This is a genomic window from Pseudoalteromonas luteoviolacea NCIMB 1944 (assembly GCF_001625565.1).
GTDB lineage: Bacteria > Pseudomonadota > Gammaproteobacteria > Enterobacterales > Alteromonadaceae > Pseudoalteromonas > Pseudoalteromonas luteoviolacea_F.
On sequence record NZ_AUXS01000011.1, the window covers coordinates 1 to 57,671 of the forward strand.

Genomic DNA, 57,671 nt, shown 5'->3' on the forward strand with positions numbered 1-57,671 from the left:
TATGGACACTGCATTGGCGGGCAAAGCAAACCAATCTTCGGTCGACTCAGCGCTTGCTTTAAAAGCAAACAAGACAGATCTTGATACTGCGGTTACAAATGTAGTGAGATTTGATCCCGCGAAATTGGTTTGGGATGTGGCAAACTCCTACAAAGCCGGAGAAGTTGCAAGAGTAAACTTCACTGGCAATATGTATATTGCATTGAAAGATGTGCCAAATAGCTTAGATATTAAACCAACTACCCATCCGGAATACTGGGCCCTTTTTGTTGAAGGGAATGCGCCGAAGAGTGTAAAAGTCGTCTTTGCGACCAGTCAAGTTTTTGATGGTAATTTAGGAGATCGTTCTGGTGCGGATGCTAAATGCCAGGCAGCAGCGGACGCTAGTAGTGTAGCTCCTGCTGGGACGTATAAAGCACTATTAAATGTAAGTGCATCTCTAGCATCATCTTATATTAGCCCTAGCCATACGTATTACCGAGTTGATGGACAAATTGTGGCACAAGGGTCGTCCTTCTTTGATCCTTCGGCCACCTTGAGTCTTCCAATCGATCTTGATGAAAATGGCAATCAAGTAGGTGGAAATGCATGGACAAATATGACGCCTGCTGGAGGTGACGATAAGTGGAATGCTTGTGAGTATTTCTCATCAACAAGTACGCCTATTTGGGATAAATACTCAGTCAATGTCGGTGCAAGAGTTGGCCATATAGGGGCGACGGATGTTGCATGGAGATCGAGTAGTACTTACCTAACTTGTAATTCAACTGCGAGACTCTACTGTGCCCAGCAATAATTAGATAGAGTGGAAAAGCCTATTCAATGAATAGGCTTTTTATTGCTTTGGCTTATCTGCTAAAAAATAAAAACGCTCAAAAATACTCAAAAACCTTCAATCATCCTGTCTTTATTGAAAGCGTGTATATTTGCGTTTTCGAAAAATAGAATCCTCTCAATGTCTTTCATGTTTACCCGTGGTTGACCAATAAAACCAAGTTAACAAGCGTGACTATTTGCTATCAAAAGAATGCCAAGCAACCTGCAATGGTCTGTTTTGAGTAGCGGTGCGATTAAAATAGCAAGCTGATCAACCTAATGTTGCTTCTAGAGCTATTTTATACAATGGGACAGGAACTAAACCTCACCGCAACTCATTGCATCGGTCATAGCTTTAATTTGAACGAGAGTTTTTCATGGGATTTCAGTTGCATAATTGTATTTGGTGAGGTGCCATGTGACATGCAGGTATTGAAATCATCATGTAGTGTGTTAGAGCCCGATGAAAATACTTGTGGGAATACATTACACTCGGGCTTAGGAACTTTATTTACGACTAATTTATGCGAACTTCAAACTTTTTAGAATAACGTTGTTGTATCGCACGTGCTCGACTGCTGTCAGCGAATCGGCTGTCTAACGTACCGTGGTTAAAGCGTTCCATGAATACTTCACCCTCGCACGACTTTTTATTATTGAGTACAGAGTCATTGAGACCTTCAAGTGATGCTAAGTCTATGCTCAAACTACCGTCATCGTTGGTATCGATATAATTTTCAACAACACTGGCCTCATTGCCATCATCCTTTTTGCATCTTATCGTAAGTTTTGCATCAAGTTGGGTGTTATTTTGTTTACTATCCGTCCAGCTAACTTCGAGTGTATCTGTTTTGTGAAAAGACTGATTTTCTTGAGGGGTAATAATCGTAAATGGCTTTGGCATAATTAGCGTGGTCGTCAGCGCGTCACCCACTGCATCCCTAGTTAGAGTCACAGTATATTTGGTGCCTTCTTCGGAAATATTGAACACAGCACGGTAATCAATATCAAAAAAGTCGTCATCTCTTTCTAGAGCTTTAGTAACACCTGCCGCGCTGGCCTCAAGTCGGTCTTTGTCTGATAGCTTTATATTGTTGCCATTTCTGCCACTGACATTGAGCTCTGCGATAACACGGCTATCTTTACCTTGCGATGTAACATAAATATCGGCCCAGATGGCTTCTGTTTTGACATCCTTGGACTCTGTGGTTTCAGTGGAGCATCCTGCTAAAAGAAGAAGGGGTAAAGCTGCGAACGATTTTAGTTTCATATTGGTACCCGTGATTAAAAAGTGTACCTAATATTAGTATTCTTTTAATCAAACTAAAATACAACATAACAATTTTATACAATTTAAATTTGCTGCGTATTTAATCGCATGTTGGGTGTGATGCAGAGAAGTTAAGTTGAACTTCCATGTTCAGGTAAAAATCTAGTTCACTTTATTGGAACAATATGAATATAAAATGGATTTTTAAATTAAGCAATAATAAAAACATAAAATATGATAATTTACATTAGGTTATAAATTCACATTGGCACTTTAATTTTATCTGTGAGTTAATTTTGACGCGGGCTCCAAGCAAAGCGCAAGCCTGTTGGATTTTTGTCCGAGAAAGCACCAATTCACACGTTGCGACAATCTATGAGGGAAATTGACCAAAATATGAATAAATAAAAAGATCTACCTGACAAATATAATACTATCAGTGCACGTCACTATTTTCGGCCGCCTTTACTTTGTATATCTGGTTGATTTTAATTCCTTGTTTTGGTCAATAATACCGTGTTTGAACCTAACTCAGCATCCTCATTGGCGCTGTTTTTTCTCGAAATGTATTCTCGTGGTATTCCCATATCTACACCATTGTAATCACATACCCCTTGAGGAAAAATTCTTTTTAAATCATCCATATATTTGGACATATCAATGGCACCGTATACACCGCTTTCAATGGCTTTTTTCACTGGCATAAGCGGGCATTTGAACATAGCTCCATCCCAATGACCCCCAGCTTCAATTCTACTTGTACTAAACATAGGGAAACGGGCTTGGCATGCACCCTCTACACTATTGTTCCATTTGCCATTGAAAACGCCCTGACCAGACGCCAATACAGAGCCATCTCGGTCAAAGCAGCTGTCTTGTAAATCGTCCGGTTTTGCGCCAAGTACATCGTGAGTATTCGAAGACTGCAACTCAGTTAACCAAACGTCCATCATATCGAATGCTTGTTTAGTGGGGTTATAATCTTTGTGCGCAACCCAGATAATGTGATTTTTGCTGTGGCCACGCGCTTGTTCAATGCGTAAACGACTATAGAAAGAGGCAGACATATGGTGCATATCTAATTCGTTTTCCAGATAGTGTCTCGCATCAATTACAGGTATGTCGATTTCGCCAATAAACACTTGTCCGGAATGATAGGCCTGTTGCATGGCTTCAATTGAGCCGCTGTGTCTCGGCGCGATGTCGTCAATAGGGGTGGTAATATTGTGGTTACCCCATAAAGTGAGCCAGATTGGCAATTTGTGACCGAGCGGTAAGACTATTTCCTCTTGTCTCATTTGGTGTTGGGGTTTCCAAGCACCAATATTAGCATTGAGGTGTAAAAATTCATCAATCGTAATTTTTTTGTCCTTGAGTGCATTTAATCCATATTGAACACCAATATTGTCCCAAGTACTGAGGCCAAGCCCATGTTCATCTACCCCAAATACATGCGACATGTCTTGCCAATAACTCCAGTTAGTCTGATCTACAACGTATTGTGTAAAGTGCTCTCTAATAAAACCTTGCCTTGGGTTGTTGATAAAGGCCGATAGGCCAAAGTAACCATTGATACATTCACTACTGCCTTTGGGGAAGCTTGGGACAAATCCAGACATGAGCTGATTAATCGGCTGCAAAAACCCGCCTTTTTGTGGGAATCCGTTAATGGCATTCATTCCTTCAATAAGTCGGCGCCTCTCCCAGTTGCGCCAAGCCTTTTTGTCTTGTGCTCTGAAGGTAAAGTAATTATTGAGTAGATCGCAGTCCAGCGCGTAAACGGTTTGGGTGATCATGTCTGGATAGCTGTACAGTGGGATCAAACCATCCAGAATGCCAGTGCTATTTTGTGCGATTAAGTATTGTGCTAACCCTCCGCCAGAACCGCCCACACCAACAGTGTAAAGGGGGTTGCCATATAGGCTTGTAAATTGCTTTTTCACTCTTCGCGCAGTGTCTTCTGCCAATAGCATGTTATAGGTATAACTGGTTTTGTTTCCACTTGAGCTAATAACGGCATAACCATCCAGCAACTGTTGCGCTTGTCGTGTCATGACCCGCGCTGCTTTTTGTCTGCCTTGCCTGAATCCAATCCCCGAGCCGCCATTGAATTGATAAACAAGGCGTTTGTTCCATTTACTTTTGGCAAGCCGATCACCGACTTCAGCGGCTTCAATGGGCATGACGATCGTATAGATAAAGCGGTTAATGGTTCCTTGTTCGACTCTAAATAAAGGCGTTTTAGTTTGTTTTGCAGTATTTAAATCGTTTATTTTTACAGCTTTAAAACCCTTATTGTTATTGAGCAATGTATAGTAATTAATTCTTGTTTTGACGCCACAATCTTTACTGTATCCGATGACTTTATCGTCTTTATATACAGGTATACCGAGCGCCTGATGATTGTCTATTTCAGGCTGACCAAGCAAGGAATCTCTAGACATACAGTAAAATGGGTATTGATTGGGACCGGAGTACAAGCTGGTATTTGGTCCGATACCGTCTATAGCAATAGGAAATTGATAATACTCTTGGGGTCTTTTTATTTGAGATATGTGGCTTTTAAAGTCCAGTAAGTGGTTAGCTTGCGCTTGCGCGCTATTTTGCACCGCAAATTTACGGTCCTCATTGGTTAAGTCTTGATACAGCCAAAAAGCAAAACTAGCAAAGACGAGAATAGTGACGGCCAACACAAACTTTTTAATCATACGCACCTCTATGATCATACCACTACTTATAAGTTTAGAATTGCTCCGTCATATGTGTTGTTATATGTTTGTTATTTAAGGTAAACCGGAAAACATTAATATATAAAACAGCGCATTATTCAACATGGATGAATATAAAAGTGGTAATAAAATGGAGGCTAATAATTGGATGCACAATAAAAATTAACAACAGAGCAGCGGATCAGAGGGTTGTCCAATTGCCACTTTACAGCTGTAATGTGGCAATTGTTGACGAGATGACTATTTACTAAAGTCGATAGAATCAAAACGTTTTTGTAGCGCTTTTCTGTGCTCCTGTTCTTCCTCAATATAGGTGCCAGAGAGCATCTCTTCACGTTGCATTTCAAGCATACTGCGTTTTTCATCAATCACTGCAATGAGCTTTTCTTTATCTGAAGCAAGTAGCTCAGTGGAGTTATTTATGTCTTGCTCCATCAGATCGAGCATTTCAATACGCACACCTAACTCTTTGTATTTTAGAAAGTCGATGCCCAAACTACCAAATAGAAGCGCTTCGTTAATCTCATGTTGTTCAATTTCAACTTCAATGGGCATATCCATGAGCCCGATTGTGGTTTCTTGATAAAGCTGAATTGCTTGCGAGCGCTCGTCTAAATCGGGGTTAACGTATTCCTTGGCGTTTTCTAGTGCACGTTCATAATAGGCTTTGGCTTGTTCCGATATTTCCTCATAATTGGTATTGAGTGATACGGGCATCACGAGGTCCGGGTCGGTGGTAGTTGGTTTGGGGTTGAGTGCATCTTGCATCAAAGAGGCGAACTGAGCATGTTTTTCAATGCTATGTTGCGCTGTATTTTGTTGAGCTTGAAAAATTCGATTTTGATTTAACGTTGAGATGCTATTCATACCCGAGCCTTAGAAAGCGAAATAGAAACTTTGCCTAAAGGTGGCAAAACTGGAATTAACACTCTGTTAGTTAAGCAATTTATAGACCAAGACAGCGGATGAGTATTTATGTATGAGTCACTAGGCGTATTTAAGTGTTGTGTTAGAAAGAGGAAGCAAAAACGGTGCTGTTTGGTAAGGCTTGTGGCTTGCGAATTTAACTTGTTGTCATTGGAAAAGTTAAAAGGCGGCAATTTACCGCCTTTTATTGTCGCTAATTAGAACTGATAGTTAACAGTCAATTTAGCGTTGCGCTCGTTACCAGGTAAACCACCTAAGAACAGCGCTTTGCTGTAGTAAGTTTCATCAGCTAAGTTTTCAATGTTAAGCTGTACGTGGACGCTGTCTAAATAATATGCAGCAGACATGTCCCAACGTGTGAAGCTGTCGATTTTTGCTGTCGGCAAACCAAAAGAAGGGTGGTTTACCGTGCGTTCTCCTACGTATTGCATGCCTAAGCTTAGTTCTAGCTCTCCGCCCATCACTTGAGGAAGTGTATGCGTTAACCATGTGCCAGCCATTTTTTCAGGGATCCCTTTTTTGGGGGCTTCCCTTTTATCCGGATCTATCTCTTGATGACGAATTGACACTGCATCTTGGTACGTTGCATTGACATTCAATTTCCATGCTTCAGCCAGCGCTAGGTTTAAGTCAAACTCAACACCTTTGGTTGTTTCATTGTTGTCATATTTGTAGCGAGGGATCCCGGCATTGAATTCAGGACCTTTTTGCTCGTCATATTCAGGATTTGCATAACGTAAGTTTGTACGTTTGGTATCAAATACGACAATTGAACCTAGTAAGTCTTCATCAAATGCGGTAAAGCGAATACCGATATCGAGTGTTTCTGACTCTGAATCAGGTGGATTTGGTACAGATACATTGTTACTGATAGATGAAAGCACACCAAATGCAGTACGGCCTTTACCGACATTAATAAACGCTGATAGCTCAGGGATTACTTGGTAGTTAACGCCAAATGTATAAGTCATACCTGAGTCATCTGTATCGTTTTCTGGCTCTACTCCTTGTGCGCGAGCTGTACCTAAATGCTGGTATTCTTGCTCAATTTTGGTGTATGCGACCCCGGCGCGCATAGTTAATGCGTCCGTTAAATATAGAACTTCCTGTGCACCAATACCGTAAGCAGTCAGTGACTTATCATAATTACTTCTTACGATAGGATCGTAATCCATAAATTCGCCAGTACCCCAGTTAGGGTTGCGGATATCTAGGATATAAGGGATCGCGTTGTCTGACTTAGTGCCATCTGCGTCATATGCAGACCACTGTTTGAATGACATATCGCGGTTTTCGTAGTTTACACTGAACAAGTGCTCACCACTTATGTCGCCATAGCTCCAACCAAGTTGTAAGTCCGCGAAGTACTGCCACGTCTTTTCATCCGAGATTGCACGGCGGTACTCTTGACGACGTGCAGCATATGGGTGCAACTGACCATCTTCTGTGACTAACGGCGCTCGTGGTGTTGCATTGATGTTACCTGAGCGTTCCCAGTAAACATAGTTGTATGAACCTGTTTGACGCACTAAGTCAGAATCATATTGACGCCATAAAACTTGTTGGGTCAGTGTAGACTCTTCACCTAAGTGCCAATCATGACGAAGCTTAAAGCGCAACTCTTTACCTTCATTAGGCGTTGAAAGTGGAGATACTAGGCTTGTGTCACCTAAATCAATCGGTCTTAGGCCGTCACTTGTAGAGATAGAAGCAGCAAGTTGTTCACGCTGTGCGTCGGTAAGTTGGATCCCTAAATATTCAACAATACCATTTTCGTCAGTAAACTTACTTTCATTTGGTAAGTCAGCACCTGTTAGCTTTCTTGGATCGCCACTGATGCTATCCCAGTTTACGATACGAACAGGGTCGCCAACAGAGTCTACCTGAACAGCATCATCGATATAGGCTGCTGAAAATAGTAGTGAGTGGTCTTTCGACGCTTCAAACTTAAGGCTTGCATAGACTTCATCGCGGTCCTGTTGTAGATCACGGTAGCCATCACTGCGCTCGTGGTTAAGCACCACACGGTATGCTAAGTCGTCAGTAATGGCATTGGTTGCATCAAGCATCAAGCCATATGTGTTCCAGCTGCCTACTTTTGTGCTGATTTCGTAAGCTTCTTCAAACTGTGGCTTTTTCTCAATCAAGTTGACAACACCACCTGCCGCACCAATACCGTAAAGACCTGTTGCAGGACCTTTAAGTACTTCCATGCTTTCAATGTTTGTCATAGAGCGAGTTGGGTTGTAATTGTTACCAAGGCTTGCACCGCCGTACATGCCGTCATAAGTGTAGTTTACGCCTAGACCACGGATCGCAAGGTTGTCACCGATACCATAGTTATTACCAGCTTGAGTAAAACCACTGACGTTTCTGATTGCATCTTGCAGCGTATTTGCTGTTTGAGAGTCAAGTAAATCCTTATCAACAATAACCACAGCAGCAGGTGTTTGCATTAATGCCATGTTTGATTTGGTCGCAGTACCTGATTCTAAGATCAGTGCGTTATGTTTGTTATAAACGCTGATGCGCTCAATATCGTCTTGGGCTTTGTCAGCAGCATGCGCTGATGCAACAACACCACCTAGTAAAGCAACTTTAACAGCTGTTGCCAGAACACTTTTTGAATTCAGTGAACGAGAGAATTGCATATTACACTCCAAACTTCGCAATATGATTGTTTATTCGCAGAGAGCGCGCATACTAACAGTGATGGCAAATGATAACAACTCTCATTTGCGTTTAATAAAAGTTGCTAAAGTTAATTTATGTTATCGATTTATTTATTTGTTTTTATTGTGTGCTTGGTGGGTTTTTTTATTGTTTTAAATTGTGTTTTTATGGTTTTGTTTTTGCTGCTTAATGTGAATTTTGTTGCATTGTTTAATGCAGCAGCTACAGGTCTTATAAGAAGAAAAACTGAGCAACTTAAGTTTTGCATTGCTCTGAACGGACGATTTCGATGTAATGGGCCATACTTTTAGTTTGCTCAAACTCAAATTGCACGTCGATTTGTTCAAGACTATCTATTCTGTCCAATCTGAATTCTCGATACGCTTGTCGCAATAAACAAAAAGCAATGATTGTCCATTTTCCGCCCCAGTAAACAAGGCCCAATGGTTCGATGGTTCTGTTACTCGGCTGGCCTTTCGCATCTTGGTAGCTCAAACAAAGCTGGTGCTTAGATTCTATGGCAGAGCGTATCATTTGGCTGTGATTTTGATCTTTTTCTGCATGGGTAAAACCGACTGCAAGAAACGGCAGATTGTCACTTAGTTGCTTTAAGTGAGGTGGCAACACCGCCTCAATTTTTGCGATAGCAGAGTGGGCCTGCTGCGCTAATTGCGGATCCGTCCATGCTTGCAGCATTCGGCTACCAATGAGCAGAGCTTGCAGCTCTTGAGGGGAGAACATCATCGGTGGCAGATCGCAATCTTTGATAAGATAGCCAATCCCGGCTTCGCCCTCGACTGGCACACCTGATGTTTGTAGATTTTGAATATCGCGGTAAATTGTGCGCTCAGACACTGCCAACCTGTCAGCCAGTTGCTTGGCTGTGACAGCCACTTTACGTCCTTTTAAATGGTTAACCAGCTGAAATAGTCGCTCTGATTTATGCACAATTTACCTCTTCGTTTAATTAAGCAGTACACTCGCTTTGCTGTAGTATCCCATGATGGCTAATGCCAACAGACTCTTTATCGACCAGCGCACAAAATGCTTTGCACACTTCAACTTCTTCAAAAGCACGTTGCATGTGCTGGTTGTCTTCCATACATTCCCAATAGCTAATATCGATGAATGTATCAGTATTTGCTTGCTGGGCCAACGAACGATAAATAAACCCTTTTTGCTTTTCGGCAAACTCCTCAAATGCCGCGCTCTTTTCTAATAGCTGCTCGATAGTGACGCCTGAGTTTAACTTAAATGTGACAATTTCAATGATATTTTGAGTCATGGTAGTTGCTCCTTGTTGTTGATGCAGTAATTAAAGCAAAGAGGAGTGTCAGGGAGTGTCAGTATTAACACCTGTAAATTCCTTTTTAAGTTGAAAGATGGGGAGACATTTTGACTATGTTGATTGTAAAAAAGCACAGTTCCTCAGCGATATCCCTATTCGCAATCTACCTTTATAGATTTGGTAGTCGATGACGAACTATAAAGGTATATTTAGTATTTGACGCGCGGAACTTGTCCCGGAGGATGTAATTCTTATTTAGTTATCTATTGATTAGATGATTCCCAAACTTATGCAAAAAGTATTGATAATAAGGCATAAACTATCATTACTTTGAGGCAGAAAAAAAGAACTCTGCAAGGTCGCTGGCAGAGTTCAAGTTGGTATTTATATCAATGGAAGCTGCATATTGACTATAAATGTAGGTTTTAAGCTCGCTTATTGGTTATAAAGGATTGATACTTCCAAAGCGTTTGATAGTTATGCCTGCTGAAGAGGAACTAGAATACCCGTCATTATCAGTCACCGTAATTGTTAGATAGAAAGTTTCACCAACAGCGCCATATACTTGGATGCTATCTGAGTGACTGCTAACTGAGGCCCCGTTAATGCGAACGTCTCTGGATTGAATGTGCCCATCTTTGTCATTGGCACTAATTTCAAAAACAGCTTCGCCTTCACTATACTGACGAGCAGATACATTCACATAAGGTGTATAGTCACATACTTCTTTTGTTATGGGCTGTACATGTGAGAAAGGTACTTTTGCAGTACAATTTAGAAATTCATTCCCAACCAGTCTGTTTATCGTAACCGAGCTATGCACCGTTGGGAAAATATAATCTTCCAACTTCACAAGCCTGCCATTACGCATTGATGCTAAACAACTTACTTGTCCTTCATAAACATTCTGATAACCAGTATTTTCCATACGGCAGTTAACGGCCTGCCCACCACCAGCAAGAACGATATTTGAACTGAGAACGAGAGAAAATCCTAAAGCAATTTTTTTTATATTCATTTTATTAATCCTTATATTGATATTTTAACTTCTATGGACCTTTATTGGGGTCAAAAACACAATAGCATGATGTTGATTAATATTTGAACACCTAAATTGGGTGAAAAACATCCAAATTTTTTTATGGTTTATGCGGTTTTTTAGATTGATTAAGTGTTATTAATATTGATTTTTAAGGTTATGCTGGGCTAACCAATAAATCGCATGCTGGATTTTTTCTTTATGCTTGTTTTTTAATCAGAATTAAGTGGGTTTAAATAGGGACGTTGTTTACTGGTTGATGGAATGACTGCTCGAGCATTTGCCATGCAATATCTATTTAAAATGATGCCTTTCAATCGAATAATCTTGATGAGTGATAAGTTGAATCTATTATCCTGAGCATAGAACGATGCAAACAAGCTACTTGTAGACGAGCACCTCAAATACTCTGCTGATCATTAGTTTCAACCATTTGGGGTTGTGGTTTATTTCGGCCAGCAGTGTTTATGTCACAGCAAATAAACGCTTTTTCTCATGGATTTCGAAGCTAGAACTACAAGTGTGATATGTAACAAGCCTTATGTTTTAGGCTACATATAAAGCCATTTAAAAGATTGTTTTTATTGACTGATATGGTGAATAAATATCGCAGCCAAATAGCAAGTAAGCTGCGCCTTTGTTTTTAGTGTGACAGGTAAATGAGCTGCTTTTTCATTAGTTGTCGTTAAGATCTAACGCTTCTAGTTCTTGACCAAGAAACTTGAGTCCGGCTTTGGTTAAGACGATTTGTGCAATTTGTACCGTACTTTGACGAGCAAGCTTTTCGTTGACAAAGAAGTGTACGACTTCTTTAAGTGCGTTTTCTTGTTGCTCAGTGGGTGCACTTGCGTCGGGGTGTACGGTGCTAAATGTTGGGGTTGCTCCGTTAGGAAAGCTATGGAGTAATAATTTACCTAGTGGTACTGCGTGACTTTTAAAGGTTTCTAAATTGTCAGACATGTGTTTTCCTCCGTGTTATGGAGGTTTTATCGTACACAGCTTTCAAAAAAATAAAGAGCTAAAAAATGTACCAAAATGTATATGGGCTTGGTCATTCACAATTAGTAATTTGGTTGCAAAAGTGGACCTAACTCAGCCTTGCATGCAACCCAATTCCGAGCTCTGATAAGCAGGGTAGTTAGATTTATCTGAAAAACAGCGGTGTTTGGCAATTTTTTATTAACACCTAGCCGCTAATTTAGGTAAACTCGCCGCCTGCATTTATTGGAGGTAAGTATGGAATTATCAGCATGGCTCAGTTTGGCTCTGATCTGCACATTAGGCGCTATGTCACCTGGACCAAGTTTGGCTGTTGTACTAAAACACAGCATAAATAGTGGTCCAAGCGCAGGTATATCTGCGAGTGTGGCACATGCGTTGGGTGTTGGTAGCTATGCGGCATTGTCAGTGCTGGGGCTGGCGAGTTTGATTGCGCAGTTTCCTGCGGTTTACACTGCGTTGTTATACGTGGGTGCTGCTTATTTGGCGTATCTGGGTTATAAGATTTTGACCAGCAAACCTTCCGCTAGCGACGACGCAAGTACCAACTCTGCGGCAAAAACAGATTGGTTTATTGCGGCAAAAGAAGGGTTTACGGTTGCATTTGTTAACCCAAAAACGGCTATCTTTTTTGTTGCTTTGTTTTCTCAGTTTATAGATCCAGAGGCGATGACTTTTGCGGTGGCATTTTTAATGTGCTTTACCGTATTTATCATAGACGCTATCTGGTTTATTTTTGTTTCGATTGCTGCATCATCTGCCAATGACCGCTTTAATTTAAACTCAAAACAAGGTGTTATATCTAAGGTCCTCGGCGCTGCATTCATTTTGTTGGCTGCCAGAGTACTGTATCAGACGCTTTAAGATATCAACCCAGTTTGTTGATTGCGGCATAAACATGCCGCAATCATATTTATATTTGAGACTGCAAAAAATGGCTGATCACCAGTAGCTTCAACATAGGGTTGTCGCGAGTGTGTTGGTTAAACTGTAGTGCAATATAATGCTCATCTCTCGCGATCGCGCGTTCCAAAAACACATGAATATGTAAATTGTCCGCAAGTTCTAAGTATGCGTGCTTGTTGGTAAAGTGCTGCAAATGCTCTCTGCCGCTTAATGGAAAAGAGGCTATGCAGGCCCCAGACAGCGATAAGCTTTGGATTGGGCAGGTAATTTTTGGATACGTGAGTGCCAACGTAATGGTAGGCGATGGGAAAAACCGCCAGTTTCTTGGGCATTTACCGGTATCAATAATTTCGGGTAACTTGTTGATAAGCGCTAATAGTGTGGTCACTTTTTGATTTTTGGCAGCGTTTTCATCCTCCAAATCACCCTGTAAAACACTTTGAATATTGAGCGCTTTTATGGCTGCGTATTGGTTATGGGCGAGGTATAAAGCAAGCGGCTCAACCAACCACAATTGATAAAGACGCCTTTTGACTTCAGATGCAGGCAAAGACTCATCACTACCTATTAGTTCACCTTCACTGCTTTTGTGACTTTCGACAACTTCATGAAGTAGTTTTAACTCATCCTGTGTCAATTTCATAGTAAACAACCCGACTGCGCAACTATGAAAAATTAAGCAATAAATATACCTTTGTGTATTGATTTTAGTTAGCGCAGCACCAGTGCTGCGCTAACTATGTTTTGTGCCTTTATCTGCGCATACTACCACTAAATCTTGAATGATGTTCAGGGCTCGTTGAGTCAGTAAAGTCAGTTGGGTGTTCAAGTTTTATCACGTCAACATTCCAACCATCATCGAGCATGCTTGTCGGTGTGATCACATACGCTTCCACATCCAACCCGGCACTTGGCGTGACGGCTTGTAAATGCAATTGCCCAAGGACAATTTTCCACGTAAATGCCCTGTTTTTACCTTGGCTTACAAAGTCCAGCGTTCCGTCGTTTTTAAAGTCGAGATAGCTGGTGGTATCGCCATTAATTAAGGCAAAGCGCTCATAACTAATTTTCATGCTGTCAAAGTAAGGCTGGTCGCTACTCGATTTGGTGCGAACTACGGCACCTAACTCTTCGTTGTCTTTCCAGTGGATGACATCAGGGCCTGCCTGATGCATAAAGAATGACACGTCATCAGTATTGAGTTGATTCACTTCAAAAGTTAGCTCGGCCAAGCCAGTATCGGTATTGTATGTATAAGAGCCATAATTGATACCTGGGCCGTCAGAGTTTGCTGGGTCATACTCTGCTTCAAAAAACTTGTTGTCAGGCATAAATACCGACACCCAAATTTTACTGGTGGTAAGTGGATACTCTACGAAACCGCCAACTCTGGGTTCATTTTCGTCAAGCAACCGCTCAAACACAACGGGTGATTCACCAGAGATCTCCAAGGTCATCGTATTGCCTTCGACGCTGGCTTTGTGCGATAAACTGGGATCATAGCCAAACTCGCCGTTTTGGTCGATGACTAAATCAACAGAGAGATCCTTACTGGTTTCATCCCAGCTGAGTGATCCTATTTCCATGCCAGTAGAGCCGCTTGGATCATTGGTTGTATCTATTTCCATATGTACCCATACTCCGTCTCTGATGATAATGACAAAGTTGGGTGAACTAGGCTGATACCAAGCACCATTTATGGCGTATTGCATGGCCGCTGGCGGTGGGGTTTGATTGTTTCGTGACGCGGTCGAGAAATCAAAATAGAGGTTTCTCACTTCACCTTGCTCGCAAGTGGTGCCTTCAAAGTAACCACACACTTTTAAGTAATCTCTATCAAATGCTTGGATTTCAGTAACACCTACTGAGCCCATTTGGTCGATGTGCAATTTGCCATCAGCAATGGCGTAATCAGCAACATCACCGTTACCAAGGTGTACTTTTCGACTAGTGCTACCATTTTCATTCGTTTCAGTGTGAAACAAGTTAGCAAGAACCTGCTGATTTTCAATGAAAAATAAGTTGCTGCCGTTCAGCCAGTAATACTCAAACTTATCGAGCGTTGAGGCTGATTTCCTTAATTTCGTAATGTATGATTGTTCCACCTCAGTGCCACTAATAACGGAGTCTTGGCTACGTACATACCAGATATCGCCGTGTGTGCTGATAACCTCATATTGCATGTGATTATACAATTTACACATATCACTAGTGGCATTTTCAGGGCATTGGCGCACAACGTTGTAACTCGAGTTATATTGGTAATTCATGAAATTTAGAGACCTACCAGATATACTCCAAGTGTAATATCGATCTATTAAGTTTGAATATGACGTGCCATTAATGTAATTATCGCTAAAACCATTCGACGCATAATCTACACCTAAGTATGATCTAAGACGGCCCAAAATATCACTTTCAGTTAATGTAACCTCTTGTTCAGGCATCATTAAACCAAAGCGTCTTCTGTATTTTTCTGTTTCTGTTTTATCTGTGGTCGCCCAAAACTGGAATCCAGACTCAATGTTTTTGATTAGCCAATAATTGAAGGTTTTTGCTGTAAGTTCATCTGTTGCAGCCAGTGTAATGGCCAATATATTACCAGTGATTGACCAAGTGAATGCTCGACTGGTGTTTGCTCGCATTTGTGCCGTTCCAGTACCATCTTGATTAAAGGTCACTTTGCTGGCGAAGCCTCCTGATGTTGAGTCGAACAGATCATCGATGTACCAAGTACCACTGAAGTTAGTCGCAACAGGTGTGATAGTCTGGTTTTTCCCTATCATGGAAAGATCTACTGCGCGACTGACATCACTGTTTTGCAAGGTTTCGTTACCTTCGCTGTCAATGGAGTATTCATCGCCAATAAAGGTGATGCTGATGGCTTTTGCAACTGGGCTTTCATCATATACAGTGAACGAGGCGCTTTTGTATTTGTATTGGCAATCGAAAAAGTCGCCATTATTGTTTTTGCATGGGTAGATTATACTCATGGCACCGGGAGAAAAAGTAAGTGAAACAAGGCCCTTGTCATCCTGACTCCAGGTCATATCAGCGCTGGTGTAGTCGGTAAATGTACCGGTATTGTCTTGATTAAATGTGGCTTCAAAAAACCGCAATGTAAAAAAAGTTGATTCCACTAGCCTAGGCGTAAAGGTTTTTGTAGAGCCAATTAAGTAGGCGCCATTAAAGTCTGACTGGCTATTATCAACTAAATCACCATCTTCTTTAATGTCGTTTTTAGTGCTTTCAATTAGTGTCGGGTTTTTATCATTTATGGTGTCTGTTAATTCAGTGACGGCAGTGGGCGAAGACACGAGCTCAAAAGTAGAGTTTACGCCTGAAGGGAGGCTAAATTGGTTATCACCTTCTCCGTCGACCACAATTTTTATCAGTGCGGCGAGTGTGAGCTTTTCATCCGCGTCAATCCCAACTAGTACGTTGTTGAGCGCTGATTCGGTTTCAGGGATGCCGATTTCTCGGGTTATTAATGCATATTCAGAGGTTGTGACGTTAGTGATGTTTACACCGAAGTTTTCATCTTTATTTAAGATTCCATCCTCACCGGCTTGGCTTTCAATCGCCGAAAAACTTGGTAATTGAGTGTAAAACTCGACGTCTGATTGTGTGCTACCGCCCTTGGCCCGGATCCTCACCAAATCATTTACCATAGATTCGTCAACATCGAGCTGATAGGTATAAGTACCAGTGGCATCAGCTGCAAGTTCAAAACTTTGATCTCCTACGTATACCGTTAGTGCCGCGTTGGGGATCGGTTCGTCTGTAACAAGCCCTGTGATGGTTACGGACTTCACAATTCTTGCGACGCTGAGATTGAAGTCAGCGCTCGCCGATGCGTTGTCATCATCGGTAACTGTGACGCGTAAGGTCATTGTGGTGTCTTCGGAAATATCTGGGGTTGTAAAAGTGACAGTATTTGTGTTGGCATTAGATAGCGTTGTTGTTGGTCCTGCAACAATTTGCCATGCAAATGTGCTTACTGTGCCATCGCTGTCAGAGGCTTGTGCTGTGAGCGTAACTTCTTTTTTTTCTTGTGCTGAACTTTCACCACTGATAGTGACTGTAGGTGCGTTATTTTGCGGCGTACTTGGCGTAGAAGGTGTGGAAGGGGAGCTGTCAGAACCACCCCCTCCGCAGCCAGTGATCGATATACCTAACACCCAAGTGAGTATAAGGTGCATCCGTTTACGTGAATAAAACATGTTCTTGTTCCTCCGAAACACACGATACAAACTGTGCAGGTTTTCTGAATCAGTATTGGGTTCAATAAGCATAGTAAATGGATGAAATTCGTACAGTTGAATTGCTCAAATGAGGAGAAAAAATTGTCGGTGTTTTGCTCATTTACAAAATTCAGGTGAGAAGTTACAGACTCGGCTTGGTTGTCAGGGAGCTGTTTAAATAGCGTTGAAATAGATGCAACGACTGACCCGCCGTAATATCCAATATCAAGTTGCGTATATTCTTAAAACTCAGTATGTTGGCTTTATTAATTAATTTGAGCTAGGTGTTCATTTTTAATAACAAGCAATAGGAATTCAAATGTTGTATCCATCTCCGTTATCTTCAGGCAGCAAAATTGCTGTCACTGCATTTTCATCGGGTGTTGCTGCACCTTGCCACCCGAGGTTAAATATCGTCTTACAAGACCTGAAAAATCGTGGGTTTGAAGTGCTGGAAGGGCAATGCTTGCGAGAAGATGATTTGCATGTCAGTGCTCCACTTGAAGCGCGGGTAGCGGAGCTTATGGCATTTTTATGCGACGATAGTATCGACGCAGTTATGGCGCCTTGGGGTGGTGAAATTGCGATGGATATATTACCCAAGTTAGATTGGCAACGATTGGAAACAGCTAAACCAAAATGGCTTATGGGATTTTCAGATATCAGTACAGTTCTAACCTCAATTAGTTGCAAACTAGGCTGGGCAACTTGCCACTGCACCAACTTAATGCAGTTGGGGCTAAATCAAACAGACGAATTAACAGCTAGAGTGTTCGAGCACTTGGCCACCCCCACTGGAGGTGAATTCAAGCAAACGGCTGCGCAATTTTTTGAACGCCGCCACGCAGACTATAGTAAAGAGCCGACAGCTGCTTTTAATCTGTCAGAACCAAGCCAGTGGAAAATATTAAATAATGCGTACCATGATGAAGTTGAATTTACAGGCCGTTTAATCGGTGGGTGCATAGATACGCATATGGTGTTGTATGGCTCTGAATATTTTTTACCCCATAAAAAACTAATAAATAGAGAGGATCCTGTCATATATTATTTTGAGAATGGGGAGCTAACACCGACACAGTATTTTAGGGCATTTCAAAGTTTGAAACTCAAAGGAGCATTTGACAATGCTTCGGGCATTTTAATCGGCCGAAATGCAGCTCAAGTGGCACGTGGAGATGGCTACGATGATTTAATCGCTTTACAGCAATCTCTGGGGGAGCTCGAAATTCCTGTCTTGTATGATGTTGATGTCAGTCATCAAGCGCCAAACTTAACCATGGTTAACGGCGCTTTGGCAAATGTTAAATTGAAAAATGGGCTGGGAGAAATTAGCCAAAAGTTGATTTAACCCCATATCAGGTAGGCTTAGTCATCGCCTAACTTCTCTACGCGTTTTTAAATGCAAGTTAGCTATTTTTCAGGTGAAAATAGCTAACCATCTTACGATATTTTGCACCTCTAGAACTCATTTGTTTTCTTTTAGAAACGGAAATTGACACATCGAGCAGCTATATTAGTGGGCGCACTAATATTCCGATGATTGGATAAATTGGAGATTATCATCTGTTAGATTAGTGGGTTTGTCGCAATTTAAGCGTTTGTAAAACGCTTTCATAGTATCTTCTTTAAAAACAATTATCATTTGAGGTGCAAAAATGCGTTGTATTCCTGCGTTTATATCCGCTGTTGCTTTATCCGTTATTGCGGGTTGGTCAACATCAACATGGAGCACGCCAGTAGAAGTTGCGGTTTTTCAAGCCAAGGATCTTCAGTATAAAAATAAACTGACTTTGAGCGGAACCGTTGAAGCGAAACAAAATGCCACACTTGCAAGCTTAGAAGCCGGCGTTGTCAACGAATTGTTGGTGGAAGTAGGCGATGTAGTTAAGCGCGGTCAAGCCCTTTTAAAACTAGATCCGACATTGGCAAAATTGAGATTGGAGCAAAGTGAAGCCTCGGTTGAGTCCGCTGATGTTGCGCTTTTGGAGTCTAAACGCCAACTTGATGAAGTAGAGTCACTGTCTAAAAAGCAATTTGTGGCACCGACTTTACTTGCAGAGCGCCGTGCTGATGTCGCTGCGTCAAAAGCAGCATTAGCAAAAGCAAAAGCTGCTTTAGCAATGGATAAAGAAACGCTAAGAAGACAAACTCTATTTGCGCCTTTTGACGGCGTTGTGATGAAGCGTGATGTCGATTTAGGTGAATGGGTTACAACGCAGACGCATACTTTAACACTGGTTTCTGTAGGCGATTTACGACTCAAAGTCGCGGTACCTCAAGAATATATAAATGCTTTTTCAAACAACAAGATAAATGAATTAGTTATTCAGCCAGATCACGATCAAAGTAAATTAATCGCAGCTAAACTGCAAGCAGTTGTACCGGTCATTAATGAGCAAACTCGCAGCTTTGTTGTTCACGTTGAAGTACCTAAGCAAGAAGCGTTTATTGCGGGTATGTCGGCTCAAGCGCAATTTGAATTGTCCAGTACAGGCACTCAAGCGGTTTGGGTACCAAAGTCGGCACTTAAATATCATCCAGATGGCGCATTGAGTGTCTTTGTTGCCAATGGAAACTCTGCTACTCGGCATACGGTAAGAGTACTAGAGCAGCGCGGTGAGCAAGTACTTATTTCAGTTGTTTCAGGAGATAGCACAGTACTGAGCGCACCAATTATTATGACTGCTGTTCAACTGTTAAAAAATGGCAGTGAGATCACGGTGAATAAGGACTAGCTGATATGATTGAAAGCGCCGTAAAGCGCGGTACCCTAGTTGCCGTTATCTCTTTGATTATCTGTATTTTGGGGCTGGTGACAGCGTTAAAAATTCCAGTACAGATGATCCCCGACCTTGAAGTCAGAACCATAACGGTTCAAACAGGCTGGCCAGGTGCAACCCCGCAAGATGTTGAAAAAGAGATCCTAGTTGAGCAAGAGCGATTTCTACGCAGTTTGCCAAACCTCAAACGTATGGTGTCTTATTCTCAAATGGGATCGGCACGGATCCAACTGGAGTTTCCTTTTGGTGTTGATGTCAATGACGCCTTGATCCGTGTCAACAACGCCCTTAGCCAAGTACCAAGCTACCCAGAAAACGTCGATCAGCCAAGGTTGTATTCGAGCTCTTTTTCCTCCAACGCATTTATGCATTTTGTACTAAAACCACAAACCGGGAACCCGCTTGATTTAGACGTCGATATGCTCAGAGATTTTGCCGAAGATTTCGTAAGACCGCGAATGGAGAGTATCCCAGGTGTGTCAGAGGTCGGTGTTGGCGGCGGTGCCGCTAGACAAGTACAAATTAATGTTGATCCGAGTCGCTTGGCTCAACGTGGGTTAAGTGTAACTGATTTAAGAAATGCCATCCGCTCGCGTAATCGCGACGCATCGGCAGGCGACATTGAAAGCGGCCCAAGTCGTTATTTATTGCGTATGGTTGGACGTTTTGAACAGCTGAATGAGCTTGATGATTTGATTATTGCTGAGCGTGATGGGGTGATCACTAAGCTTCGAGATGTTGCCGTTGTATCGCTAGACCATTTTGAATTACGCGGTATTTCATACTCAGATGGTGAGCGCACCTTAAGGCTGTCAGTACGTCGCGAAAGTGGCTCAAATGTTATTGATATTAAGCAGCAAATGCTGCCAGTGATTGAGCAAATTAATCAAGAGTTGCTAGCACAAAATGGCTTAGAGCTGATCTTAATGAGTGACGATGTTCAATATGTTGAAAGCTCACTTAAAAATGTATGGACTAATTTGGCTTTAGGTGCGTTACTCGCAACCTTGGTGATGTTTTTATTTTTACGCTCCGGGCGTGCCACATTGGTTGGTGTGATCGGCATACCAATTTGTACTGTTGCAGCTTTTCTTGGTTTAACGCTTTTTGACCGCACCATTAATGTTATTTCCCTCGCTGGTGTGGCCTTTGCTATTGGTATGACCGTCGACAATACCATCGTAGTGCTTGAAGCCATAGTGCAAGCTAATAGACGTGGCACGAGTAAACTACACGCTGCAATTAAAGGTGTGAAAGAGGTTTGGCCTGCGGTTTTGGCTTCGACAGCGACAACAGTGTTAGTATTTGCGCCTATCTTATTTGTGCAACAAGAAGCAGGTCAGCTCTACTCCGATATTGCGATAGCCGTATCGTCCGCAATTATTGCCTCTATGCTGGTGGCCATTTTTATTGTACCGACAACATTGGCGAATTTGCCTAATCGTAAAGACGAGATGAAAACAGTCACGCTTTCAAAGCGTTGGCTCGCATTGGTGTCTTTTTGTGTGGCATCAAAAGCCAGAGCAACCGCCATCACTGCAAGTTTTGTGGTAGTAACACTCGGTGCTGCATACGCCCTAATGCCCGCGGCTGAATATTTACCAGAAGGCGAAGAACCTAAAGCGTTTTCAATGATGATTGCGCCGCCAAGTTATAACCTGTCAGAAATGAAAGAAATAGGTGATGAACTGCGCGTTTACTTTAATGGCCATATTAATGCATCCAGTGAGGCATTTGATAAGGGCGAGACAGATATGCCGCCACTGGCTTACTACTCGATGTCAGTATCAATAGGCCGTATTTGGTTCTTAAGTGCACCGACTGATCCAGACAATATTCAGGCTATGATGGATGCAATTACAGCTAAGTTTAGAAGTTATGAAAACATGCGTGCTTTCTCTGCTAGGGGCTCAATTATTTCAAGTAATGATGGTGGCACCCGCGCAGTCGCGGTAGATATTGCAGGGAGCAACTTAACGGATTTGTATCGCGCAGCTGAAGCAGTATACGAGCAAGCTCAAGTAACATTTGAAAATCCGCAAATTAACTCAGATCCTCGGGCACTTAGCCTAGATCAACCGCTTATAGAAATTAAACCCAAATGGCAAAGGCTCGCAGAGCTTGGGATCAGTCCAAATGAATTTGGTTATACAATTTCGTCACTGAGTGACGGCGCGTATGTTGATGAGTTTATTTTGAACGATGACAAAATAGATATGTTTATTTTCAGTCATCAAAAAGAAAAACAAACCATTGAGCAATTGGCTACTTCACCCATTGTCACGCCATCTGGAGATGTATTGCCACTGAGTGCATTAGCTGACTTAGTGGAAAGTAAAAACAGTGATAGCTTACGCCGTGTTGATGGCAAACGAACGGTGACTGTATATATCATCCCACCTCGAGATGTGGCGTTGGAAACCGCCGAAGAGATTGTGCGTACCGAGTTACTACCGACACTTTGGCAACAGGGAAAAATTGCGCAAGGGACTAAGGTTTCTATCAGTGGCGCAGCCGATCAATTGGAAGCGACACAAGCCTCGTTGTCGAGCAACTTTATTGTGGCCTTAGTGCTGAGTTACTTATTGTTAGTGGCGATATTTACGCATTGGAGTTACCCATTGTTTATTCTTGCCACTGTACCATTGGGTATGGCTGGAGGCTTACTGGGACTAATTTCCGTAAATGGCGTTAATGTATTGCTGGCAAACTTTGGAATGACACCATTCCACCAACCCTTTGATATGATCACCATGTTGGGCTTCCTGATTTTATTGGGGACTGTGGTTAATAACCCTATTTTGATAGTAGACCAAACACGAAAGTTGATTGTAGATCAGGGCATGGAAGTTGTTGCAGCAGTCAAACAGGCGGTTGCAACGCGACTTAAGCCGATATTAATGTCGACGGCGACCACATTATTTGGTCTTGCACCTTTGGTGTTTATACCAGGAGACGGCACAGAGCTATACCGAGGTGTTGGTATTATCGTATTGTGCGGCATAGTGTTCTCGATGTTGCTCAGCCTGACATTTTTACCGGCGCTGTTGGTCAGTGTGCTGAGTAACAAACGGGCGCGATAAACAATGAAAAAGGAGCTACGGCTCCTTTTTTATGAACAATTGAAAATTAAGATAGTTCAGTTATCTGAGTATGACTCTTAAGCGCGGCCGTGTGCTATGAATATGCACTTTACAGCGCAGCGCGAAGCTGTCTCCTTACATAGGAGCTTCGGCTTTAGCAGGCCGGTTATTGAATCTTGATATGGTATCTCAACACTGCGCTTTATTGTTTCTTGTTAAATTAGCCCAAGTTATCTGAAGTAGTTACTAACTAAACATCTTTTCCCGAAAATCTAAGCACCTCTTGTAGCACGGCAAACAAGGTGTTTGGAAAATAATGCATACTTATTGGCGAGACTTGATTGGCTCCGTTTCCATTAGTCAATTTCGTGCCTTGCCCTAATTACAAAACGTCACTTGTGATTCCAATCTTGTTGTACTTTTTAAGGCTTTTGGTGATTAATTTTGGCGGTTAAAAAGTTTTAATTGAGTATAGTCATCGTATAACTCTCTATTTTTAGATTTTTATCTATTTGTTTTTAAAGCTTATAATTTTATAAGTTTGTTGTTTTTCTACAAAAACGTATCAATCGGCCCATTCGGGCGCACTCGTACCTTAACCACTGCAAAATAGCCCTCAATTCCAACGTTATGAGGGCAAACACAATGGAAAACACATCATTAAATATGTCGCACGGTGCGTCGCAATCGCCGATAGCGCAAGGTAATAAAGCAAGCTCAAAATGGGCTAGTAAATGGTTAAAATACTCAACGACCTTTTGGTTTCTGGCTGTGTTGGCGGGCCAATGGTTTTTCTTTTACTACATTATCGCGTTCTATGGGTTTTCAGTCATCAACAACAATATGGAGATTTGGAACGTCTGGGAAGTGTTTGGTAAAACGCCTTACAAAGCAGGAGATTTTGCCGGTAACGCAGCTTTTGCAGCACACGCAATTGGGGCTGGGGTTGTGGCGTTTGGTGGGGCATTGCAATTGATGCCGCAAATGCGTCGCTACTTTCCTAAATTTCACAAAATAAATGGGTATCTATATTTGTTAACCGTGTTTGCTTTGTCGATATCTGGGTTCTATTTGGTATGGATCCGAGATCAACACCCGATCACGCTTGACGGAATTGGCACCAGTATCAATGGTTTATTGATCCTCACTTTTACTTATTTTTGCGCTAAAACGGCGATTAAAAAAGATATTCGAAATCATAAAAAGTGGGCAATTCGTTTATTTTTGGTATCGAATGCGCAGTGGATCTTAAGAATAGGTGTCTTTAGCTATTTAATAACTGGCACAACCATGGGTCTTGCCCCTGCGTTTGGCGACCCGTTTTTCCCAATGTGGACTTTTGGTTGCTTTATTGTTCCATTAGCGATGGCTGAATTATATTTCTTTGCCAGTGAGACGCAAAGTCAAAAGGTAAAATGGTTGGCTGCTGGTTGTTTATGTGTGCTGACACTATTGATGTTGGTTGGGATCATGGGCTTCACACCTTTCTTATTAAAAGTAATGTCAGGTGATGCGATCTCTATATAGAGGTAATCATCAATCGTACTTGATGTTACCATAACTAAGTTTAGGCAAGTGCAGGCTTGCCTATTATTTATTTTTTGGGTTCAACACTATGCTTAGTTGTTCATATTGTCGGCCTTCTTAACCGCTTCTAGATAACGACTTTCAATAAATTTATTTTCTTTAGTTAGGTGTTTAATTTTTTGTTTGGCTTGCTGAAGTTCAGCTTCGATGGCCTTGGCGTCAACCCCGTCGCTTTGCTCTGGTAAATCGACGGAAAGTTGGTCAATAAGTTGGTTCTGTTCGGCAATTTGGCGCTCATACTGTTGCACTAGCGCTTGGATCTCAAGTTCATTTGGCGATTCTCCACTGACTTGAACCGATTTCATATCTGTTTTCAATTGAGCGATTTCTTTGTGTAAATTGCTGTTCTCTTGCTTCAAGCTGCCCACTGATTGGGATTGATCTTCCAATTTTGTTTTAGCGTATTTTAGTTTTTTACCACTGATGGTTAAGTCACCTTTAAGGCGCTTGATCAGTTTGTGGGAACGTGAGAGCTTTTTATTGAGCTCATTGATAGAAGCTTGCTCTTCTTTGGTTATATGATCTGCGGTGGAGGCGCGAATTTGTGCAAGCTGCTGCTCTAGATTTGCTTGTACGTGTAAAAGCTCAGAAATGGTTTGTTCATGTTGTTGATTGAACTGCGTGGCGCGCTCCACTGAATCTTTGCATAGTGCGACCACCTCATCAGATCCGGAGTTATTTGAGTTGGCGTTCATAAATACTGCTGCAAATTGTCTAAACTCCCTTAAAATCAATAACAAAACATAAAACCATGCCGCTAAAATTAGCAGACCAAAATTTAAGGCAATGTATTGGTAAACTTCTATCGGCAACATAGCAGCTATTCATCGCTTCATTGATTATCAATAAGATAAGTTTAGTTTTACTGTGAAATTCTGCCTATACTGAATATGAAAATTTAAATTTGAGGTGAATGTGAAAGTTCTGATAGTTGATGATAGCCATGCGACATGCGAAATTATCAGGCGCGCACTTCAGCAGTTTACGTATCGGAAATTATTTATTTCTTGCGAAAATAGTGTTGATGATGCACTTGAACGCATAGAGTTGTGGCAACCTCATATTATTTTAACCGATTGGCATATGCCAGATAAGTCGGGTATTGAGTTACTTAAGGAAGTTAGGGCAACGTACCCTGAATTGCCTGTGGGCATGGTATCGACCGTTGATGAGGAAGAGCAAATTAACCATGCCAAGTCGATGGGCTGTACATTTTTCCTATCTAAACCTTTTGCTGACAGTGAACTGCGCGAAATTTTGCTGCCAATAGTGCAGGAACTTGAAGTCCGAGAGCTAATGGTAGAACAAGAAGTTCCGCTTCGAGAAGGGCTTGCTTTACCTAAAACGGATTTTTTAGAGCGATTGATGCAAAAAAATATCAATGCGTCATTAACACTAAAACCCATTCGTTCTCAGTCTTTGGATGAAAGTAAATTACCTTGCGTTATGGTCGTATATGCTGAGCGAGGCAGCCAGAAAGTGCGCGTGATCTGTGTGCTTGATGTATATGCCACGTGTGTTCTGGCCAGTAGTGTTGAAGTGATCCCTGAGGGGGAAGCGCAAAAAGCGATTCATTTGAATCAAATAAACGAGCCGATTATGAATGCGTGTAAAGAGGCGTTAGCAAAAACAGCCTACGCATTTTTAGATAATCAAAGCAAAATGAGTTTGTTTGTGAGGAGTTGTAAATGTGTCAATAGCCTTCATCCTAAACTTGAAATGCTCTACAACTATCCGCTAGATAGCCGTATTGATCTTTGTTGTGAACGAGAGGGGATGGCACAAGGTAAAATGCTCATTGTCGGTGTCTGATTTTAATCATGATTTTATACAGCCTAAGTCATATTTACTTGGTAGGACTTGATTGTTTGGCTTTCTTTCGATATTTAGCCGGAGTGGTATCAGAAAACTTTTTAAATGCTATATAAAATGTTGACTGGTTATTATAGCCACATAATTCAGATACTTGTTTTAAACTTATATTTGTATCTTTACATAAAAGCTGTTTTGCCAGTGTTACTCGATACTGATTAATATAGGATGTGAAAGACACGCCCAAGTTATCATTTAAAACTTGCGAGAGATGTGGAACAGAAATATTTAATCGATTTGCAACCTGAGACAAACTAAGGTTCGGGCATTTATACAATTCGTCTTCGTTCATCAATTTTTCTAGCCGCGATAATATAGGGGCCGCCAAATCTTGCGGTATTTTTTTACTGGCATATTTTTCCTTTTTTGCATTGAATCTCTTTGATATTAAGGCTTCAAAACTGAGATAAGTAGATAGTAAAAAACATACTATGCCAACAAAAAGGGATGTGTAGGTGCTAAAAATATAAGCTAACCAAAGTGTTGTAGTGCTGCATATGACTACGATGGCAACTCGAGCATTTTGATCTACCACGATATCCAAAGATTTGTTTATTACTGCCGGTGCAATGGTTAGTAAAGATGCAAATAAATAGCCAAACCAGATATATCCAACAGCGGTGGAAATATGTGCACTCCATAACAAGGTATAATAATCATATGGCCAAGTTATTCCAATAATAAGAGCAAGGCTAGTTGGGGGGAGTAGATGAATTCTCCAGTTAATGTTTTTTGACGTTTTCAGTTTGAAAGTTTGTTTTACGTAGGCGAACAGTAAGGGGGCGGCCAAAAAATAGCTTGTTAAGCCCAGTTGAAAGAAGGCTTTACTATGGTCTAGGTAAAAGAAGATAGGTTGGCTCATCCGAATACAAATCATTAAGGCCACACCAGCTAATAACTTATTCACGAGATTGAGGGGTTTTAATCTGAATAAGTAAATGCTCAAAACCAACGAATTGACTGCGCCGATGGCACTTAGAAATAACAAAAAAATGGTGGCATCTAAAACCATGAAACTCTCTACTGCATATTTGTTTTTATTTTATGACTGGGAGTAGTTGGTTTGCAATTGCAAAACTTGCATAAGAAAAGGGGTTGATTTTAATAATTTATTTGTTCAATTTCCTATTTAATATCAGTTTATACTCGTGTTTTATCATTGATAGATAAACGAGTTTGAGTCGTAAAGACTTATAAATAATAGGGATACGACGCGATCCGGATAATACCACCGCGGCGTATCACTTTAAATACTGAGGGTTATTGAGTCACTTTTCTTGCCCTAAATTGACGACCTTTCATTTTTCCTTCTGAAATAATCTTCAAGGCTTTATTGGCGAGCTTACGCTCAATGGCGACATACGAGGTGATCGCTGTAACTTTAATTTTACCGATTTGAGTGCCTTGTATTGATTTGTCTGCAGTCAAAGCACCTAAGATATCGCCTGGTCTTAATTTGGCTTTTTTCCCACCGTCAATCTGCAACGTAACCATAGGAGCTCGTGCAATTTGATTGCTAAACACATCGTCACTCGGTAGGTTAATCGGATCAATGGTTTGCTCCAAGTAATCTTCCAAAGCGTTAACTTTGTGGGACTCTTTGTAACTCATTAAAGAGCATGCCACTCCTGTATTTCCTGCACGCCCAGTGCGACCGACTCGGTGGACATGCACTTCTGGATCGTGTGCTATATGATAGTTAAGCACCATGTCAACATGATCGACGTCAATACCACGGGCGGCGACATCTGTGGCAACCAAGATAGTCAGGCTTTTGTTTGCAAATCGCACTAGGGTGCGATCTCGGTCTTTTTGTTCTAGATCACCGTGAAGGGCGGCACTGTCAAATCCGATTTGTTTGAGGTTGTCACAAACAGATTGGCATTCAGCCTTAGTATTACAAAAAATGACCGCGGAGCTTGGTTGAAATTGCAGTAATAACTTTTGCGCAGCAGCCAGTCTCGCATCGTTATCTTGCACTTCGTAAAAGTATTGCTCAATTGAGCTGTGATCATGGGTTGCTTCAACGGTGACCTTTTCAGCGTTTTGCATAATATGCTTTGCTAGCTGCTCTATTCGTGGCGGGTAGGTCGCACTAAATAGCAGGTTTTGTCGTTTAGCTGGGCAGTGATCTAGGATGCATTTAATGGCATCTTCGAAACCCATTTCGAGCATTCTATCAGCTTCATCCAATACGAAAGTGTTTACTTCGTCCAGAGATAGTCTGCCTTTACGTAAATGTTCTTCAATTCTACCTGGAGTGCCAACAATGATATGGGCACCATGTTCCAATGAACCTATTTGAGGGCCCATCGGAGCACCACCGCATAAAGCGAGAACTTTAATGTTATGGATAGCTCTGGCGAGTTTACGAATTTCGACAGCAACTTGATCTGCCAGCTCTCGAGTAGGACATACAACGAGCGCTTGTACACGAAAACGTTTTACGTTGAGGTTATGCAGTAAACCAAGTGAAAACGCAGCAGTTTTACCTGAGCCTGTTTTTCCTTGTCCGATAAGATCTTTACCCGCCAAGATTTTAGGCAGTGTTTGAGCTTGAATTTCCGTCATGGCCGTATAGCCAAGAGAGGTTAGGTTATCTAATAGGGCGTTTGAAAGTGACAAACTAGAAAAAAGAGGCTGAGACAAAACAAGTATCATCTATTTTGAAATAAAGGCGGATTATACCACGCACTATGTGCCGATAGAATCTTTACATGGTGGCGTTTGTTTTTCAGTCAAGGTGAAACAATGGGGTTTGCGATAAGAGAAACCCCACTTGCCTTAGCCTGTTTGTGTTTAGTAAAAAATTTCCAGTTGTATGAGTGATGTTTACCCAATAACTTTTTTGAACTTCAATAGCCAAACGCCAAACAATATCTCAAAAATGACCGCAAAAGTGATGCCTGTGCCAGCGAAGATATATTTTTCTTTGAATGGCAACACTTGGTTGGTGATTAAATAGTCTCCGCTGACAAAAGTGATGGCTGCGAAAGCAATAAGTAGACAAATGAGAATAGGGTAATCAATATACGGATTGATATTGAATTTTGCATAACTTCCACATTTACCACATGTAATCATTGTGGGTAAACCAGCCTTAAATACATCGATGAAACCAATGGCACTGCCACATTTTTTGCAACTGTTCGTGGAATGCTCATCTGAGCGAGTTGTTCTGGGCACTGCTGGCGAATCTATATTCTTTAAAAAATGTGCTCTCAAATTACCATAGTTTGATTGACACTCTCCAGATATTGGAACAACTATTTCTGTTGCCTCAATAAGATATAAACCGTTGTCGATACAATAATTCAGTGCTCTCAACAATGAGTCTAAACCGTCTTCATCGATAAGCTCCGCAATATTGTTTTGATTTTCCAGAACCCATCCTTTAAAAGTACCGACATTTTGTAATACTCCACTTGCACTGTAATTACCGGACATTAGTATGGATGTATCGGCATCAAACTTAGCGAGAGGAGAGTTTTCAAGAGCAGAAAAGCTTTGGAAAAGCGTGTGTATAGAAGGAATTTTTTCGGCCAAGAAGCAGATAGCTGAATTTCGAGCATACCAATATGGATGCAGAAAACCTGCGACACTGGCAATAGCAAATGAGAAATAAGCCGCAAAATTTTCGGCCGTTATCGGGTCACCGGACGGGGTCGATTCATTCATATACCAAGGAATAATAAACTCATTAAATAATTCAAGAAACTGCTCTTGAACTTCGCTATCTGAACTCACTTCTGCTGCTCTAGATTGCAACAGTCCCGGGTGTTCTAAAATATCAAAAACATATCTCTGAATTTCTTTTTTTGAAATACAATGAAAAGTTACATCATAGGACACAAGTATTACTCCAAACCTCAGGTGACACTCTTTACGCAGCGGTACTGCGCAAGTTTTTATGAGCAACATAATAACAAGAAAGCACTGAAAATCCTTGTTTTTACAATATTTTATTTTTTATGAGGGCAAAAAAAGATTATATGGAGTTTAATGCAATTTTAATGGCAGGAGTTGGGAAACGCTGCTTTATAATGGGTTAAAATTATTTACGGTGCGATTTTGGCTGCGCCAATTGCATATTAATAGCAAACGGCGCGGCATAACTTTAGGCTAAGGCTTGGTCAACACCTTTTGGGTTGGGGCCGTAATCGTTGCTATCTTGATCGCCTTCTTGTACTGCAAAAATAAGTAACACAATTGCACCTATCAGTGGCAATAGGCTTATTAGAACCCACCAGCCCGAGCGACCAGTGTCATGTAATCTGCGGATGGAGACTGCTACGCTAGGAACAAGTACTGCTAAAGCATAAATAAGACTTAGAAATGATGTGCCAAGCACGCCATCTAAAACGGCGATTACAACAGAAAAAATTAAATTGAATAAAACAAACATCCAATACTCTTTTCTTCTCGCTCTTCCATTAAATACCACGTAATTCTTTAAGACGGATATGTACCATTCCATTTTTGGTTCCTTAATTTTATTTTAATTGTGTTTAAGAGAGTTAAATGTGGTATGTCCATTCACATTTAATTTATTGCAGCTATTTTTTTATGAGCTTACAACTCAATATCTTGACTCTCCAAGTAGAGAAAATAAATCAAATAATGATTTGTAACAAGAGGTAACGATAAATAATTATTACTATATGAAATTATTTATTTGTATTTGGTTTTTATAGAAGCTTTTTGTTAGGTAATTTTATTTTTCGTATGTCAGTTCAATGTCTTGACAGTTAATTGCTAAGTTGTGGAATTGATCCTTTTTGCAAAAAAAGCCGCGGTTATTTCACAGCCATTTCACATGTCTTTACGCAAACTCCACTTATCAAAATCAAAACGAATGTATTTAAGGAGTGGACATGGGTGTTAAGTTAGACGTACGTCAATTAGATCACACCATTAAGTTGGTAAATGGTGAGCCATTACACTTGCTAAAAGCGGTTTCAATGTCTGTAGAGGCGGGAGAGCAGATTGCTATCGTTGGGGCATCAGGCTCAGGGAAGTCAACATTGCTCTCCTTACTGGCAGGACTTGAGACGCTGCAAACTGGGGAGATCAGCTATCAAGAAAGGAATGAAGATGTTGCTGAAATTAACAGTGTTTCGGGCTTTGTGTTTCAGCACTTTCACTTACTGCCAGAGCTAAATGCGCTGCAAAACGTAGCGTTGCCTTTATTATTACGAGGTGAGAAAAGTGCGCAGCAACAGGCTCTTGAGAAACTAAAACTCGTGCAAATGGAAGCACAAGCGCATCAGCCGGTTACCAAGCTTAGTGGCGGAGAGCAGCAGCGCGTAGCGATAGCACGAGCACTTTGCAGCGAGCCTCAAATCATTTTTGCGGATGAGCCTACTGGCAACTTAGATAAAAATACTGCTGAGCAGGTTTTTTCACATATGCAAAATGGGGCAAGGTCGACAGGCACCACCATGGTCGTGGTTACTCATGATCTGAATTTGGCAGCAAAGTTAGACAAAATCTACCATCTAGAAAGTGGAGAGTTAAAGTTATGATTGACGCGCAAACCATAGATGCCGAGCGCGAGTCCAAACTTAGCTTGAGCCGCGCTAGTATAATGCTTATCAAAATATTTCTTTTGCAAGTTCGCCAAGGCAAGCACCTTGTTACTTTATTCAGCTTGGCTTTACTCTTTTTGTATCTCAGTCTGACAAGTTTGCTTGGACAAGGTGTAGATAAATATCTTAATCACAATTTGCAAACTATGTTGGGGGCAGATACTCAGCTTTCAGTCACTCGAGATTGGCACGATTCTGAAACGCAATGGGTGACAACTCATGCTAGCTCAAAGACATTTATACAAAGTTACCAAGTGACCTTAAGCCAAGGCAGTGCTTATAGCCATGCGAAATTAAAAGCGGTTGATAACGCTTATCCATTGACTGGACAGGTGACTATCTCAACCAATGAACAACTAACTACATCGCAGGTTTCTAAAGGGCCTAAAGTCGGAGAGATCTGGTTAGAGCCGCACCTAGCACGAGCCCTTGATGTTCGCATTGGTGATGAGATCCGTTTGGGAAGTGAAACCTTGGTTGTGAGCGCGCTTTTACTAAATGAACCAGACAGGATCATTCAAGGATATAGTAGCGATAGGCGCGCATTGGTGTCCCAGCTGAGCTTGGTCGCACTTAACATGCAGCCAGAAGATCGTCAGATCTTAGTCAATCACCATGGTGATTTTAAATTAAGTCATCTCAAGCAACTGCAAACCGCTAGCGCAGACTTAAAGGTTACCAGCAAACTGCTAAACAACTATCCAATGGCACATGCATGGCAGAGGGTACAAAACTTCATGGGTCTGATCAGCTTTATTATTGTGTTGTTGACTTGTTTGTGTCTGTGGTTGAGCCAAAGAAGTCATATAGAGCCAGTACAAGGGGTGTTGGCGGTCATGTTGGCCAATGGCGTGAAACGCCAGCAAGTACCTCTGCTAGTGGTGGTATTAATGGTCAGCATTTTGTTGCTAAGTTTTATACCAGCCCTGTTAATCGCAATGGTTGGTGCGACTTTCATTGAGCAGTTAATCCAGCAAAATGTATTCGAGACTTTTGAGCTAATGTGGGGAGTGACTGGAATAGGTCATGCATTGCTAATGAGTGTATTACTCTACTGTCTTCTGACAATTCCTAACTGGATTAAATTACTTAAAAGCACTGTGCGAGACCTATTGGAAAAACGAGAAGATGGCGCTGTTACATTTATTGTTAGCGGCTTGTGTCCTTTACTGTCACTGTTGGCTGTAGTCTTGCTTAATACTGACAATTGGGTTTTGACTGGGCTGTTATTGTCAGGGCTTGGAGTCTGTCTAGTTTTATTACTTGCATTAACTTGGGGAATATTGAGCCTTGCGAATCGCAGCTTGGTTGATCGAGGTGGCGTGTTTGCATTTGTATTGCTTTTAATGAAGCAGCGGATGAGTGTGAAAATTATCCAAATTTTGGCTCTGGGGCTCAGCGCAACGCTTTTATTATTGTGTCTGAGAGTTGGTCAAGATGTAAATCGAGTGCTAGATCGTGCCCTGTTTGAAGATCAAGGTAATGTCTTTGTCACGCAAGCTACTTCCACTCAAAAACAAGCAATTTCTCAATTTGCCAAACAACATGGCGGTGAAGTTAAGCAATTTAAAGCATTTCAAAGTGCGAGAGTCACCCATGTGAATGATGTATTGCTGGCACAAATCGACGCGCCATCCAGTGACTCTAAAACGCGTCTTGAACGGGATATCAATTTACATTGGCAAATAAGTCAGCCTGACAATATCAGCGTTGTCAGTGGGCAGTGGCAGCCATTGGGTGAACAAGGCTTACCTTCAATTTCAATGGAGCAGGAGGTATTCGACGAGTTGAGCCTTGCACTAGGAGATGTGCTGACCTTGCAGGTAGGCTCACAAAGTCAACAGTTTAATATTGCTTCAGTACATCACTATCGCTCTGGCTCGGACATGATCACGTTTTGGTTTGTGGTTCATCAGGATAGTGTGCCCGTAGCGAGTGAGCCAACTTTATATATGGGCAGCGTTGATTTACCCCAATCTGGGTTGGACAACTTAGGAGAGATCTGGCAAGCGCACCCTAGTATTCGTATGTTACGGGTCGAAGAATTGATCTCAAGAGTACGCAATACCGTGCAGACATTTATGTACTTAACGTTAGCCTATGGGGTATTCATTGCAATAATGAGCAATTTGCTTGTGGTGGCTTCTATACAAACACACTTGCAGCGAGACAAACTGAAAAACGGCTTGCTGTTAAGTTTTGGCCTAACAGAAAAGCAAGGGCGAAATATGCTGATCACAGAGTGGGCAATATTAACTGTGATACCTGTGGCATGTGCATTGGCTTCAGTTTATCTGTTCATTGGTCAAATTTATCAGCAGGGGTTTGGCCTTGCATATCGACCTAACGACTTGATGTTATTCCTCGAAGCAGTTGCGATTGTGATGACAATTGCTCTAGGCGGAATATGCCTTAGTCGAAAACAACTCAAGCAAAGTGTTGTTACTTTGTTAGAGCAGCGCGGTTAAATACACAGTTGGCAATGTAGCAAATATGCGACATTGCCAAATTTTTTCCCTTCAAGCTTTTTCTCTCCCCAAATAAGCCAACTTCTCGCCAATCTAGCTTGTTCTGATAAACCTGTTTGTTTACTCATCAAGCATTCATCAGGAAACCACCTCGTGATCCGCTCAATTGAATTGAAATCTTACAGTTATTATTTTGTTGCAAAAATTTTATCATTTTAATGTGTTGGCATATTGAGGTGTTCATTCCTTAATCGGCAATGGACAGAAATTAACAAGGAAAATAACGTAGTGGTTAATTATGAAAGCTAAAAATGTGTTAAAGCAACTCTATGCATCAGGCATTGAATTGATTCTTGAAAACGAGCGACTTGTCACTAAGTCAAACACTCCTCTCACCGACAAACAATCGACACTGATAAATCAATATGAACAGCGGCTAATTGATTACATTAAGTTGCAAGATACTCATTGGCGAGCGCGATTGTGTGGGTATGAGCCTATGGTTCTACATAGCATGTGTTTACCGGATGAGCAGCGAGGAATGTTTACTCAATACTGGCAATTTAGTGATTTAAAACAGCCAGAAGCCAGCACAACACAAGCACAGAGTCAGTTACAAAGCCGGGTTATTTATGCGTTGAATCAGGCACTTTCAACTTATTCTGGTCAAGCTGATGGCCTAATAAAAGTGTCTTTACCCGAGGACTCAGCCCTTGGTTTTCAAGTATATCCTGTCCGAAGTACCGCACAGGGAAAGTCATTAACGCTTGAGCAATTTACCGAATTATATCGTCAAGACATTGAGCTGGGATACTTAGATACAGTCGCACTGAACACCCACAATCTAGACTCAGAATGTGAAGTAGTGTGGTTGGGTTTACAGGATATGGAACATTACTCACCGAGCCTCAATGAAAAACAAAAGATAGGTATTGATGTTCGGCTTTTAGATCAAAAAATCGTTTTCACATGGCGTTGGAATAGCCAGCTTATAAGTGAACGGTCTGTTAAAGTTATCTCAGAAATCTTTGCGTCTTATCTTATGGGAGAGCCTACCTGTATCCCGGAATTTTCAGCAATAAAAAACGGCTATCAAGATGGCAAAAGTGCTTTGGAGCTGTTTACTCAGGTTGCCTCGCTTTATTCTGATAAAATAGCAGTGCGCTGCCAAGAGCAGCAGCTTACATACCGAGAGTTAAAGCAGCAGGCAGAAAACATTGCAGCTTCATTGCAATCAGCTGGTGTGCAAGCAGGGGACCGTATTGTGGTGATCCTTCCTCGTAATTTAGAGCTTTTGCTGGCAATAACGGGGGTATTGTTTACCGGGGCTGTGTATATCCCTATCTCTGCGAAGGAGTCCAAAGAAAGAGTAAACGCTGTTGTTGAACAAAGTAGCGCTAAGGCGGTGATCTGCCCTGATGTCAAAACCACATTGGCTTGCAGGCAGTTTAGCTTAGAGCAATTGCGCTGTCGTCCAGATAAAGCCTATCGAGGGGTAGAATTAGCGGCTGATAGCCCTTTTTACATCAACTTTTCTTCGGGGTCGACCGGAGAGCCAAAAGGGATCGTGTGTTCACATCAAGGGATCACGAGGTTAGTCATTAATCCCAACTTTACAGTGCTTGATGACAATACCCACATGTTGTGTATTGCCAATCAGAGTTTTGATGCTTTTGCGTTTGAGATTTGGGGGGCGCTGCTAAACGGTGGCTGTCTTTATATGCTTGAAGAAGCATATGTAACACCAGAAAATCTAGGCGCATTGTTTAGCACGCAGGTTAATACCTGTTTTTTAACAGCTGCATTATTTCACACTTTAGTAGATATTGATCCTTGTCTGTTTTCTGGTTTGGATCAGTTACTGGTCGGGGGGGACGTAGTATTACCTTCAAAGGTAAAGCTGGTGTATCAAAACAATTCAGATATACAAATTGTAAATGCCTACGGACCGACAGAAAATACCGTATTCACGAGCACCTTTTTGATTCCAAAAACTTGGCCGAGTGACCAGTCGTTGCCCATTGGTCTGCCGATTAATGGTACTGCCGTAGCCATTGTGTCTGACAAAGGGGCGCGCTTACCACATGGTTGTGCGGGTGAGATTATTACTGCGGGCGCAGGACTGGCATTAGGCTATTTGAACAAAGCACAAGAGCAGGGACGGTTTGTCTCGATGGACAGTGAAGGTAAACCTCTGCGGGTGTATAAAACTGGCGATTTGGGCTTTATTGATAGCCAAGGGTATATACGGTTTATTGGTCGACGAGATGCGCAAGTGAAAATCAACGGGTATCGAGTAGAGCTACAGGCAATAGACCAAACGCTTGTGACACTGCCACAAATAAAGCAAGCACATACATTTGCCATCAAGGCTACAAATGGACATAAGCTGGTAAGTTTTATTCAGCTTGATGAGTCACATAATAAAAACGATGCAAACTGTGAGCGTGCGTTGCTGCATTTCCTTAGCACAGAGCTCCCTGCGCATATGATACCGAGCAACCTTTGCTTTATAACTCAAATACCACTGACCCTAAATGGCAAAGTGGATAAGCAGTCTCTCATCGAGTTGTTTATCCAGCAAAGCCAAGCACAATACGTGGCACCAATCACGCCTTTGCAAAGTGAGCTATGTAAGTTATTTGCGCAAGTATTACATGTCGAACGCCTCGGTATCGCGGACGATCTGATTCAATTGGGAGGAAACTCGTTGATGTTTCTTCGTATTTTGGCAATTTGCAGAGAAACGTTGCAACTGGAGATCTCCCTCAATGAGTTATTACTCAATCCAAATATTGCTGCGATTTCTCGTTTGGCGCGGCCTAAAAATGCGCTCACTATTACAAAAGCAAGTGAGCAACAACTGTCATATGCCGAGGAGCGCCTACTTTTTATTCAAGGAATAAAGGAAGCCGAATGTGCTTACAACGCACCTTTTTTGTTTGAGCTAAGCCCCGAATTTGATTGCGATAAATTCTTGTCTGCGTTTGAGCAAGTCGCTGCGCGACATACTATCTTAAAAACCCAATATCGCTGGAAGGATGGGCGGCAAGTATACCCTCAAATATCTAAATCTAAGTATACGTTGCACCATGAAAAAGTAGATTCAGAACAAGCGTTACAAATGCGACTCAAGTATTTCGCCAATGAAGTGTTTGACTTGAGTGAGGGGCTACCTGTTAAGTTCGTGCTATTGGAAAAAACGCACAGCCGACAATTACTGCTCAATATTCACCATGTTGTGATTGACGGCTGGTCGTTGAACATTCTATTCAATGAGCTGACATATTTTTATGAGGGTAAAGGAGAGATATTACCACTTAAGATCAGCTATAGAGATTATGCCAGTTGGCAACGTGAAGAGCTTAAAGGAGCGACAAAAGCGGATTTAACCGCTTTTTGGCAAAGGTATTTGGCTGGAAATGATGCCTTGTTATTGCCCTATGATGCGCCGAGGGAGACAAGCTTTGATTACAAAGGTAAGAGTCAGTACATCAAATTAGACAAGTCACTTTCGCAAGCCCTTAGGCAAAGTGCGAAAGCCCATAGCACAACACTATATCATGTGATGTTAAGCACCTTTTTTGCTCTGAGCCATAAACTTTCTCAGCAACATGATTTGATCATTGGTACGCCATTTGAAAATAGATATGTATCTGAAACACAGTCTTTAATCGGTTTTTTTGTTAACTCCTTACCGATCCGAGTTGTGTTGCAAAATGACGATGTCTCACTGCAAGAGTTGCTTCAACTGACAATTAACAGTGTCTCTGAAGTGCGTGAGCATCAGGCGTTGCCACTCAATGATATTGTACAGGCGACGGACACTGAGTTTGATGCATCTCGCGCTCCTCTGTTTCAAGTGTTGTTTAGCGTACAAGCGTTTTTAGCTCAAAAAGATCTGCCCTCTGGAATGACGTTTGAACATCTGCGTGCTTATACGGCAGCGAAGTACGACATGACCATACTTATCGATGACAGTAAAGAAGAGATCGAAATAGATTGGAACTATGCAGCGTCTTTGTTTAAGTGTGAGTCGGTGACGCGTTTTGCACAAATGTATAAGCGCGTTTTGACGCAGTTTACAAAACAGCCAAGTACAAGGCTCAGTACGGTCAATGTCATAGATGAAAAAGAACACAGGTTGCTCTTAGATGTATGGAGTAGGCCAGAGCACTCAACGCCGCTGCGCCATTTAACGCTGCCTGCTTTGTTTGAAGAGCAAGCCAATATTCGTCCAGAGAAAACTGCACTTAGGTTTAAAGGTGAATCACTGAGCTATCATCAATTGAATAGCCAGGCAAACCAGCTAGCTCACGAATTATTGGCTTGTTTTGAGCGCGGCCATTGGCCGCAGCAGGCACATATTGCGGTATTAAAAACTCGCGGTATCGACATGGTTGTCAGTGCACTGGCAGTCCTGAAATTAGGTGCAGCGGTGGTTATGGTGTCTCCGGACTATCCACAACACAGAATTGACACTATGTTGCAGGACTGTCAGCCTCTTTGTGTGATCACCTGCGATGAACATGTAGATAAGATCCGCGGTTTGGATTGCGATTTCGTTATTTACCAGCAAGTAATGAGTAAGCACAGCTTAACCCATAATCTAGCGCCAGTTACAAACCTTGATGCATTGGCTTATGTGATTTACACGTCTGGCACAACGGGGACTCCAAAAGGGGTGAAAACATCTCATCGTGGTGTGGTGTCTCTGATCCAAAATAACGGATATGTTGAATTCTCCACCCAAGATCGGCTGGTCCAGCTGGCCAATCCTAATTTTGATATGGCTTTGTTTGAAACTTGGGGCGCGCTATGTCATGGCGCAACCTTGGTTATTCCCGAGCAACAGCAACCCAGTTTCGAGGATATTCGCGCATTGTTGCGGCGTGAATCAATAACGATATTGTGGCTAACTACGTCGTTATTTGATGGGCTACATAGTTTTGACCCCAGTTGTTTTGCGAACCTAAAGTACCTTATTTTTGGTGGGGAAGCTGCCAATAGTGATACTGTTGCTAAACTGCAGGCATCTGAGTGTTGCCCTGAATACTTAATAAATGGATATGGTCCATCTGAAAGTACCATAGTGACGACGCACTCTTGTCATGGGTTTACGGGTACGAATGTACCTATTGGTAAACCTGCTAATTCGCGCAAAGTCTATGTGCTGGATAACAATAAAAAGCCAGTGCCAATAGGGGTGGTCGGAGAGCTCTATGTAGCTGGAGAGGGGCTTTCGGACGGGTATTTAAATCGCCTAGAACTCACAAATGAACGCTTTTTACCTGATCCGTATAGTGACAGTAAAGATGGCAAAATGTATAAAACGGGGGATTTGGTACGCTGGCGATATGATGGAAATCTTGAATACTTTGGGCGCAATGACAATCAAGTTAAAATCAACGGATATAGAATAGAACTTGGTGAAATAGAAAACGTTTTATTGCAAAACGCAGACATTAAAAGTGTTGCGGTTGTTGATGTTGAGCACCACGGTCACACACATTTGGTTGCTTATATCTGTAGCACTAATACACAGCTCTCACTCACTGGTGTTCGCAGCAATACAGAGCAGCAGCTTCCTAGATTTATGCACCCCAGTGAATACATTCAAATTGATAACCTTCCATATACATTAAATGGAAAGTTGGACAAAAGTCGCTTGCCCAAAGTACATTTTGAGTCGCAGCACAGTTACGTTGCACCAAGAGATCAATTTGAATTACGGCTTTGCGCTTTATTTAGGGAACTATTGGGAGCGCCTAAAGTAGGTATAGATGATGACTTTTTTGAACTGGGTGGACACTCTATGTTGGCGATGCAATTGGCACACAAGATTGAACACTTAACCGGGCAAGCCTTTTCATTACGGTCATTATATAGCCACAGAACCGTGCGGCAGTTGTCAGAGTTCAAACCCAAAACGAAGCGCTTTGTTGAGCCTTCGCAATTTACATTGCCTGTACATTTATCTCCGCTCAAGTCTGATGTAGAGCGAGCGCAAACGATATTCTTAACGGGTGCCACTGGATTTGTTGGACGCTATTTATTGGCACAGTTATTCACTGCTCCCGATGCAATAATTTATTGTCTAGTTAGAGCATCAGATGGCATACATGGCAAAGCGAGAATAGAGCAGAGCTTAAAGCAGGCTCATTTGTGGCGTGACGAATTTAGAAGCCGGATCAATGTTGTTGTGGGTGATTTATCACAAGAAAAGTTGGGTATGAGTGAGCCAAGCTATACTCGTGTTGCCGAGCAGGTTGATTTAATTATCCATGCGGCGACGTACATGGATCACCTAGCACAATTTGAGCAAATGAAACCTGCCAACGTTGATAGTACGATAGAACTGATCACCTTACAGCAGCACCTAAAGGCTAAGCGCTTACTGCACATTTCAACGACCGCGGTACTTAAACAGCGAGAAATTGCAGATGAACTAGCATCTTTGGAGCTACAAAATCACACCGCGTGTGAGGGATATGTATCCACCAAATGGGCTTCGGAGTTGCTTATTAAGCAAGCACAACAACGTGGTTTTGACATCAGTGTGATTCGATTGGGGTTAATATCTGGATGTGTAAATACGGGCTTAAGCGACCACGAACAGTGGCTAACCATGCTGATGAAACTGACCTCACACCTTGGGTTGTGTTTTGATGATAAGCGTTTTCAAACGAGTATTATACCTGTGAACTATGTTGCACAAGCCATTGGCACCTTGGTATACCAATCAAAGCTATTACCGGTCTATCACCTATCAAACTCTCGAGAGCTCTATTTTGTCGATTTGGTACGCGCCCGCAACAAAGTACTTGAAGCGCCTATATCATTAACCAGCTACGAGGACTTTATCGCGGCATTGGTTGCACTCAAAGAAACAGGAAAAGCAATCACAGGAGAGTACTTGTTTACTGATGATATGCGGCAAGTATCAGCTGAGCGTCATAGAGACGAGTCGAGTGTTTTCGCGCCAATTGATGCTAGTAAAACTTGGCAGTCGTTGGAAAAGCTCAATTTGCCAATGCCTGCGCTGACAGACGTGATGATAGCGCAATATTTCGATGCCATTGAAAACATAGAGTAAAAAAAGGACCTTCGGGTCCTTTTTTATAGAGGGTGGCTTTGTTTATTTAGCATTAATTGGCGCGGGTACTTTTTTAAACTGATAGCCAAGTCCGTTTAACTTTCCTGGTTGGCTAAAGTCAAACACTGTACCGATGCCTCTTCCATACCCTTGTACTTGAAGTAAGTTGTCGCCCACTACCTTTACTGTTCGAGTAAAGCCATACTTAACCGAGACAAGCACCAAGGCTTGCAACTCTGGCGCGTACTCTAAGATAAGATCGCCGAGTATCGGGTTGTCGGATTGGATTTGATAATACCCAAGTAACTGCTCAAGCTCCGGGGTTAACTGCGTAGTAACTAGCTTGCTAAATACGTGCGCGTAATCCTTTCCGTCATAAAGAAAGCGGACTCCCTCTATGGCCTCGGTCGGTTTTATTTTTATATCGTAGTCTATTCCCTGAACTTGATATGTTTGCGCTGCTACTTTTTTGAGCGGCTTATAGCCGAACCCTTCAGAGAAAACACTAAACTCGCCACTTGGATTTTGCTCTATAAATACACTGCTTGTGCCCACATAAGCACCCGCTTCCAGCGTTTTACTGGACTCATCTAATTGGGGAGTTGATGTTTGCTCGAACGGTCCTGGTGACTGTTGAGCCACCATGCTCGTCACTGCTTTGGCGATGTCTTCAACCGCGCTTGCACCTACTCTGTTATTAGTTGTGACAAACACGCCAAAGTTTAATTCAGGTACTATGTACATTGAACTTTCATAGCCCTGATAACTACCATCGTGTTTGATAGCGATATGGCCGTTATATGATTCAATGAAGAAGCCCAGTCCCATTTGGTGGTCGCCATCAAGTTTCACATGATCATTTTGGACATTGCGAACTGTCTTAATCAAAGATGCGGGCAAAATTGCATGGCTATTATAATTCCAGCTATCCAATATTGCCTGCATATAGCGCGCCATATCATTACCAGTAGAGATCATGCCACCAGCTGGGGTGGTTAGTGCTGCATATTTTGGCTCAATTTGTGTGCCGCTGTAACTTTCAGCCATCTTTGTTGGTAACGGCCCGTTTGGCAGATGGCTCAAAGTAGAGTCCATGCCGAGAGGATCAAAAAACTCTGATTGTAAGTATGCTTGCCAACTTTGCCCGCTAACTCTTGAGACTAACAAACCTGCGAGGGCAAACGCATTATTGTTGTACGCTGAGATTGTGCCGCGATCCCAAACCAAGTATTCATCGCTTAGCAACGCAGCCAGTGAATTTAGATCTTGATCTGGCGTGGTCGTTGGCTCATCACCTCGATACCATCCTGAAGGGATCCCACTTTGATGGGTAAGCAAGTCACGTACAGTTATTTTATCACTGTTGTTTGGCAATACTTTGGGTATAAAATCCGATAGGTGTTTGTACACACTGTCATCAAGAGATAATTTGCCTTCATCAACGAGCTTTAAAACCGCGAGGGTAACAAAGGTTTTTGTGATTGAAGCGATCCTAAATTGGGTATCTGACGTAACGGGCTGTTGTGTTTGGATGTTGGCAAAGCCAAACCCGTCCAACATTAATGGCGTATTGTCTTTGACTACAGCAATTGAAATTCCAGTGATTTTTTCTTCTGATAGTCTGTTTTCAATTTGCTGAGTGATCTGGTTCAATTTGCTGAGTGATCTGGTTCAATTCTGGCTGAGTCAGTGCTAGAGCAGTGTGACTGACCGTAAAACCTGCGAGAAAGGTCGAGAGCAATGCTATTTTTTTCATGGTTGTCCTTAATTAATATTGGGTTGAGTTAGGTAGCTTAGATTGAGTAGCTAAGCAACTCTGTTTGTAGACGATATAGGGACGATTAAAATTAACTCAGGGGCCAATTAAAGTCAGCGCAATTGGGCAAGCTAATTTGTTTTGAGATTAAAGGTTGGCTCATTTTGCATTTTGAGAAAAATTTCTATTTTGCGAATCGCAAATTGCAAAACAGAAAATTGCTTACTGAATTTTCGCATTTTAGAAATACTGACTTCATTGCTCCAATATTACGGTCAACTATTTATTGGAGCTTTTCTATTCAACCAATTCAACAACTTAAAATTAAAAAGTCGCCATATATCGAATTCACGAACTAAGGACGTGAAATTGACACATAAATGCTTGTACTGGCTAATTCATGACTAGATGGCAACGAATACATAGAAAACAAATTTAACATTACTAATTTCAGTGGTTTGTGGAATCAAATATTTTAACGGTTCGATTTTTGCATAATACTAAGGCAGTAGAAACGATTGATGGTGTGTTTATGAAAAAAACAGACAAATATTTTAGTAAGTTTGGGGTAGTGCTTCTATCTCTGGCGACAAGCTTTTCTGTGTTTGCGAATGAAAACACCTGTTTAGACGGACTTTTTGCGATTGACAGGTTTTCGGGTGATGGTCACAGTGCAATATATCACATAGATACTGATGCTCAGGTTAGTAGAGAAGTGCCAGGTGCTACATTTGCATCGAGCAATATTGCTGGACTAGGTGAGAAGTTATATACCATGCAGCGGATCGATAGCGACACAAACGCGTCTAAGTTGTATGAGTTTGATATGCAATCAATGCAGCAACGTGAAATTGCTGATACAACTAGTTTTCCGATCAAACGTTCGGCGGTTTCTCCATCGGGAGACTATTTATTAGCGACCAGCCAGACTTACATGTACCAATTTGACTTAATAACTGGAGAAAAAACAGTTTTGGGGAAAATGAAGTCTGACAGCGCAACATATGACGATTTTGATCATGGTGATATAGCGTATTCAGCGGATGGTAACTTCGTATATGTACTAAATGCAAAGGCACTATACGTTCTTGATGAAGCAACTATGACATTAAATGAAATTGGTGAGCACAACCTACACTGGGCGTCAGGCTTAGCGGTTGACGAAAATGGCACCATCTATGTTTCTGCTAGAAATAGTGGTGAAAACGCAAAAATATATACTCTGGACGGACAAACTGCCCAAGCAACCTACGTCATGGACGGTCCAGCGCACATTGCCGATTTAACCTATGTCCAAGGCTGTGGTGATACTTTACCTGTGATAGCAAACGCGCTCCAAAAAGAGATCGACAAGGCCAATTTATTCTGGCTAGCTAACGGAAACAGCAACAAGGTGGCGAATTTAGCGGGCTTTAAAGACGGTACTTTTAACTTTAATGATCAAGGGTTTCCTGTTGAGTCGAAAGACAAGTTAAACAAACACAATCGTTTTACTAAAAACCCCAATGCCAACCGCTGCGCGCGGATGTGGAACAACTTTTTAGAGCATCAATACACACTTAATCGCAATGGCAAAGGCAGAAAAAAAGCAGATGGCAGTACCAAGTGGTACTTTTCTACCGAGGCTGGTGAATATAAGGTGATAAAAGCAAGCAAAGGTAGCTGCCACTATGGTTATGCTTCTGGGGCACCGGGTAAAATCATTTACAATTCAAAAACAGGCATTGTGTCTGTTCAGTAACACACTTTGAAGCTTCATCAGGGTAACGCAGCGCTTTCGCTGCGTTACTTCTTTGGATTGGATGTTTGAGCAAAAAAATTACAACCTCAAATGCAACCTTTTCCCTCTGTGGCACGTCTTAATTTTAATCTGGGAAGTACCTATCTTTACTATTTTGAGGATTAAAATGCAGCTAATTTTATCAGCTATTTTTATTATTTTTACATTTGGCTCACTGAAAGCGTTTGGCGCGATGAGTACTGAAATACAGCATTTACTCGCATTTATTGAAGCTGCTAATTGTCAGTATGAGCGCAATGGCACAATACATAGTGCTCAAGATGCAAAAGCTCATATATACAAAAAATATAATTATTATCAAGATGATATCAACTCAGCGGAAGACTTTATACGGTTGGCAGCAACAAAAAGTAGTCTCTCTGGCAAGCACTACCAAATACACTGTCAAAATAAACCCATAATAAAAAGCAGTGAATGGTTGTTAGCGGAGCTTGCGAGGTATAGAGAGGAGTAGACAATTAAAAGAGAACGTTCTTTGTTCAGAAGTCTTATGCTTTACTCGCGATATCCGAAAGTTGAATATGCAAATTTAAAGTAATATTTATTAGGTTGTGCTATTCATTTAATTTTTAAATGTGACAAAAGAGATTTTAGGGAATAGAAAATTCTTTATTTAAATTTAATGTTTTTGACCTTTTTATGATCAGATAACTGTCATATATAATAATTTAATAACATAAAAAACCAATTGTTAATGATTAAATTATTCCAAGGGTTTGTTGTTTCCATTATAATACGCCTTCAATTTAGAGCTTTGTATTTTAGGGGCTTTTAAATATATAAGGCACTTTCAAGCAGCTAGCGACGTGACACGTGGCCTATCAAAGTTGCAAGCCTTACCAAACGCAGTTACCACTAGTCTTTGTGACTAAAAAACACATTTAATCGAATTAAATAGAACCGGTTCAAGGATCACGAGCGTGATCTTTTACTGGTTTTAGCATATTTCAGTCATTGTTAACTTAGGGATGTAATAAACACAATATGGCATTAAAAGACTTGTCAATTTCTAAACAGATCGGCTTAAGCTTTACGTCGGTATTTTTGGTCTTCTTGGGTGTAAGCCTTGTGACTTACAACGGACTAAAGGGGATCAGCGAAGACCTTGGATTCATAGTACAAACGAGTATACCGTCAGTTGAAATCGTTAAAGATCTGCAAATTGAATTGACCACCATTAGAAAAGATGAATTTGGTGTTGCCACAAACCCAAACCATCCAGAACTGGATGAATGGTTAGTCACTTTAGATAAGTTAAAGTCAGGTATTAATAGTAAAATATCGGCTTACAGTAAATTGAACGTCTCGGATCAAGAGCGTTTTCAGTTTGATGCGTTTGAGCGCGCGTGGCGAAAGTATGCGTCAGCGACGGCGAGTTTTAATCGATTAGTGCGCAGTGGAGATGTTGCTAAGGCAAACGACATTGTGCTCAATAGCTATACTTTTTTTTCAGATGCTATGGAAGAGCTCACTAAACTTGGCAAAATAAACAGCGACAATGTTGGTCAAGCAGAAACATCAGCGGTCCGTGCTGTTGGAACCGTGATCACTGTGATTGTTATTTGTGCTTTGATATCAGCGGTGATGATCGCTTTAATTTGTTTTGTGCTCAGTGGTGCAATCAGAAAGCCATTGGAAAAGGCGAAGAATTTGGCTGGTAATATCGCCAATGGTGATTTGAGTTCAAGAATTGATACACACGATTTAAGTGAAAACGAGCTAGGGTCATTGCTTCTTTCTTTAGAGAGAATGCGCGAGCAGCTCAATAGTCTTGTGGTTAAGATTAATGACAGCGCTATCCAGTTAACGACGGCAGTGGAAGAGGTCAATATGATCTCTGCGCAAAATGCCACAGGTATGCAAAATCAACAAAATGAGTTGCAATCGGTCGCGTCTGCTATGACTGAAATGCAAGCAGCAGTATCTGAAGTTGCTAAAAGCACGGAAATGGGGGCCGAGTCGGCCAATCAAGCCAACATGAAATCACGTGAAGGGAGCGCTGCGCTTAAAAGTAATATTGTACAGATCTCGAGTGTCGCAGACACCGTAACCCGAGCGGGTGACCTCGCAGAAAACCTCGAGAAAAACTCGCAAAATATCAATGTCGTCGTTGACGTTATCAGAGAAATTGCTGAACAGACGAATTTACTGGCATTAAATGCAGCAATTGAAGCAGCACGCGCTGGTACACAGGGACGAGGTTTTGCAGTTGTTGCTGATGAAGTACGTTCATTAGCGCAAAGAACGCAAGATTCAACAACTCAGATTGTCGAAATTGTGAGCGATTTGCAATTGAAATCAAAAGAGACAGGTGAAGCTACCAGAACGTGCCAAAAGGGCATCGATGTGTGTGTTCAGCAGACTGAGACTGTTAGCAACACAATCACCAAAATAGAGCAAGAAATTGACAGCATTGCGGCGATGAGCACACAAATCGCTGCGGCCTGCAATGAACAGTCAGTGGTTTCCGAAGAACTTAATCGCAATATCGAAAACATTAATGTAGCAGCTGTTGAAATGACTGAAGGTGCAAATCAAACGTCACAAGCTTGTCATGAAATCAGTGAGCTTGCACATGGCCTAAAATCAAGTGTCGAGCAGTTTAAGTTGTAAATGATGGGCTTTATTCAAAAGCAGTATCGTAAAAGTCACACCTTGGTTGAAAAAACTAAATGTTGTATATTAAAATTGTCTCGGTAGACTAATATTTATAAAGCGAACCTATATGGTTCGCTTTTTTATTATGTCTAAGAACTCTTTAAGTTGAAAAATATTAAAGTTTTTTGGGAAGGTTTTTAGCTGTCATATTTGTGCGCTCTGTATTTGTATTTATTATTCTGTACAATTTGTAAATTATAATTATTTTATAACTGATATTATTTAGTTTTTTTAATTAGTGGTGTTGATTAAAATCAAGGAAAGACAGTGGTTAAGTGGGTCATATTTTTAATTTTTGTATCCTATTCTTTCGTTAATGAAGCAAAAAACTCGCAAAAAATTGTGCTGAATGTCCCCATCGTCGAGCAAGGTAAGAAGCTGTGTGGTCCTGCGACCATAGAAATGATTTTTAAGTATTGGGGCATTAAACACTATACTCAATATGATATAGCAGAGTCTATTTTACATCATTATGAAGATGCGCCGGTATTTGTTCGCTCAGGTATTTTGAACAACTACCCAAGAGATTGGGCCGACTATCCAGGCACCAAAGTGACTTATTTACAGGGGTTTTTAGAGCAATATGGCAAGACGCGTAGCATTAAGTTAGGCAAAAAAATGGATGGGGCTGAGAGCGTCGATGAAAAACGCGCTCAGTTGTTTAATCACGTTAAGACATACATTGCCAGTGGGATCCCGGTAATTGTATTTCAATATTGGGAGTTACCTAAATCGCAAAGCCATTATCGTGTGGTGGTTGGGTACGATGAGGCTAAGCGTTTGGTGTACTTAAATGATGCAAAACGGGCGCGGCGTGTTGTACAAACTTATGAAGAGTTTTTAAACTTATGGAATGTGGAGCATCCAAGATTGCGTTATTACGCCGTTGCTTTTAATACTGAGCGTAAAAAAATTCAAATTCAGCTATAAATATAGCTGGGCGGTTTCTTAGGGGGCTGGCGATTAAATTTGAATGGGTTAGTGAGGAATATCATGATCAGAAAAGGTCGTTCATCAGATATTGAGTCAGTCTTGCTGGTGTGGCTTGCAGCTTCCCAGCAAGCCCATCACTTTGTACCAGAAAGTTTTTGGCGTGACCATCAAGATACCATGAGACATGTCTATTTACCCAGTTCAGATAATTATGTGTATTTGGATAACCATGAAATTATCGGTTTTTATGCATTGGTTGAAAATACCTTAGCTGCGATTTTTGTATTGCCTGAAAAGCAGGGGCGAGGTGTGGGTAAGCGGCTGATCGCAGATGCAAAATCACGTTGTAATAATTTGGAACTGTCAGTTTATAAACGCAACATTGCCAGCGTGGCGTTTTATCAACGACAAGGTTTTGAAATTATCGGTGAACAGGAAGACGCGATGACGGGTCAAAATCAATATATTATGTGTTGGCAGTGTGAGCAGTGCATTGACGCGGAGCAATAGCTTTGTGGACAAAAAGATTTTAACTAAAAGAAGCCAAAGGGCTTGGTGTCTCAGAGCCACTTGGTTGTTGCACTGTTCAGTTTTATTGGTAGTAGTGTGTATGACCGGTTTGATGACTATTATGTTTGACTTTCCGTTTGACTTTCCGTTTGACTTGATAGTGCCATTGAGTTTGCTTTTTATTCCTGTGCTGCCAAACCTCAGCGAAATGATAACTCGCAGCGCTGAGCTTCGAGCTTGTCAGCCGAATTGCTTCTTTAGTCTATGTTCGAAAAAGGAACGAGATAAATATGGGCCTTTTCGAGCAAAGCGACGTTGGCAACAACATACACGTATGTAAAACTTGATGTTGAGTTCTAGTATTCTGATATACAAAAAGAATTACTGTTACATCGAATCGCAGGCGCTTTGCGGCCTAAAAATAGCGATAGTCTAAACTACAACAAAAGTTCTGAATAAAAATTGAACTATTTTGGTAAAAATGCTCGACAAAAAAGATTTTCAGTGTATTATACGCCGCGTATGAAGATATTTGATTTATTTGTTGTTTGCGTTAGTTTCTGTTTTTGTCATAAAACCTAATTTTAGCCACTCATTTACTTCCGATACTGTACACATTTTTTTTAATTTTAATATAAATAGGTAATTTATGTCTCAAGTAACAGGCACTGTAAAATGGTTTAACGAGTCAAAAGGTTTTGGCTTCATCGCACAAGAAAATGGTAACGACGACGTTTTTGTTCACTTCAGAGCGATCCAGTCTGAAGGTTTCCGTACTTTGACTGAAGGTCAAAAAGTTAGCTTTACAGTAACTCAGGGCGCTAAAGGTCCTCAGGCTGAAAACGTAACTGTACTTTAATCAGTTATGTCGAGGTGCGGCGAACCGCTGCACCTTGTTGTTTATTCGACGAACTTTTCCTGCCCCGCAAATCCAGAACGTTTGCAAATCTCCCTGCAATTACAAAATCGCTTTAGATACTCCTGAAAATATAGTTTTTGAAACTGCCTCGTAAAACTTTGCTACGAATTTTCGATATGTCTGCTTATTACTCTATTGTACTTATTTCTTAAGTAACAACAGATCAAAGCTGCGACTCAAAAAGTAGCTCCTTGTTTTATAAGCAGAAATTTACCATGTTGCTCAGCCAATACTTATTGCAAGACGCTTGTGATTAAATTCGCTTTAAACCCAATCAAACAAACAATTTTAGTTGAAATGTGCGACCTATGGCTTTGCTGCTATTTCGCATCTTGTTGCAATTGATTGTACCGCTGTGGATTGATCATGTGCAGCTGTGAGATGCGTTGTTCTTCTCTTTTGTAACGACTTATTTCTTATCTCGATTTATGTATTTTTGCTTAGTGTAATCGGGTACAGTGATAGCCTGTTAAACACAAAGGAATCAAGAAAGTGGCTAAGCTACCTATTTATGTGGTTGATGCATTTACCAGTACTCAATTCAAAGGCAATTCGGCTGCGGTTGTGCCTTTAGATGCTTGGATAAGCGAAGAGTTAATGCAAAATATTGCAGCTGAAAACAACCTATCTGAAACCGCATTTATCGTGCGCGGTAGTTCAAACAGTTATCAGATCCGATGGTTTTCACCGTTAACCGAAATTGCCTTTTGCGGCCATGCAACACTCGCCACAGCGTTTGTATTATTTAATCATTTAGGCTTGAACAGTTCTGTCGAGTTTACAACACAAACAGTTGGCAGCTTAACAGTAACACAGCTCAGTAATGGGAAGTTGGAAATGAACTTTCCGATGCAAATGCCAGAACCGCTATCTGATGTGCCAAGCGCATTAATAAAAGGCTTATCGGTCGAGCCTAAAGAAATACTGAAAAATCGCCAAGCGTATTTTGCAATTTACGATACGGATACGGATGTAAAACAAGTTAAATATGATGCCGAGCTACTTAAGCAGTTGGCCCCATTGGATGTGGTGGTGAGTGCACCAGGAGTTAATGATGATTTTGTGTCACGCTATTTTTGGCCAGCCAATGGCGGAGAGGAAGACCCTGTAACTGGATCAATTCATACCGGCCTTGCGCCTTTTTGGGCAAAGAAGCTCGACAAGCATGTATTACATGCCTTTCAAGCTTCAGCGCGAGGGGGACACCTTGTGTGTGAAGTCGACTTTTCAGCCCAGCGCGTCACAGTGATCGGTGAAGCTGTGCTTTATCTGCAAGGTCATATAACGGTATAAAACGGCTGTTGATGAGGTCATCTAATGAGGAAATTACCATGATGCACAAACAAAAAATAGCGGTACTTGGATTGATCTTTGTGGCTTTGATGGCCGCAGTGACAGTGGTTGCACATATGTCATGTATTTGGTTGGGAGAAGCATGCTACCGTGCGCAGTTGGCCCCAAATATACTGGTGGAGTCTGCTAAACATGGCACGTGGCTGGCACCTGTTGCTACTGTGGGTGTCTCTTTGTTGTTTGCAATATGTGGCGCGTATGCGCTAGCCGGAGCAGGTTTAATCCGGCGTTTACCGCTCACTTATTTGGCCCTAATGGTGATTGGAATATTGTGCGTGATTCGAGGTCTTGCTGGCTTGGTACTAAGCATGGTGTTTATTGATCTGGTTACGCTATTCTCAGTTATTGCCAGTGTTATTTGGTTTATGTGCGGTATTTTGACTTGCTTGGCTCTAAAATGGGTGCCAAATATAAAAATGGCACCCGCAAGCTCTACAAGTACTTAAGTAAGGGGCTGTGGTGGGTTCGTTTCAGCGCCAAGTAGTATTTGCAAGGAATATACAATGCTAATGTAATGACTACCCATGCTATATAGGCAACCCAGAGATTAGGCTCATAGCTACTGGGCCAATCAAGTGGCGTGCTAAAAAAGTCTATGGTTTGGCCATAGGTTAAGTGGCTGTATATTTGTGCACTGAGGTTAATAACCGGAATATGGAGCAAATAGTAAAACAGTGGCACGCCGCCGAGTATTTTCAAACTATTAAGCCAGTTGAGAGAAAAGCTGCGTATTTGTGCGTATTCAAGGGAAGCCAAAACAAGTAGGCCTGGACCGATTGTCATCAGCAGGTATACCAAAGAGGGCGGGTATTTACTGTTGTTAAGTAACGACATGATAGACGTGATCAATGAGGGATCGGGCACAAATAAATTAGGCTCACCATATATATTACCCAGCTTTAAAAGTGCAAATACAACAATTGTGATCCCACCGATCGTGGCAAACACCTTGTATCTCAAGCCCGCATTGAGTTTGAACAAAATGCCGCAGCAATAACCTAAAGACATGACTGCAAACCACGGAACTAAAGGGTACAGAGCGAAAATTTGGAGCTGATCTGTGAGGTTAAATGTGGTTGGGCTGTGAAGTAAATGCCAAAGCCAAGCCCTATCTTGCCCAAGCCAATTTAGAATAGCATGATCATTCAGAGCGTTATGTGTGATGATCACTGAGAACGATAAAATACAGAGCAAATTTAACGGTATATATATCATCCCGGCCAAGATAATCATAGAACAACCAATTACCCAAATCACCTGCAAAAAAACCACATCATAGCCAAACTGCCAGCTAAAATTGACGACTGTGAGCTCTAGTAAAATCAGCCAGCCCCCACGACTGAGTAGGTAGTTCCGTAAAACCGCTTTAGACTGAACTTGTTGGCCGTACAAATATGCGCTGATCCCCGTTAAGAAGATAAATAAGGGGGCACAAAAGTGTGTGACCCAACGAGTTAAAAACCATGCTAGCGTTGTTTGGTCTAAATCGGTAGGTGAAAAGGGGGTTTCGGCCCAATAGCGCCGGGTGTGGTCAAGCGCCATGAGGACAATAATTAAGCCTCTGAGAATATCTAGAGAGTACAGTCTGTCTATCTTTGCCACGTAGATTGTCTTATTGTGAACTTAATGTTAATTAACCTTAGTTCAATTTCTCAATATGCGCGGCTTAATGAAGTGAAAGAGTGTCACTTTTCTTACACTTAGTCGAATTGCTCTCGAAAAGCAGAGACAGATTTACCAAAATGACGCTTAAATTGTTTTGATAGCGCCTGTGGGTCTTGATAGCCAACGGAAGTTGCAATATCGGCGAAGTGTTTATTGGAGTAAATCAGCTGCTCCTTGGTTTTTTCAAGACGCAGCAAGCGAATATAGTCAAATGGCGTCATACCGATAGCAGATTTAAAGCGTCGGATCAGCGTGCGGCCAGATACACAGGCTATTTTGGCCAACTCATTGAGCGTAAAGTTCGTTTTTAATTGTGCCTTGATATGGATTTGAACAGCCTGAACAGCGGTGTCTTTATGTGAATCGAGCGCACTACTGATCATAAATGCGGTTTGGCGCAATTGAGGCTCAGGTATCGCCAACCAGCTCACGACTTGCTGTGCAATATCCTCTCCTATTTGTTGTTTAATGAGCGCGAGCATGACATACATATAGCTATGGGCAGCACCTGCGGTATAGAGTTTTTGGTCGCACAGATAAATAGGTGATGTATCTAAGTTAAGTTCAGGAAAGTAGCGATTAAAAAACGCCTCTAGCCACCAACTGGCAGTAATACGCTGTTTGTCCAATAAGCCAAGCGCTGCCGCATACGCAACACCACAGCACCCAGCAACTAAGGTTGGCGCAGAAATGCCTTTTAGTTTTTTACTCAATAGCGGTGCATAGGAGCTTATCGTGCGGCATTCCTGCCAGAGGCGTTTATCTCCTTGGTATTGGCTGCCGATAATAATTAAAACGTCAAAGTGATTAAGTTCGTTCAGTGTGCAGTCCACGTTAAACGACAGACCTTGGCTGCTGACAATACACTCGTCACCCAGTGACACAATCTGCCATTGGTAGAAGGTTGTTTTCATAACGAGATTAGCCACATTCAATACATCGATAATGCCGGTAAGTGCACTGGCCATCACACCTTGCTGACATAGAATCGCTACCTTCATGTCGTTTTCGCCTTTAATGTTGTCATTAGTGACACTTTAGGGGGCGGGAAGCCTGCTGTAAAGTGACACTACTCTGATCTTTTAAAGGAAATATCTATGTGGATCCATTACCCCATTTTTGCGTTAGTTCTGTTATTTCTATGGCTTTGGCTAGCGACAGCAAGGTTAAGAATAACAGCCGTCAAAAGAGGTGAACTTTCGCTAAAAGCCGTTAATTATGTGCTAAAGGATGAAATGAACGACAGAACTCGACTGTATGGGAATAGCTATGACAACCAATATCAGCAGCCGATTTTGTTTATTTGTCTTTTGGCACTGCTGCATATCGAGTCTATCGCCAGCATTGGTTGGTACATGTTGGCGTTTATTTTCGTCGTGTCTCGATACTGGCATTGTTATGAGCATATTCGCTCAACCAACATTCGAAAGCGTACCGTTGCATTTGCACTTTCAAGCTTGAGCTTATTTGGCGGGTGGATAGCTTGGTTTACGCTGATGATTTTAGGTTGAAGTGCGATGATGTATAAAAAAGCAAGGCGTTTGCCTTGCTTTGGTTGGTATCATTGTTTGCCACAAATTAACTGTTGTGGCGCAGTGAGATTGAAACTTTGTAGGGCTTGGTTATTTCAACCATTCAATCATGTTATCCAATAATGCCTGTGTTGCGATAAGCCCATCTTGGCCACCAACATCACACAAACCTAAGCCACATCCATCAAAGTGGTGTTCAGCTTTTTCTAGTAAATGCAATTCGCTGCCAGTACGGCATTGAACCTGAGCATACTGCTTGGTGAAAGCGAGACCATTAGCTTGTGCAGGGCCTGATGAAATATTACCAGCCAATGCATTACAGAGTCTTAGAGACTGAGTTGGAGAAACTATGGTGTCCGCCATTCCGTGACTGATAAACATATCAGGTGCGAGGTGTGGCGCTTGCTCAATAGCTTCCAATAAGCTGTTGTTTACTATTACAGGCTCGTTGCCAGTTAAGTCTTGCCAGTGTGCTTTACCAGATAATGTTGCTATCATTCTTTCAATATAGCCATGAACATAACTACCATCTTGCACTTCCTTAAGTTGGTGAGCAAAGTCAGGCACTGGAAACATGGGGGCGATTTTATCAACTTTGGCTGGGAATTGCTGAGACAGCCATACTGCCATGTGACCGCCAGCTGATTGCCCTGTAATGCGCACCGATTTATCGCTGGTTGTATAGTTTGCATTGTTTGCTTGTACCCACAAAAATGCATCGCGAATATCTTGCTTACTGTCTTCAATGTTTACTTGATTGCATGCAGGCCCAGCTTCTCTATCCTCGACTAAGCGGTAAAATGGCATGTACACCACAAAACCTGCGTCTGTAAAGTGCGCGATTTGCGCTTCTGCTGTGCGTGCTGTGCCGAGTCTCTCTAGCCATCCGCCACCGTGGATCATCATAATTGGTGTCGCGCTGTGATTGTTAGCATTTTTGTACACCCGCATTTCCAAGTGGCAGCTACCGCGCTCATTATAGGTTGTTTTATAAGTTGTCCGTTGTACTAATGGTGTCTCGGCAAAGCTTTGTGGTTTTGTTGTAACTGGCAATGTGGCGCTATAGCCAGGCATCCATGCATCTTGCACATAATTGAGGTCTTCACTGTTGCCGTAGCGCTCTGCACGAAAATCAAACTCTCTTAGGCAAAACTCGGTATCAGACTCATTTTTGTACTCAATTGCAGTTGTACACTGAGCATCTGTGTAATACCAGCTTCTGCGCGCACTGTCTGCTGACAGTGCTTTACACTGACCATCTTGGCTATAAAGCGTTGGCAATAAATTTGTAGCGGGCTTGCTGGCAACGGCAGCAAAGCAATAGCTTGCGCCTTGTAAAATGCCGGCAATTTCTGGAGAGCCGCTGTTTAGCATATCCCGCAATGCAGCATCATGGTGTTGAAAATAGCCCATTGATGCTTCAAGTGGTGCGCTTCCGTGTGTGGGCTTACCTTCTAAATAGTGTGTGAGCAGTGCTTGTGGATCTGGAAATATTGATGCACTTGCAATAGCTGAGGCGGACAAAGCGAGACAGCCAAGTAAGTTTGATACGTGTTTCATAAAGGTTCCTTGTTGACATACTAAAAGTAAAGACGTGTATTTATTTCATATATTTAGATGTTTTTGGGTGTTTCACATGAATGTAACAAGGTGTAACTGGTTTTGCTTGGTCAAGCGAGATCATAAAGTTGTAATTATATGAATAATAAAGGGAGTTTTATAATTGAATTTTTTATTCAAAAAGAATGTCTGGTGAATTTTTTGTGTCTCAAGTGTTATTTTTATTCCTTTTTTGTGTTTATACTGAGAACAAAGTTTTTGGGTACAATTGTTAAAACAAACAGTAAGTAGCGATTTATGAATATAAAAATAACAAAACTAGCATTCGTTGTAGCCGCTTCTTTAAGCGCAAATGCACATGCAAATATCGAGTATCCTTTGATGCCCGGTGATCCTCTTGTTGACCAGCAATGGCACTTGAAAAATACCGGCCAGGCCGCTTTCTCAGATAGAGGTGGAAAACCTGGTGAAGATATGAATGTATCGCTTACTCATGCTATGGGTATTATGGGCGCAGGAGTAACGGCGGCAGTCATCGATGGTGGGGTGGAAATAATGCATCCAGACTTGAGAGACAATGCACGTCCAGGTTCTTGGAACTTTACAAACAATAGTCCAGACTTGGCACCGGGCAGCCCAACAGACAGACATGGCACAGCCGTTTCTGGGATCATTGCTGCAAGTGCCTTTAATGGCATTGGTGGACGTGGTGTTGCGCCAAGAGCTGGCTTAGTTGGTTTCAACTATTTAGTATCTGGCAACCAAACAATGGCTAACTGGCTGCAGTCTCATGGTATGTATTCCGATGGCTTCGCTAAACAGTCTTTTGACTTTCCTCGTGTTTTTAACCAAAGCTACGGTAGAACGCTCTCTTCACCGAGAAGCTTCGATTACGAAGAGTCTCCATGGCTCAAGACATACGAAGATGCACAAGAAGAAATCACACGCACAACACATGGTGGTCGCGGCGCAATTTTTGTGAAATCGGCAGGTAATGGCTATGAAAGACAAAGTTTCACTGATAGCAAATTTGGGCGCGGCTACCTGCGCTTCGACAATTATAACCATGGATTGCCACTGCAAAATGTAAACCTTGAGCGTATGGATTCAAGCTTCTGGAACCTAGTTGTTTCAGCGTACAACGCTGACGGTGAGCGCTCGTCATACTCTACAGTGGGTTCAAGTGTATTTGTATCTGCGCCTGGCGGTCAGTATGGTACAAGTTCACCTGCGATCATAACGACAGATGTATCAGGCTGTGATGCTGGCTATAACCCGCTTTGGTTGCGTAATGATTTACATGGTGGGCACCCGCTGGATCCAAACTGTGATTACAGTGCAAGATCAAATGGTACTTCGGCAGCAGCGCCGAATGTTGCTGGCGCGATAGCCGTTATTATGTCGGCAAACCCTGCGTTATCTTGGTTAGATGTGAGACACATCTTGGCAGCGACATCTCGTCGTATAGATGCAGATCATCCAGGCGTAGCACTTTCATTTAAAGAAGCAGGCGGCGAGCAAGTGAGCTATCAAGCTATCGACGCATGGCAAACTAATGCCGCAGGTTATCAATTCCATAACTTCTATGGATTTGGTGCTGTCGATGTAGATGCAGC

Annotated in this window: 41 protein-coding genes and 1 pseudogene (1 of these 42 running past the window's edge); 21 read left to right on the forward strand and 21 right to left on the reverse strand. The window is 41.8% G+C overall.

Annotation, left to right across the window (positions count from 1 at the left end; all coding sequences use genetic code 11):
- Positions 1–796 (forward strand): annotated as a pseudogene (locus N483_RS27200) (hypothetical protein); the annotation flags it as partial.
- 537 nt (positions 797–1,333) lie between these two features.
- Here N483_RS27200 and N483_RS00480 read toward each other — a convergent pair.
- The 8 genes from N483_RS00480 to N483_RS00515 all read right to left on the reverse strand — a co-directional run bounded on the left by N483_RS00480 (position 1,334) and on the right by N483_RS00515 (position 11,702).
- Complete coding sequence (locus N483_RS00480) at positions 1,334–2,086, reverse strand: hypothetical protein (protein ID WP_023398194.1); 753 nt, start codon at positions 2,084–2,086, stop codon at positions 1,334–1,336.
- 488 nt (positions 2,087–2,574) lie between these two features.
- On the reverse strand, positions 2,575–4,794 hold the full coding sequence (locus N483_RS00485; RefSeq protein WP_023398193.1) for a DUF6351 family protein: 2,220 nt from the start codon (positions 4,792–4,794) through the stop codon (positions 2,575–2,577).
- A 261-nt stretch (positions 4,795–5,055) separates the two neighbouring features.
- Positions 5,056–5,682, reverse strand: coding sequence for a hypothetical protein (locus tag N483_RS00490; protein ID WP_023398192.1), 627 nt, complete (start codon positions 5,680–5,682; stop codon positions 5,056–5,058).
- A gap of 257 nt (positions 5,683–5,939) precedes the next feature.
- Complete coding sequence (locus tag N483_RS00495) at positions 5,940–8,393, reverse strand: TonB-dependent receptor (protein ID WP_023398191.1); 2,454 nt, start codon at positions 8,391–8,393, stop codon at positions 5,940–5,942.
- Positions 8,394–8,670: 277 nt separating this feature from the next.
- Positions 8,671–9,363, reverse strand: a complete 693-nt coding sequence (locus tag N483_RS00500) for a helix-turn-helix transcriptional regulator (protein WP_023398190.1) — start codon at positions 9,361–9,363, stop codon at positions 8,671–8,673.
- Positions 9,364–9,382: 19 nt separating this feature from the next.
- Positions 9,383–9,700 carry a hypothetical protein gene (locus N483_RS00505; RefSeq protein WP_023398189.1) on the reverse strand — a complete coding sequence of 106 codons (318 nt, stop codon included), beginning with the start codon at positions 9,698–9,700 and terminating at the stop codon, positions 9,383–9,385.
- 445 nt (positions 9,701–10,145) lie between these two features.
- A complete protein-coding gene (locus N483_RS00510; RefSeq protein WP_023398188.1) occupies positions 10,146–10,721 on the reverse strand; it encodes a hypothetical protein in 576 nt (191 codons plus the stop codon).
- Positions 10,722–11,417: 696 nt separating this feature from the next.
- Positions 11,418–11,702, reverse strand: a complete 285-nt coding sequence (locus N483_RS00515) for a hypothetical protein (protein WP_023398187.1) — start codon at positions 11,700–11,702, stop codon at positions 11,418–11,420.
- Positions 11,703–11,978: 276 nt separating this feature from the next.
- Between N483_RS00515 and N483_RS00520 the strand changes: the two genes are divergently transcribed.
- Positions 11,979–12,605 (forward strand): LysE family translocator, encoded by a 627-nt coding sequence (locus N483_RS00520; protein ID WP_023398186.1) that lies wholly within the window; start codon positions 11,979–11,981, stop codon positions 12,603–12,605.
- A 49-nt stretch (positions 12,606–12,654) separates the two neighbouring features.
- On the opposite strand, the gene N483_RS00525 is transcribed toward N483_RS00520, so the two are convergent.
- Together N483_RS00525 and N483_RS00530 are read right to left on the reverse strand one after the other, a co-directional pair.
- Positions 12,655–13,290, reverse strand: a complete 636-nt coding sequence (locus N483_RS00525; RefSeq protein ID WP_023398185.1) for a hypothetical protein — start codon at positions 13,288–13,290, stop codon at positions 12,655–12,657.
- A gap of 109 nt (positions 13,291–13,399) precedes the next feature.
- Positions 13,400–16,870 (reverse strand): PKD domain-containing protein, encoded by a 3,471-nt coding sequence (locus tag N483_RS00530; protein ID WP_023398184.1) that lies wholly within the window; start codon positions 16,868–16,870, stop codon positions 13,400–13,402.
- Between the two features lie 340 nt (positions 16,871–17,210).
- Here N483_RS00530 and N483_RS00535 point away from each other — a divergent pair, with 340 nt between their 5' ends.
- The 4 genes from N483_RS00535 (at position 17,211) to N483_RS00550 (ending at position 24,284) form a co-directional block, all read left to right on the forward strand.
- On the forward strand, positions 17,211–18,242 hold the full coding sequence (locus N483_RS00535) for a S66 family peptidase (RefSeq protein WP_023398183.1): 1,032 nt from the start codon (positions 17,211–17,213) through the stop codon (positions 18,240–18,242).
- A 307-nt stretch (positions 18,243–18,549) separates the two neighbouring features.
- Positions 18,550–19,629, forward strand: a complete 1,080-nt coding sequence (locus tag N483_RS00540) for an efflux RND transporter periplasmic adaptor subunit (RefSeq protein ID WP_023398182.1) — start codon at positions 18,550–18,552, stop codon at positions 19,627–19,629.
- A gap of 5 nt (positions 19,630–19,634) precedes the next feature.
- A complete protein-coding gene (locus N483_RS00545; RefSeq protein WP_023398181.1) occupies positions 19,635–22,757 on the forward strand; it encodes an efflux RND transporter permease subunit in 3,123 nt (1,040 codons plus the stop codon).
- Positions 22,758–23,402: 645 nt separating this feature from the next.
- Positions 23,403–24,284, forward strand: coding sequence for a DUF2306 domain-containing protein (locus tag N483_RS00550; RefSeq protein WP_023398180.1), 882 nt, complete (start codon positions 23,403–23,405; stop codon positions 24,282–24,284).
- 92 nt (positions 24,285–24,376) lie between these two features.
- Here N483_RS00550 and N483_RS00555 read toward each other — a convergent pair whose 3' ends face one another.
- A complete protein-coding gene (locus N483_RS00555) occupies positions 24,377–25,159 on the reverse strand; it encodes a hypothetical protein (protein ID WP_023398179.1) in 783 nt (260 codons plus the stop codon).
- Positions 25,160–25,259: 100 nt separating this feature from the next.
- On the opposite strand from N483_RS00555, the gene N483_RS00560 reads away from it, so the two are divergent.
- Positions 25,260–26,156, forward strand: coding sequence for a response regulator (locus tag N483_RS00560; protein WP_023398178.1), 897 nt, complete (start codon positions 25,260–25,262; stop codon positions 26,154–26,156).
- 34 nt (positions 26,157–26,190) lie between these two features.
- Here the strand turns inward: N483_RS00560 and N483_RS00565 are convergent, their stop codons facing one another.
- The 4 genes from N483_RS00565 to N483_RS00580 form a co-directional block, all read right to left on the reverse strand.
- A complete protein-coding gene (locus tag N483_RS00565; protein ID WP_023398177.1) occupies positions 26,191–27,228 on the reverse strand; it encodes a helix-turn-helix domain-containing protein in 1,038 nt (345 codons plus the stop codon).
- Positions 27,229–27,476: 248 nt separating this feature from the next.
- On the reverse strand, positions 27,477–28,865 hold the full coding sequence (gene dbpA / locus N483_RS00570) for an ATP-dependent RNA helicase DbpA (RefSeq protein ID WP_036975333.1): 1,389 nt from the start codon (positions 28,863–28,865) through the stop codon (positions 27,477–27,479).
- A 183-nt stretch (positions 28,866–29,048) separates the two neighbouring features.
- Positions 29,049–30,068, reverse strand: coding sequence for a hypothetical protein (locus N483_RS00575; RefSeq protein ID WP_023398175.1), 1,020 nt, complete (start codon positions 30,066–30,068; stop codon positions 29,049–29,051).
- A gap of 265 nt (positions 30,069–30,333) precedes the next feature.
- On the reverse strand, positions 30,334–30,693 hold the full coding sequence (locus N483_RS00580; protein WP_023398174.1) for a DUF805 domain-containing protein: 360 nt from the start codon (positions 30,691–30,693) through the stop codon (positions 30,334–30,336).
- 397 nt (positions 30,694–31,090) lie between these two features.
- Here N483_RS00580 and N483_RS00585 point away from each other — a divergent pair, with 397 nt between their 5' ends.
- Both N483_RS00585 and N483_RS00590 read left to right on the forward strand, forming a co-directional pair.
- Positions 31,091–31,741, forward strand: a complete 651-nt coding sequence (locus N483_RS00585; protein WP_023398173.1) for an ABC transporter ATP-binding protein — start codon at positions 31,091–31,093, stop codon at positions 31,739–31,741.
- Positions 31,738–34,272 carry an ABC transporter permease gene (locus N483_RS00590; protein ID WP_023398172.1) on the forward strand — a complete coding sequence of 845 codons (2,535 nt, stop codon included), beginning with the start codon at positions 31,738–31,740 and terminating at the stop codon, positions 34,270–34,272. Before N483_RS00585 ends, N483_RS00590 begins: the two co-directional genes overlap by 4 nt.
- Here N483_RS00590 and N483_RS27575 read toward each other — a convergent pair.
- On the reverse strand, positions 34,269–34,400 hold the full coding sequence (locus N483_RS27575; RefSeq protein WP_269201318.1) for a hypothetical protein: 132 nt from the start codon (positions 34,398–34,400) through the stop codon (positions 34,269–34,271). The genes N483_RS00590 and N483_RS27575 overlap by 4 nt on opposite strands.
- A gap of 170 nt (positions 34,401–34,570) precedes the next feature.
- Here N483_RS27575 and N483_RS00595 point away from each other — a divergent pair, with 170 nt between their 5' ends.
- On the forward strand, positions 34,571–41,368 hold the full coding sequence (locus tag N483_RS00595) for a non-ribosomal peptide synthetase (protein ID WP_023398171.1): 6,798 nt from the start codon (positions 34,571–34,573) through the stop codon (positions 41,366–41,368).
- Positions 41,369–41,410: 42 nt separating this feature from the next.
- On the opposite strand, the gene N483_RS00600 is transcribed toward N483_RS00595, so the two are convergent.
- Positions 41,411–43,021, reverse strand: coding sequence for a serine hydrolase domain-containing protein (locus tag N483_RS00600; protein ID WP_023398170.1), 1,611 nt, complete (start codon positions 43,019–43,021; stop codon positions 41,411–41,413).
- Positions 42,996–43,124: a hypothetical protein gene (locus N483_RS27580; protein ID WP_023398169.1), complete on the reverse strand. Its 129-nt coding sequence runs from the start codon at positions 43,122–43,124 to the stop codon at positions 42,996–42,998. Before N483_RS27580 ends, N483_RS00600 begins: the two co-directional genes overlap by 26 nt.
- A gap of 532 nt (positions 43,125–43,656) precedes the next feature.
- Between N483_RS27580 and N483_RS00605 the strand changes: the two genes are divergently transcribed.
- The 9 genes from N483_RS00605 to N483_RS00640 all read left to right on the forward strand — a co-directional run bounded on the left by N483_RS00605 (position 43,657) and on the right by N483_RS00640 (position 51,744).
- Positions 43,657–44,865, forward strand: a complete 1,209-nt coding sequence (locus tag N483_RS00605; protein ID WP_052027348.1) for a YncE family protein — start codon at positions 43,657–43,659, stop codon at positions 44,863–44,865.
- A gap of 166 nt (positions 44,866–45,031) precedes the next feature.
- Positions 45,032–45,379, forward strand: coding sequence for a DUF5329 domain-containing protein (locus N483_RS00610; RefSeq protein ID WP_023398167.1), 348 nt, complete (start codon positions 45,032–45,034; stop codon positions 45,377–45,379).
- Positions 45,380–45,909: 530 nt separating this feature from the next.
- Positions 45,910–47,538, forward strand: a complete 1,629-nt coding sequence (locus N483_RS00615; RefSeq protein ID WP_023398166.1) for a methyl-accepting chemotaxis protein — start codon at positions 45,910–45,912, stop codon at positions 47,536–47,538.
- A gap of 312 nt (positions 47,539–47,850) precedes the next feature.
- The gene (locus N483_RS00620; RefSeq protein ID WP_023398165.1) at positions 47,851–48,513 is read left to right on the forward strand and encodes a C39 family peptidase; all 663 of its coding nucleotides are present in this window, start codon (positions 47,851–47,853) and stop codon (positions 48,511–48,513) included.
- Between the two features lie 63 nt (positions 48,514–48,576).
- Positions 48,577–49,026: an N-acetyltransferase gene (locus N483_RS00625; protein WP_023398164.1), complete on the forward strand. Its 450-nt coding sequence runs from the start codon at positions 48,577–48,579 to the stop codon at positions 49,024–49,026.
- 100 nt (positions 49,027–49,126) lie between these two features.
- Positions 49,127–49,366, forward strand: a complete 240-nt coding sequence (locus tag N483_RS26810) for a hypothetical protein (RefSeq protein ID WP_155250724.1) — start codon at positions 49,127–49,129, stop codon at positions 49,364–49,366.
- Between the two features lie 309 nt (positions 49,367–49,675).
- Complete coding sequence (locus N483_RS00630) at positions 49,676–49,885, forward strand: cold-shock protein (RefSeq protein ID WP_023398163.1); 210 nt, start codon at positions 49,676–49,678, stop codon at positions 49,883–49,885.
- Positions 49,886–50,437: 552 nt separating this feature from the next.
- Positions 50,438–51,238 carry a PhzF family phenazine biosynthesis protein gene (locus N483_RS00635; RefSeq protein ID WP_023398162.1) on the forward strand — a complete coding sequence of 267 codons (801 nt, stop codon included), beginning with the start codon at positions 50,438–50,440 and terminating at the stop codon, positions 51,236–51,238.
- A 38-nt stretch (positions 51,239–51,276) separates the two neighbouring features.
- Positions 51,277–51,744 (forward strand): hypothetical protein, encoded by a 468-nt coding sequence (locus N483_RS00640; RefSeq protein WP_196764395.1) that lies wholly within the window; start codon positions 51,277–51,279, stop codon positions 51,742–51,744.
- Here the strand turns inward: N483_RS00640 and N483_RS00645 are convergent.
- On the reverse strand, positions 51,731–52,900 hold the full coding sequence (locus tag N483_RS00645; protein WP_023398160.1) for a DUF1624 domain-containing protein: 1,170 nt from the start codon (positions 52,898–52,900) through the stop codon (positions 51,731–51,733). The genes N483_RS00640 and N483_RS00645 overlap by 14 nt on opposite strands.
- 98 nt (positions 52,901–52,998) lie before the next feature.
- A complete protein-coding gene (locus N483_RS00650) occupies positions 52,999–53,964 on the reverse strand; it encodes a GlxA family transcriptional regulator (RefSeq protein ID WP_023398159.1) in 966 nt (321 codons plus the stop codon).
- A gap of 96 nt (positions 53,965–54,060) precedes the next feature.
- Here N483_RS00650 and N483_RS00655 point away from each other — a divergent pair, with 96 nt between their 5' ends.
- A complete protein-coding gene (locus N483_RS00655) occupies positions 54,061–54,474 on the forward strand; it encodes an MAPEG family protein (RefSeq protein ID WP_023398158.1) in 414 nt (137 codons plus the stop codon).
- Positions 54,475–54,585: 111 nt separating this feature from the next.
- Here N483_RS00655 and N483_RS00660 read toward each other — a convergent pair whose 3' ends face one another.
- Entirely contained in the window at positions 54,586–56,055 is a 1,470-nt protein-coding gene (locus N483_RS00660) for an alpha/beta hydrolase (RefSeq protein ID WP_023398157.1), read from the reverse strand.
- A 297-nt stretch (positions 56,056–56,352) separates the two neighbouring features.
- Here N483_RS00660 and N483_RS00665 point away from each other — a divergent pair, with 297 nt between their 5' ends.
- Positions 56,353–57,671: the 5' portion of a S8 family serine peptidase gene (locus tag N483_RS00665; protein ID WP_023398156.1), read on the forward strand. 490 nt of this gene lie beyond the right edge of the window; the window shows 1,319 of its 1,809 coding nt (coding positions 1–1,319); the start codon lies at positions 56,353–56,355; its stop codon lies off the right edge, out of view.

Coding starts and splice junctions, on each gene's coding strand:
- N483_RS00480 (WP_023398194.1), bottom strand. CDS start 2,086: ATGAAACTAAAATCGTTCGCAGCTTTACCCCTTCTTCTTTTAGCAGGA.
- N483_RS00485 (WP_023398193.1), bottom strand. CDS start 4,794: ATGATTAAAAAGTTTGTGTTGGCCGTCACTATTCTCGTCTTTGCTAGT.
- N483_RS00490 (WP_023398192.1), bottom strand. CDS start 5,682: ATGAATAGCATCTCAACGTTAAATCAAAATCGAATTTTTCAAGCTCAA.
- N483_RS00495 (WP_023398191.1), bottom strand. CDS start 8,393: ATGCAATTCTCTCGTTCACTGAATTCAAAAAGTGTTCTGGCAACAGCT.
- N483_RS00505 (WP_023398189.1), bottom strand. CDS start 9,700: ATGACTCAAAATATCATTGAAATTGTCACATTTAAGTTAAACTCAGGC.
- N483_RS00510 (WP_023398188.1), bottom strand. CDS start 10,721: ATGAATATAAAAAAAATTGCTTTAGGATTTTCTCTCGTTCTCAGTTCA.
- N483_RS00515 (WP_023398187.1), bottom strand. CDS start 11,702: ATGTCTGACAATTTAGAAACCTTTAAAAGTCACGCAGTACCACTAGGT.
- N483_RS00520 (WP_023398186.1), top strand. CDS start 11,979: ATGGAATTATCAGCATGGCTCAGTTTGGCTCTGATCTGCACATTAGGC.
- N483_RS00525 (WP_023398185.1), bottom strand. CDS start 13,290: ATGAAATTGACACAGGATGAGTTAAAACTACTTCATGAAGTTGTCGAA.
- N483_RS00530 (WP_023398184.1), bottom strand. CDS start 16,870: ATGTTTTATTCACGTAAACGGATGCACCTTATACTCACTTGGGTGTTA.
- N483_RS00535 (WP_023398183.1), top strand. CDS start 17,211: ATGTTGTATCCATCTCCGTTATCTTCAGGCAGCAAAATTGCTGTCACT.
- N483_RS00540 (WP_023398182.1), top strand. CDS start 18,550: ATGCGTTGTATTCCTGCGTTTATATCCGCTGTTGCTTTATCCGTTATT.
- N483_RS00545 (WP_023398181.1), top strand. CDS start 19,635: ATGATTGAAAGCGCCGTAAAGCGCGGTACCCTAGTTGCCGTTATCTCT.
- N483_RS00550 (WP_023398180.1), top strand. CDS start 23,403: ATGGAAAACACATCATTAAATATGTCGCACGGTGCGTCGCAATCGCCG.
- N483_RS00555 (WP_023398179.1), bottom strand. CDS start 25,159: ATGTTGCCGATAGAAGTTTACCAATACATTGCCTTAAATTTTGGTCTG.
- N483_RS00565 (WP_023398177.1), bottom strand. CDS start 27,228: ATGGTTTTAGATGCCACCATTTTTTTGTTATTTCTAAGTGCCATCGGC.
- N483_RS00580 (WP_023398174.1), bottom strand. CDS start 30,693: ATGGAATGGTACATATCCGTCTTAAAGAATTACGTGGTATTTAATGGA.
- N483_RS00585 (WP_023398173.1), top strand. CDS start 31,091: ATGGGTGTTAAGTTAGACGTACGTCAATTAGATCACACCATTAAGTTG.
- N483_RS00590 (WP_023398172.1), top strand. CDS start 31,738: ATGATTGACGCGCAAACCATAGATGCCGAGCGCGAGTCCAAACTTAGC.
- N483_RS27575 (WP_269201318.1), bottom strand. CDS start 34,400: ATGAGTAAACAAACAGGTTTATCAGAACAAGCTAGATTGGCGAGAAGT.
- N483_RS00595 (WP_023398171.1), top strand. CDS start 34,571: ATGAAAGCTAAAAATGTGTTAAAGCAACTCTATGCATCAGGCATTGAA.
- N483_RS27580 (WP_023398169.1), bottom strand. CDS start 43,124: ATGAAAAAAATAGCATTGCTCTCGACCTTTCTCGCAGGTTTTACGGTC.
- N483_RS00605 (WP_052027348.1), top strand. CDS start 43,657: ATGAAAAAAACAGACAAATATTTTAGTAAGTTTGGGGTAGTGCTTCTA.
- N483_RS00610 (WP_023398167.1), top strand. CDS start 45,032: ATGCAGCTAATTTTATCAGCTATTTTTATTATTTTTACATTTGGCTCA.
- N483_RS00615 (WP_023398166.1), top strand. CDS start 45,910: ATGGCATTAAAAGACTTGTCAATTTCTAAACAGATCGGCTTAAGCTTT.
- N483_RS00625 (WP_023398164.1), top strand. CDS start 48,577: ATGATCAGAAAAGGTCGTTCATCAGATATTGAGTCAGTCTTGCTGGTG.
- N483_RS26810 (WP_155250724.1), top strand. CDS start 49,127: ATGACCGGTTTGATGACTATTATGTTTGACTTTCCGTTTGACTTTCCG.
- N483_RS00630 (WP_023398163.1), top strand. CDS start 49,676: ATGTCTCAAGTAACAGGCACTGTAAAATGGTTTAACGAGTCAAAAGGT.
- N483_RS00640 (WP_196764395.1), top strand. CDS start 51,277: ATGATGCACAAACAAAAAATAGCGGTACTTGGATTGATCTTTGTGGCT.
- N483_RS00650 (WP_023398159.1), bottom strand. CDS start 53,964: ATGAAGGTAGCGATTCTATGTCAGCAAGGTGTGATGGCCAGTGCACTT.
- N483_RS00655 (WP_023398158.1), top strand. CDS start 54,061: ATGTGGATCCATTACCCCATTTTTGCGTTAGTTCTGTTATTTCTATGG.
- N483_RS00660 (WP_023398157.1), bottom strand. CDS start 56,055: ATGAAACACGTATCAAACTTACTTGGCTGTCTCGCTTTGTCCGCCTCA.